Origin of the sequence: Prauserella cavernicola (assembly GCF_016595675.1) — a bacterium.
GTDB lineage: Bacteria > Actinomycetota > Actinomycetes > Mycobacteriales > Pseudonocardiaceae > Prauserella_A > Prauserella_A cavernicola.
In genome coordinates this window covers 1-56,194 of record NZ_JAENJH010000009.1, presented here as the reverse complement: position 1 = coordinate 56,194, position 56,194 = coordinate 1, and the positions used below count along the sequence as shown (strand labels likewise).

The following is a 56,194-nucleotide window of genomic DNA, read 5'->3' as shown; positions in this document are numbered from 1 at the left end:
GTCGACGCGGCGATGCCGAGCAGCACCCTGGCGACGATGAGCATCTCCGCGCTGACCGAGTACGCGGCCAGTGCCGAGGCCGCGCCGAACGCGACGGCGCCGATGAGCAGGAGCCTGCGCCTGCCGATCCGGTCCCCCAGCCCGCCCATGGCCACGAGGAAGCCCGCGATGAGAAAGCCGTAGCTGTCCATGATCCACAGCTCCTGGCTCGCCGTGGGGCCGAGGTCGGCACTCAGCTGGGGTAGCGCGAGGAAGAGCACGGTGTTGTCGATCGACAGCAGCAGTGTGGGCAGCGCCAGCACGGCGAGCCCCGCCCATTCGCGGCGGCCCGCGCGCCGGGCGGGCTCCGCTCGAGTCTCCGATGTCATTCGGCCACCTCATTTCATTACGTTACGGCTCGTAATGTATCGGGTAGGCTCGACGTCATGCAATCCCCTCGTGAACCGGCGCGGGCAGGACGGCCGAGGAACACGCAGATCGACGCCGCCGTGCTCGACGCGACGCTCGCCGTGCTGGACTCCGCGGGCTACACGCGGTTCACGCTCGAAGAGGTGGCGCGCAGGGCGGGCACCACCAAACCCGCGATCTACCGCCGCTGGCCCACCCGCCAGCACCTGGTGCTCGCCGCGCTCGCGTGGCGGCTCGGCAACCCGCCGGTCCCCGACACCGACTGCACGATGTGCGACCTCGCCGAGTGCCTCAGCGTGTACGTCGCCGCCTTCGACCGGATGCCGCCGGGAGTCCTCGGTCCCCTGCTCGCCGACTGCACGCCGGAACCGGGACTGCGCGAGGACTTCATGACCATGCTCTTCACACCACCGCGGGCGGCCGTCGAGCAGACGCTCGTGCGCGCGATGGCGCGCGGGGACCTGCGCGCGGATCTCGACCTGGGCCTGACCCTCGACCTGCTCGGCTCACTGGTGCACTACCGGGCGCTGTTCGGGCACGCGGCCACGAGCGACACCCAGATCGAGCACGCGGTGGAGACCCTGCTGCAGGGCATCGCGACGGACTACCCGCGCCTGCTCGAACACAGCCTGCGCCAACAGGGCGACCCGGAAGTGCACCAACTCCACCCCGCACAAGCCACCCACCCGCAGTGACCCGAATGCGGTGAAGGGCACCATCACTGCATTGAACGCAGTGATGGTGCCCTTCACCGCACGGTGAGCCGTGGGGTTACCAGCCTCGTTCGGCCAGTCGGTGCGGTTCGGGGACGTCGTCGACGTTGATGCCGACCATCGCCTCACCGAGCCCACGCGAGACCTTCGCCAGCACGTCGGGGTCGTCGTGGAACGTGGTGGCCTTGACGATGGCCTCGGCGCGCCTGGCCGGGTCGCCGGACTTGAAGATGCCGGAGCCGACGAACACGCCCTCGGCGCCCAGCTGCATCATCATCGCCGCGTCGGCCGGGGTGGCGATGCCGCCCGCGGTGAACAGCACGACCGGCAGCTTTCCGGTGGCCGCCACCTCCTTGACCAGCTCGTAGGGGGCCTGAAGTTCCTTCGCGGCCACGTAGAGCTCATCCTCGGGCAGCGACGAGAGCGTGCGCAGCTCCGCACGGATCTTGCGCATGTGCGTGGTCGCGTTCGACACGTCGCCCGTGCCGGCCTCGCCCTTGGATCGGATCATCGCCGCGCCCTCGTTGATGCGGCGCAGCGCCTCCCCGAGGTTGGTCGCGCCGCACACGAAGGGCACCGTGAACGCCCACTTGTCGATGTGGTTGACGTAGTCGGCAGGCGTCAGCACCTCGGACTCGTCCACGTAGTCGACGCCGAGCGCCTGCAGCACCCGCGCCTCGACGAAGTGACCGATGCGCGCCTTGGCCATCACCGGGATCGAGACGGTGGAGACGATGCCGTCGATCAGGTCGGGGTCGCTCATCCTCGCCACGCCACCCTGGGCGCGGATGTCGGCGGGCACGCGCTCGAGTGCCATGACGGCGACAGCGCCCGCGTCCTCGGCGATCTTCGCCTGTTCCGGGGTGACGACATCCATGATCACGCCGCCCTTGAGCATCTCGGCCATGCCGCGTTTCACGCGCGCGGTGCCGGTCTCGGGCAGGGAGGAGTTCGGGGACTGAACGTCAGACACTGGGGGGCCTTTCGGGACACAACAGGGGTGATGTCCTCAGCCTACGATCGGCGTGGACCGCTGAAAGGTGCCAGTGAACAGCTATCTCGGGAGGCCACTTTCCGTCGCTTCCGCCGTGGCCTTGCCGGTCGTCCGGATCGGGTGTGTGATCGAGGGCACACCCTCCACATCGTCGCCGGCTCAAGGAGATCCGCCATGGCCGAGAAGCAATCGAAGAACGGGGACGCCGGGGCCGCGGTCGCTGTGGACGATCCCGGCAAGGTACGGAACGTGGTGCTGGTAGGTCCCTCCGGTTCCGGCAAGACCACCCTCACCGAGGCCCTGCTCGTCGCGTCGGGGACGGTCGGCCGCGCGGGATCCGTCGTGGAGGGCACCACGGTCTGCGACCACGATCCCGCCGCCGTGCGGCAGCAGCGCTCGGTCGGGCTCGCGGTGGCCCCGGTGATCCACGGCGACATCAAGATCAACCTCATCGACACCCCCGGCTACGCGGACTTCGTCGGCGAACTGCGGGCCGGCCTGCGAGCGGCCGACGCCGCACTGTTCGTCGTGTGCGCGGGCGAGGGCGTCGATCCGGCCACCGTGGCGCTGTGGGAGGAGTGCGCCGAGGTCGCCATGCCCAGAGCCGTGATCGTGTCCCGGCTCGATCACGCCCGCGCCGACGTCGAGGGCGAGATCGCCGCGTGCCAGGACGCGTTCGGCGCGGGAGTGCTGCCGCTGTACCTGCCCGCCGTTGGCGAACGCCAGGGGCTCATCGGCCTGATCACGCAACGGTTCTTCGACTACTCCAACGGCTATCCGCCGGTGATCGGCGAACCCGACGCGAGCGAGCTCGACCGGCTCGCCGACGCCCGCAACGAGCTCATCGAGGGCATCATCGCCGAGAGCGAGGACGAGACCCTCATGGACCGCTACCTCGCCGGGGAGCCGATCGCCGAGGAGACGCTGATCGCCGACCTGGAGACCGCGGTGGCACGCGCGTCCTTCCACCCCGTGATCCCGGTGTGCGCCGAGACCGGGCTGGGGCTGGCCGAGGTCCTCGACGGCATCGCGCGCGCCTTCCCGTCGCCGCTCGAACACCAGCTGCCCGACGTGACCTCGCCCGAGGGCGTGCCGCACCCCCGGCTCTCCCCCGATCCCGGTGGCCCGCTCGCCGCCGAAGTCGTGCGCACGGCCGTGGACTCCTACGTCGGGCGCGTCTCGCTCGTGCGCGTGTTCTCCGGGACGCTGCGCCCGGAACGGCCCGTGCACGTGTCCGGCCACGGCCTCGCCGAGCGCGGTCACGCCGACCACGACTCCGACGAGCGCGTGGCGCACCTGTACTCGCCGCTCGGGGCCAACCTGCGCGAGGTGCCCTACTGCGTGGCAGGCGACCTGTGCGCGCTCACCAAGATCGGCTCGGCCGAGACCGGCGACACCGTGTCCTATCCGGACGATCCGCTGTTGATGCGGCCGTGGGCGATGCCCGAGCCGTTGCTGCCGGTGGCCGTGGTCGCCAAGACGCGCAGCGACGAGGACGCACTCGCGCGCAACCTCGCGCGCCTGGTCGCCGGAGACCCGACCCTGCGCATGGAACGCAATCCCGAGACCAGCCAGCTGGTGCTGTGGTGCATGGGCGAGGCGCACGCCGACGTCGTGCTGTCCCGGCTGCGCGCCGGCGGCGCCGAGGTGGACACCGAGCCCGTGCGGATCAGCCTGCGCTCGACGTTCGCGGGCAAGGCGGGCGGGCACGGCAGGCACGTCAAGCAGTCCGGTGGCCACGGCCAGTACGCGGTGTGCGATCTCGAGGTGGAGCCGCTGCCGCGCGGGTCGGGCTTCGAGTTCGTCGACAAGGTCGTCGGCGGCTCCGTACCGCACCAGTTCATCCCCAGCGTCGAGAAGGGAGTCAGGGCGCAGCTGCGGAAGGGACTCGTCGACGACCATCCCGTGGTGGACGTGCGCGTGACGTTGTTCGACGGCAAGGCGCACAGCGTCGACTCCTCCGACGCGGCGTTCCAGACCGCGGGCGCGCTCGCGCTCAAGGACGCTGCGGCGAAGACGAGCATCGTGCTGCTCGAACCGCTCGACGAGGTACTGGTGAACCTGCCCGACGACCACCTCGGCACGGTGCTCGGCGACCTGTCGTCCCGGCGGGGGCGGGTGCTCGGCACCGAGTCGGCGGGCGACGGCCAGAGCGTGATCCGCGCCGAGGTTCCCGCGACGGAGCTGCTGCGCTACGCCATCGATCTGCGTTCGATGACGTCGGGAACGGCGAGCTTCACCCGCCACCACGTCCGGTTCGACCCCGTCCCCGCGAGCCTCGTCACTCACTGAGCACACGGGCCCGGGTTCAGAACTCGAAGCCGCCAGGGCGCCCGTTGCGGTCGGCGATCAGCCCGGCCAGCGTCGCGATGGCGATCTCCGGCGGGGTCCGGGAGCCGATGTTGAGCCCGACGGGGCGGTGCACGCGAGCGATGTCGGCTGCGGCCACGCCGAGTTCGGTGAGCGCGGCGACGTGCGGGCCCGCGTGGCGCGGGTTGCCGAGCACGCCGATCCAGCGCGCGGGCTCGCGCAGCGCGTCGCGCAGCATCGGCCCCAGTTCGGCGCGATGGTGGTCGGTCACGACGACGTCGGCGGAGCCGTCCAGCTCCGGAACCGTGGTGACGGCGCCCGCCGCACTCGCCCGCTGCGGATCGGGGTCCACGAGCACGGGCGTGTAGCCGAGGTCGCGGCCGTAGGCCAGCAGGTACCCGGCCACCGGAGAGGCGAACACGGCGACGAGCGTGCGCTCGACGGTGTCGGCCTTCGCCGCGCCGTGGGCGACGTCGCACGCGGTGTCCGCGGACGAACCGGACTCCGGGTTGTCAGCCATGCGGGCAAGTCTGGCACGCCGGTCAGCGAACGGAGCGCAACCGCCCGTCCCAGCCCTCGGCCAGCAGCGGCGGCAGCAGTTCGGCGAGCTGCAGCGGGAACACGGTCTCGGTGGTCGCGCCCAGTTCGTCGGCGCTCCACCACCGGTGCTCGTCGATGGTGGTCACCTCGAGCTCGGTGAACCCCGACGTGTCCACGGCGTGCTCGCGGTCCAGCCGGGTCAGGAAGAACCATTCGGTGCCGTCGTAGTGATGTCCGTCGAAGGTGAACGCGACGCGCCTGCGCCACATCGGCCCGACCAGCCGGTCGGCCGGCGCGTCGAGGCCGGTCTCCTCCTTCAGCTCGCGCACCGCGGCCGCGCGCAGGTCCTCGCCGTCCTCGACGCCACCGCCGACGGTGAACCAGAACGACGAGTCCCGCTCGGCCGGGTCGCGGCCGTTGAACAGCAGGACCCTGCCCTCGGAGTCGACGAGCACGACCCTGGCCGACGTGCGCGGGGTCGGTGCCGCCGGTGCCGCGGCCAGTTCGGGTTCCGCGATCTCGAAGTACTCGGGCTGACGTGCCGTGCCCGCGAGCTTGAAGTAGCGCACCTTGCGCCGCCGTCGCAGGGTGAGCGCGTCGCGCACGGCGTCGTTGTGGACGCGGCGTGCGATCACCACGCGGTGTTCGGCGTCGGCGAGCTCGTCGGCCAGCGGCGCGGGCAGGCCGGTGCGGTCCACCTCGGCGAGCAGGCGGGTGAGTTCGTTCTCCGCGAGCTCGCGTTCCGGGCGCGGCGCCGACTCGGCGCTCTCCGCCGTCGCCCGCAGCACCCCGGCGCGCTCCTGTCCCGCCAGCGCGCTCGCCGCGACGGTCCTGGCCACCACGGCGCGCCGGGCCAGCGCGGCGTCAAGCGCGGCCCAGCCGGCGTCCATCCGCACGTGCAGGCGGTCGAGCCGGTTGGCGGTGGCCACGAGGAAGAGCCCGCCCGCCACCACGAGCGCGGCCAGCACGGCGAGGACGACGACGAGCGTGCTCACCTGACCACGTCCTGATCGGTGCCGACTTTGCGCGGGTCGGCGGCGATCGCGGTCTCGTACACGCGCAGCACCTGGGTCACCACGGTCCGCCAGTCGAACATCGCCACCCGCTCGGTGGCGGCGGCCGACAAGAGGGCGCGCCGCCGCGGGTCGCCGAGCAGCTCCCGCAGCGCGCCCGCGAGCGCGGCCGAGTCGCCGGTCGGCGTCAGCACCCCCGAACGGCCGTCGTCGAGCACCCGGCGGAACGAGTCGAGGTCACTGGCCACCACCGGGGTGCCCGCCGCCATCGCCTCCGTGAGGATCATGCCGAAGCTCTCTCCTCCTGTGTTCGGCGCGCAGTAGACGTCGACGCTGCGCAGGGCCCGCGCCTTGGTGGCGTCGTCGACCTGGCCCAGCACGTCGATCCGCCCGGCGAGCTCGGGCCCCGCCTGCCTGAGCAGGCTGTCGGCGTCTCCCCTGCCGACCACCAGCAGCCGCAGCTCCGGCAGCACCGGTGCGAGCGTGCGCAGCGCACCCAGCAGCACGGCCATGCCCTTGCGCGGCTCGGTGTAGCGGCCGACGAAGCCGATGGTGCCGCCCGCGCGCGGGTAGCCCTCCAGCGGTTCGGCGTCGGCGAAGACCCCCACGTCCACGCCGTTGGGGATCTCCACCGCGTCGCCGCCGGCGTGCTCGACCTGCACCCGCCTGGCCAGCGCCGAGACGGCGATGCGCGCGGTGATCTTCTCCAGCAGCGGGCGCAGCACGGGCTGGAACGCCGCGAGCGTGCGCGAACGCGGCGTCGAGGTGTGAAACGTCGCCACGATGGGCCCGTCGGCGACCTTGAGCGCCAGCAGCGCCAGGCTGGGCGCGGCGGGCTCGTGCAGGTGCAGCACGTCGAAGTCGTTCTCGCGGATCCAGCGCCGCACCCTGGCGTAGGAGACGGGCCCGAACTGCAGCCGCGCCACCGAGCCGTTGTACCGGACGCCGAGAGCGCGACCGGCGGGGTGCACGAACGACGGCAGGTCGGCGTCCTCGTCAGCCGGCGCGAGCACCGACACCGTGTGGCCACGGATCAGCAGCGCCTTGGCGAGGTCCACGATGTGTCCCTGGACGCCGCCGGGGACGTCGAACGAGTACGGACAGACGATGCCGACCTTCATGTCTCACCCCGCCGCGCTCGCGTAGCCGGCCAGATCGCTCACCCAGAACTTCTGCAGCATGTGCCAGTCCGTCGGGTGCGCGGCGATGTCGCCGGCGAAGACGTCAGCGAGCGCCTGGGTGGCCGGGTGGATCTCGTCGCGGGCGTTGACCCTGATCCGCGGGTGGATGCGCACCGACCAGCCGCTTTCGGTGAACCAGACGCCCACGGGCAGCAGCGCGGCGCCGGTGCTCGCGGCCAGCCGTGCGGGGCCGGCGGGGAACCGGGCCTCCTCCCCGAAGAACGTCACGGGCAGGCCCGACTTGCTGAGGTCGCGGTCGCCGACGAGGCACACCACCCTGTTGTCGCGCAGCCCGCGCAGCAGCGCCCGGAACGACACGCTGCCGTCGGCGGGGACCACATCGAACCCGAGCGACTCGCGGAACTCGACGAAGCGGCGGTAGAGCGACTCGGGCTCGAGCCGTTCCACCACGGTGATGAACGACCCGGAATGGCTCACCAGCCACACCCCGGCCACGTCCCAGTTGCCGCTGTGCGGCAGGGCGAGCACGGCGCCGTTGCCCTCGGCGAGTGCGGCGTCGAGGTACTCGGTGCCGGAGAGGTCGACGTGCTCGAGCACCTGGGCGGGCGAGAGCGTCGGCAGCACGAACGCCTCGTGCCAGTAGCGGGCGTAGGAGCGCAGGGCGCGCCGGGTGAGGTCGTCGAGCTCGGCCTCACCCGCCTGCGGCACCACCCGCGCGAGGTTGCCGCGCAGCTGCCGCACGCCGGGGCCGCCTCGCCGCGCGGCGAGGTCGGCGCCGAACGAGAACGCCGAGGAGGTGAGTTTGCGCGGCAGCTTGGGCACGAGCTTCCAGCCCGCGGCGTAGCCGAGGTCGGCGAGCCTGCCCACGAGCCGGCTCACGGCCCTGCCCTCCGCGCGCCGCGGGAGACGGCCATGATCCGCTGCACCAGTGTGACGACGGACAGCACCGCGAGCAGCCACTGAGACGCCTCGACGGCGAACGGGAGGCCAAGGCCCTGGATACCGGTGCCGACGAGCGCGATGATCAGCCGTTCGGCCCGCTCCACCAGACCGCCGTCGGCCTCGAGCCCGGAGGCCTCGGCGCGGGCCTTGACGTAGGAGATGACCTGGGCCAGCACGAGGCAGATCAGCGCGGCGGCCGCGGCGCGCAGGTTGCCCTCGACGACGAAGGCCCACCACGCGATCGAGGCGAACAGCGCGCCGTCGACGAGCCGGTCGCACGTCGCGTCGAGCACGGCGCCGAACGGGGTGCTGCCCTTGACCCTGGCCATGGCGCCGTCGAGCAGGTCGAGCATCGCGAAGCCCCACACCGTGAACGTGCCGGCCAGCAGCATTCCGGTCGGGAAGAAGACGAGGGCGCAGACGAAGGCGCCCACCGTGCCGATCAGCGTCATGGCGTTCGGGGTGAGGCCTGCCCTGACCAGCGCGGCGCCGATCGGATCGGTGACGCGGGAGACGGAAGCGCGAGCGAAGATGTTGAGCATCGGTCCTACGGGTGCAGGTTGCTGCGTGGTCGGGTTGCCGTGCCAAACCCTATCGAGCCGCACCGGACGGACCTGCACGGATGCCCGGGTGTCGCACGTGATTCTCCCGGCGTGGCCGGTCAGGCTCCCGCGGGGTCGCGTTCGAGGCGCTCGAGCTCCTCGGCCGCGGCGGCGCAACGCGGGCTGAGGTTGTCGACGATCACGGCGCTGATGTCGCCGAGCTGGCGTACCTGCTCGGGCGAGAGCTGGTCGAACACGCTGGCGCGCACGGCCTCGACGTGGCCCGGCGCCGCCGCCTCGAGCGCGGCGAGCCCGGCCTGGGTGAGGTGCGCGAACGAGCCGCGCTTGTCGGTCTCGCAGGCCCGCCTGCGGACCCAGCCGTTGTCCTCCATGCGCGCGATCGCGTGGGACAGCCTGCTGCGCGAGGACCGGGTGGCGACGGCGAGGTCGCTCATGCGCATCACCTGCCCCGGGGCCTCGGACAGCGTGACCAGCAACTCGTAGTAGGTGTGCGGCATGTTCGCGTCCTGCTGGAGCTGTGTCTCCAGGTGCGCCCTGAGCATGCCGACCGCCGTGTAGAAGTCGCGCCAGACGCGCTGCTCCTCGTCGGTGAGCCATCGCGGTTCGGACATGAGACCCATACTACCCCTAGTTGAGCCCTCAACCAATCTGCGCTACATTGTTACTTGAGGGCTCAACCAACGAGCTCCCCACAAAACAGCACCATCGTTTCGAGAAGGAGCACCATGAGCGCCCCCACGACCGAGATCCCCGGCTACACCGTCGGCACCTGGACCATCGACGCCGTCCACTCCGACGTCACCTTCACCGTTCGCCACCTCGGCGTCTCGAAGGTGCGCGGCCGGTTCGGCGAGTTCGGCGGCGAGATCGTGACGGCCCAGAACATCGCCGACTCGACGGTGACGGCCACCATCCAGGCCCACAGCGTGGACACCAACAACGAGCAGCGCGACGGTCACGTCACGAGCGCCGACTTCCTCGACGTCGAGCAGTTCCCGACGCTGACCTTCCACACCAAGGGAATCCGCGTCGACGGAGAGGACTTCGCCATCGACGGCGAACTGACCCTGCACGGTGTCACCAAGCCCGTCACTCTCGCCGCGGAGCTCGGCGGCTTCGGCCCCGGCATGACCGAGGGCAGCACGGTGGTCGGCGTCTCCGCCACCACCGAGATCAGCCGCGCGGAGTTCGCCGTCGGCGCCAGCATCCCGACCGCCGTCGTCAGCGACAAGATCAAGATCGAGCTGAACATCGAGGCCGGCCTGCAGGCCTGAGCCCCACCTACCAGGCGCCTGCCAGCAGCTCGCGGGTCTCGCCCAGCAGCTGCGGCAGGACCTTGGTGTGGCCCACCACCGGCATGAAGTTGGCGTCGCCGCCCCACCTCGGCACCACGTGCTGATGGAGGTGGGCGGCGATGCCTGCGCCCGCGATGACGCCCTGGTTCATGCCGATGTTGAAGCCGTGCGCGCCCGACACCGCCCGCACCACCGTCATGGCGTGCTGGGTGAACTCGGCGACCTCGACCGTCTCCGCCGGCGTCAGCTCGGTGTAGTCGGCCACGTGCCGGTACGGCACGACCATCAGGTGCCCCGGGTTGTAGGGGTACAGATTGAGCACCGCGTACACGTTCGTGCCGCGCGCGACGATCAGCGCCGTCTCGTCGTCGGAGCCCACGAGACGGCAGAACGGGCAGCCCTGTGGCTCGTCGCCCTCAGGCTTGTTCTCCCCCTTGATGTAGGCGAGCCGGTGCGGGGTCCACAGCCGCTGCAGCTGGTCCTCGACCCCCACACCGTCCTGACCGACGATCTCGGGCGGCCCGTCCTCACTCACCAACGAGAGCCTCCAGCGCCTCCGCGGTCGGCGACGCGTTCTCCCTGCGCCCGATCCAGTCGGCGATGGCCTCGACGGCGGTCGCCACGGGAACGCTGTTGACCTGGCTGCCGTCGCGGAACCGGAACGACACCGCGCCCGCCTCCACGTCCTTGCCGCCCGCCAGCAGCATGAACGGCACCTTCTGGGTGGTGTGGTTGCGGATCTTCTTCTGCATCCGCTCGTCGCCGCCGTCCACCTCGGCGCGGATTCCCTTGGCGCGCAACGCCTTCTCGACACCGTGGAGGTGCTCGGCGTGCTCGTCGGCGATCGGGATGCCCACCACCTGGACCGGGGCGAGCCACGCGGGGAACGCGCCGGCGTAGTGCTCGGTGAGCACGCCGAAGAAGCGCTCGATGGAGCCGAACAGCGCGCGGTGGATCACCACGGGCGTCTGACGCGAACCGTCCGCGGCGGCGTACTGGAGCTCGAACCGCTTGGGGTGGTTGAAGTCCAGCTGGATGGTCGACATCTGCCAGGTGCGCCCGATCGCGTCGCGCGCCTGCACCGAGATCTTCGGGCCGTAGTAGGCGGCGCCGCCCGGGTCGGGCACGAGCTCGAGGCCGGACTCCTCCGCCGCCTCGCGCAGCGTCTGGGTCGCCTCCTCCCACTCCCAGTCCTCACCGATGAACTTGTCGCCGTCGCCCCGGGTGGACAGCTCGAGGTAGAAGTCCGAGAGGCCGTAGTCGGCGAGCAGGTCCAGCACGAAGCGCAGCAGCGACCGCAGCTCGCCCGGCATCTGCTCCTTGGTGCAGTAGATGTGCGAGTCGTCCATCGTCAGCCCGCGCACGCGGGTGAGGCCGTGCACGACGCCGGACTTCTCGTACCGGTACACCGTCCCGAACTCGAACAGCCGCAGCGGCAGCTCACGGTAGGACCTGCCGCGCGAACGGAAGATCAGGTGGTGCATCGGGCAGTTCATCGCCTTGAGGTAGTAGTCCTCGCCCTCGAAGGGGATCGGCGGGAACATCGTGTCCGCGTAGTACGGCAGGTGCCCGGAGGTGTGGAACAGCCCGCTCTTGGTGATGTGCGGGGTGTTCACGAACTCGTAGCCGGACTCCTCGTGCCGGGTGCGCGAGTAGTTCTCCAGCTCGCGCCGGATGATGCCGCCCTTGGGGTGGAACACGGGCAGCCCGGAACCGATCTCCTCGGGGAAGGAGAACAGGTCCAGCTCCGCGCCGAGCCTGCGGTGGTCGCGCCGCTCGGCCTCGGCGAGCATCTCCAGGTAGGCGTCCTGCGCCTCGGCCGACTCCCACGCGGTGCCGTAGATCCGTTGCAGCTGCGGGTTCTTGTCGTCACCGCGCCAGTACGCGGCGGCCACGCGGGTGAGCTTGAACGCCGGGATGTGCTTGGTGGTCGGCACGTGCGGGCCGCGGCACAGGTCGCTCCACACGCGCTCCTTGGTGCGCGGGTCGAGGTTGTCGTAGATCGTCAGGTCGGCGCCGCCGACCTCCATCACCTCGTCGGTATCCACATCGGACTTGAGGTCGACCAGCTCGAGCTTGAACGGCTCGGTCGCCAGCTCGTCCCTGGCCGCCTCGACGGACTCGACGACGCGACGGGAGAACTGCTGGCTGCCCTTGACGATCTGCTTCATGCGCTTCTCGAGCGCCTGCAGGTCCTCGGGCGTGAACGGCGTGTCGACGGCGAAGTCGTAGTAGAAGCCGTCGCGCACCGGCGGGCCGATGCCGAGCTTGGCGTCGGGGAACTGCTGCTGCACGGCCTGGGCGAGCACGTGGGCCGCCGAGTGCCGGATGACGCTGCGACCGTCCTCGGTGTTGGCCGCGACGGGCTCCACCTCGACGTCGGCGTCCGGGGCCCAGGCGAGGTCGCGCAGGGTGCCGTCGGGGTCGCGCACGACCACAACGGCCTCGGCGCCCTTGCCCGGCAACCCGGCCTCGCGCACCGCGGTACCCGCCGTGGTGCCTGCAGGTACCACCACGCGTGCGGCGGGTACGAGCTGGGCGGACGGCGACTGGGACACGGTGGACTCCCTCATAAAGCATGAACACGTGTGCTGACGCGTCGATGCTAGCCGCCGCCCGTCGACCCCTCTCAGGTCAGGCGGCCGTGACGACCTCGTCGTAGTCGAGGCGGGGCAGCCGGTCGAACCACGGGTTCTCGCCGGGCTTGCCGACGTTCACCACCACGAGTGACTTCCACGGCTTGCCAGCGAAGAACTCGGCGTCGACGCCCGCGGCGTCGAACCCGGTCATCGGGCCCGCGGCGAGCCCGGCGGCACGCACCCCGAGGATGAAGTAGCCGACCTGCAGCAGCGCGTTGAACTTCGCGGTCCGCTCGCGCTGGGCGTCGTCGCTGAAGAGGTCCTTCGCGTCGGGCCTCGGTGGGAAGATCTTGGGCAGGTTCTCGTGGAACTCGGTGTCGGCGGCCAGCACGACGGTCGCGGGAGCGCCCTCGGTCTTGGCCCGGTTGCCCTCGGCGAGGTGCGGCAGCAGCCGCTGTTTGCCCTCGTCGGTGCGCACGACGAGCGCGCGCAGCGGCTGGATGTTCATCGAGGTCGGCGCCCACTTGACCAGGTCGTAGATCGCCTCGAGCTGCTCGTCGGTGACGGGCTCGGGGCTGAAGGAGTTGGCGGTGCGCGCCTCGCGGAACAGCAGGTCCTGCACCTCGGCGGGCAGCTGCAGCGCGTCCTCGGCTGTCACAGACGTCATCGGTAGATCCCTTTCCATCGCGATCGTGCTCGTCGGCGTCAACCTTGTTGAGCGCTTGACTATTTCGCGACGGACGGAACTGTGGACCGGATCACCAACCGGAGCGCGGACGCGTCAGTAAGCACCGCGGCCGTAGGTGACGGCCCGCAGCGTCTTCCAGAGGATCACCACGTCGAGTGCGAGCGACCAGTCCTCGACGTAGCGCAGGTCGAGCCGCACGCTCTCCTCCCACGAGAGCTCGCTGCGCCCGCTGACCTGCCAGAGACCCGTGAGCCCCGGCTTGACGAGCAGCCTGCGGTGCACCTCGGGCGCGTACCGCAACGTCTCCTCCGGCAGCGGCGGCCGCGGCCCCACCAGCGACATCTGCCCGCTGAGCACGTTGATCAGCTGCGGCAGCTCGTCGAGCGAGTAGCGCCGCAGGAGCATGCCCACCCTGGTCACGCGCGGATCGTTGCGGATCTTGAACAGCGGGCCCGCGCCCTCGTTGCTGGCGGCCAGCTTCTGCCGCACCCGGTCGGCGTCGGTGACCATCGTGCGGAACTTGAACATGGTGAACGCGTCGCCGTCGCGCCCCACCCGCTTCTGCCGGTAGATGACGGGACCGCGGTCGCCGAGCTTGATCGCCAGCGCGATGCCGAGCATCACCGGCGCCGCGATGGCCAGCAGCAGCGCCGCGCCGCAGCGGTCCACGATCTCCTTCACCACGCGGCGGCCACCGGTGAACGCGGGCGCGGTGACGCGCAGCAGTGGCATCCCGAACACCCCGGAGACGTTGAGCCTCGGGCCCGCGATCTCCATCAGCACCGGCGCCACGACCAGCTCGGCCGCCGTGTCCTCGAGGTCCCAGGCGAGCTGCTGCAGGCGCTTCGGCGTCCAGTACTGGTCCGCCGTCACGGCCACGACCCGGTAGCCACCCCTGCGGACGTGCTCGGAGAGCTCGTCGAGCGCGCCGATCACGGGCACGCCGTGCACCTCGCCGCGGTCACCCGTGCCGGACGGGGTGCACACGGCCTCCACCCGCCAGCCGACGTGGGACATCGCGCGCGTGCGCTCGATGAGGTCGTGGACGGTGTCGGGATGCCCGGCGGCCATCACGGGCAGTAGGTACTGGCCCTGGCGGCGGAGCCGGTGCACGAGCCGTCGCAGCGCGTACCGAGTGGGCAGGATCACGAGCGCGACGGCGGGCACGACGTAGAAGACCCACGGCTTGACCTCCAGCGCGCCCGCGAGCAGTCCGCCGAGCGCCACGAGCACCGCGGCGATCACGAGCCCCCTGCCGACCCTGCGGAACTCCTCGGCGCCTTCACCGAGCCCGTGCTTGTTCCAGGCCCGGCTGGCCGGCAGTGAGCACAGGATCGCGGCCGCGGTGCCGATCGTGTGGGGCTCGTCGAAGCGCTGGAAGTCGCCGATGAACAGGGCACCTGCCACGACCACCAGCGCCGTGGCCAGCGTGTCCGCGAGGATGACCCACACGCGGTAGCGGCGCTCCCAGGCCAGCGCCGTGGTGGGAGCGGCTCCGCGCGACCTGCCGTCGACCACTCGCAACGAGCGGGAGGCAGGTCGGGAGCCGATGTGGGGCATTCCGTGCTCTGGCCCCGTAGACGGCCACACCGACTCTTCCATCGAGCCTCCCGCGTTCATTCAGTTGTGGGCCTCTCGACGAACCCCAGCGCGCCGAGAAAAACTCCACAGAGTAACGAAGACTGGTACACGCTCAGTAATCAAACGGGGAATACATGCGGTGGTATCGGTCACGCTCGGCGCGTTGTTACAGAGCAAGAGGCCGGTGCAGCGTCCACGTGAGTGACATCGAGGACAGGAAGAGGTTCCACAAATGTGACGAAGAGTGATCATGGGTGGGACTCAACTAACTACCTAACGTAGTCAGTTGATCTATGACAACGAGACCCGAGTTGTCACATTTCGTCGACGGTGGAGCACGTCACATCGCGACGCGGGCCACCTCCCGGAATGCCGGGCGAGCGCACGTCGTTGACATCGACGGGTCCGGAAATCCCGAACATGCCCCGAAAACGGAAAAGGCCCGGCACGAATGCCGGGCCTGACCTGAGGGGACTTTCGGTGGGCGATACTGGGATCGAACCAGTGACCTCTTCGGTGTGAACGAAGCGCTCTCCCGCTGAGCTAATCGCCCCCTCGCGGTGTGAAAGGAACTCTACCCGACGCCGTTTCGCACCCGGCAAACGGGTGGTCTCCACCCCGCACCGTCCGCACAACGCCTGACACGGAGCGTAGAAGTGCCAGCTAGCGGGCATACGGCCAGGAGGGTGACGACGCCAACGGGACGGAGGTCACCCGCAACATTCGCGACACGGTTCTATCGCCCGCGCGGCAAACCGAGCACTATGTACGCGTGAGCGATCACGGGGCCACGCACGGAGGCCGATGAACCGAGAGCGATGTCGAGACGGGCCCGGCGGATACACGACAGTGTGATATCGGCCGAAACGGCGAGCGAGTCGGAACCCGGCTGCGTCTCACCATCGAACCTCGGCCAACCGGCCGGGAAGGGAGCAGAAGGGTAAGACCATGCGAAACGATCACGTGACGCTCCGGTCCACGGCGGTCTTCGACCTGCTGGCACCGCGAACGCCTCCTGTTCCGGTGAAGGTGGAGCTGCGCTACGACACGCGCGACCCTTACGCCGTCGTGGCCGCCTTCCGCACCGGCAGGGCCGGCTGGGTCGAATGGGTCTACGCACGCGACCTCCTCGCCGACGGCCTCCTGGCCGACGCGGGTGACGGCGATGTGCGCATCCGGCCGTCGGTGGAGGACCCGGAGTCCGTCCTCATCGAGCTGAACTCGCCCTCGGGACACGCCATGTTCGAGGCCTCGGCACAGGAGCTCGCCGACTTCCTCGACCGCACCTACGACGTCGTGCTGCCCGGCAACGAGCACCTCTGGGTCGACGTCGACACCGCACTGACCCACCTGATTCCGAACGATCTGAGCTGATGAGGGCCATGCGAAACGTTGTGGACACCCCCAGTGCACACAGCGTTTCGGCGGTCCGATACAGTTCTTCACACACCAAGGCGACGGGGTGCGAGCCCCGAAGCCACGGAATGCGGACGTAGCGCAGCTGGTAGCGCATCACCTTGCCAAGGTGAGGGTCGCGGGTTCGAGTCCCGTCGTCCGCTCGGAAGAGCCCACACTCGGGCCCCCACGGTGGAGTGGCCGAGAGGCGAGGCAACGGCCTGCAAAGCCGTGTACACGGGTTCGAATCCCGTCTCCACCTCGCGCGATTAGCTCAGCGGGAGAGCGCTACCTTGACACGGTAGAGGTCACTGGTTCGATCCCAGTATCGCGCACCAACCTGTTTCTGCAGGTCAAACCCCAAACGGTGATCATCGCCGGTTGGGGTTTTCTCGTGTTTGGGAGCATGATCGGGAGCAGTTGATCATGCCTTACTTGTACTCACACACATGTGTTCACCACGGGCGACCCCACTGCGCCCGACGACCGTGACCGCGATCTGACCGTCCACACAGGCACTCGACGGGGGTCAATCGCAAGGCATCGCACGGAACTGGTTGCCACACCACAGCGGCGTTGCCGCGAACGGGCCCGCTGGCCGCCCCACCACGACCCGCGTGGCCGCCCCGGCAGTTCGCCCACAGCAACACCCGGCGCCCTGCCATGGCGGATACGAAGTGGCGTTGGCAATTCAACCCCGCACAGCGCCAGCGAACGGGCTCTGGACATCGGCATATGTGGACCTATGCAGAGACCGTGACTATGCCGAAGGGTCATCCAATGCGTTGGCGAGATCGAGGACGAACGGGGTGCCACTGGCCGATGGCGTCCAGCCTTGGACGCGTGCGGTTCGTATGGCGCGTTCGACGTCGGTTGGAAGAACTGGCTTCGACCGCAGGCCAAACCAGTTCCCAGGGTGGGGTTGGCCGGTCCGGACGACGAGTACCGTTCCAGGGCCTGCTGTGGCCTCCACTGCGAACGTCAACGGCGTCCAGCCGTTGCCCTGGCTGTAGCTCGGCTTGTGACGTATGCGCCACCGATAGGTGTCGCCGTCCACGACGATGCGCCGGGACCCCTTTCTGGCTAACGCCACCACGTGCTCCTTCGACTGCTGCTGGTGTCGTGTTGGAGTGTCCAGCCTGACGCTGCCGATGGCAAAGCCTTTGCCGGGGCCCGGCTCACCGGCCGCGCCCGCAAGCAATGTTCGAACGACGGTGCGATTTCCGGTTCGGCCCGAGGCAGGTGCCCGATGCTGCCGGTCATGTGTGAACCTGACTGGCTGTTGGGCCAGGTTGATGCGGAGCGGCCTCGGCGGCGTCGAGACGGTCGTCTTCGGCTCGCAGGTCGGGTGGGTGGCCAGCACGATGAACACGCTTGCCTGGACGGCGGCGCCCACCGCCCAGAACCGCATCGAACGGCAACCAAACCCACCCAACGACACCGGCGTGGAGGTGCAACCCCCACGCCCCGCCCGTGGTCACCGGAATCTGGACTCGCACCTTGTCGACGGGGCTCGGGCTTCGCGTTTCTCAGGGCACCTTCGATTCTCGTTCGAAGGTGCCCTTCGTCCATGGCTACTGGTCGTTCTGGTCGTTGTTTCCCTGTTCCGCCAGGAAGCGTTCGAACTGGCTCGCCAGTTCGTCGGCCGTGGGCATCGGGGTGTCGTCGGCCAGGAGGTTGTCCTCCGAGCGCGCCGCCGTGAACGTGTCGTACTGCCGCTCCAGCGCCGTCACCACCTCGGCGACCTCGTCGGACTCCCGCACCTGCCGGTCGACCTCGGCGTCCGTGCGCCGTGCCGCCTCCCGCACCGCGTCCGACGGCAGGCTCAGGCCCGTCGCGCGCTCGATCGCGTCGAGCAGCGTCAGCGCCGACGCCGGATACCGCGCCTGCGCCAGATAGTGCGGCACGTGCGCGGCGAACCCGAGCGCGTCGTGGCCTGCCTCACCGAGCCGCAGCTCCAACAGTGCCGCCGCGCTACCGGGGATCTGCACCTCGTTGAACATCGACGAGAACGCGCTCACCAGATCGGGCCGCGTCGCGTGCGCCGTCAGCCCGAGTGGCCGCGTGTGCGGAACGCCCATCGGGATGCCCTGGAAGTTCACGCTCAGCCGCACCTGCCAGCGCTCGACCAGATGCCGCACCGCGGCCGCGAACCGCTCCCACTCGTGGTCCGGTTCGGGTCCGGTGAACAGGAGGAAGGGTGTCTCGTCGGCGTCGTGCAACAACCGCACGCCCAACTCCGGCGACTCGAAGTCCGACCACCGGTCACCGGAGTAGGTCATCGTGGGCCGCCGAGAGCGATAGTCCAGCAGCCGGTCGACGTCGAACCGCGCCACGACCGGGCCGTCCAGCTCCTCCACCAGATGGTCGGCGACGGCGCGGCCCGCGGAGCCCGCGTCGATGAAGCCGTCGAAGTGAAAAAGCAGTACCGCACTGTCCAGCACCGGGACATCGGAATCCACTTCGTACAACTCGGCCGGATCCGGCACCACGCGACCTCCTGACTACGACTGACTGTCTCAAGCGGATACCAACGCATGGCCGTCCGGAATCCATCCCACCACATCGATCTGCCCGCCGGGTTCGCGTGGTGGAAGATGTTCGCGTGCAGGAGCCGAAGACACCACGCAACCAGGGCGCACTGACCCCTGAGCACGTCGACAGCCTCACCACGGTGCTCGATCTCGTCCGTTCCGGCGCGGCCAGGACCCGGCCCGAGATCGGCAGGCATTCCGGGCTCGGCCGCACGGTCGTGACCCAGCGCGTCAACCAGCTCACCGAATGCGGACTCATGGAGGAGGGCGCCCTCGGTCCCTCCAGCGGCGGCCGCGCGCCCAGGGAACTGCGGTTCCGTGCCACGGCTGGCGTCGTGCTCGCCGCGGAGCTGGGCGCCACCAGCATCGCCGCGGGCGTCACCGACCTCGCCGGAACCGTGCTCGCGGAACGCGAGGAACCCACCGACATCGCACTCGGCCCCGAACCCGTGCTCGACCGGGTGGAGGCACTGTTCGACACCCTGCTCGACGACGTGCGCGCCGAGCACGGCGACGTGGCCGTGTGGGGCATCGGGATCGGACTGCCCGGTCCCGTCGAGTTCGCGACTGGACGGCCCAGCGCGCCGCCGATCATGCCCGGCTGGGACGGCCACCCCGTGCGCGACCGGCTCACCGCCCGCTTCGGCGCGCCGGTGTGGGTCGACAACGAGGTCAACACGATGGCGCTCGGCGAGCTGCGCGCCGGAACGGCCAAGGGCCAGAGCGACATCCTCTACGTCAAGATCGGCACCGGCATCGGCGCGGGCCTCGTGTCCGGCGGACGGCTGCACCGGGGCAGCCAGGGCTGCGCCGGCGACATCGGCCACGCCGCTGTGGCCGACGAGGCGACCGTCGTGTGCCGCTGCGGCAACACCGGCTGTCTCGAGGCCTACGCGGGCGGCGCGGCGCTGGCGCGCGACGGGCTCGACGCGGCGAAGGAAGGCCGCAGCGAGTTCCTGGCCGGTGTCCTCGACTCCGCCGGCACCATCACCGCGGCCGACATCTCACGCGCCGCCCAGAGCGGCGACCGCGTGTCGGTGGAACTGCTCACGCGGGCGGGCAGACTGATCGGCAGCCTGCTCGCGACGCTCGTGAGTTTTTACAATCCCGCACTCGTCATCATCGGCGGCGGAGTGGCCGACGCCGGTGATCTGTTGCTGGCCGCCGTGCGCGAGTCCGTGTACCGGCGTTCGCTGCCGTTGGCCACGCGCGAGCTGCGGATCGCTCGTTCTTCGCTCAGTGACACCGCGGGCGTCGTCGGCGCGGCGTTCATGGTCATCGACGAGCTCTTCGCGCCGGAGCGACTGGCTCACTGGGTCGTGGCGGGATCTCCGGCTGGCGCACCGGAACTCGTGGACGTCCCATTGCGGACTCCGCTGCTCTAGCCTGAACGAATGGCCGATCGCGTCTACGGTGGCCGGACGGCGGCCGATCGCAGAGCAGAGCGCAGAGAGCGACTGATGGACGCCGGGCTGGAACTGTTCGGCACCGAGGGCTACGTCGCCACGTCGATCGAGCGGCTGTGCTCGGCGGCCGGAGTGTCCACCCGCAACTTCTACGAGGAGTTCACCGGACGCGAGGATCTGCTGACAACTCTGCACAATCGCGTGCTGGAGCGCGCGATGCGGGCGGTCACCGACGCGTTCGCCTCGGCGGAGAACGAGGCGCTGGCCGCGCGGATCGAGCTCGCCGTGCGGGCCTACCTCACCACGACGGCGCAAGATCCGCGCTGGGCGCGGCTGTCCTATGTGGAGATCGTGGGGGTCAGCGACGCCGTGGAGCGCCACCGGCTCGCGTGGCGCGAGCGGTGGGTGACGTTCCTCGTCGTCGAGGCGCGCCGCGCGGTCGCGCGCGGGGAGGCCGTGCCGCGGGACTTCCACCTGAGCGCGGTCGCGCTCATCGGTGCCGTCAACGAGCTCGTGTACCACTGGGCGCTGGGCGCGTACCAGATCCCGATCGACGACGTGATCGCCGAGATCGTCCGCATCGCCACGGCGATCCTCACCGGCCCCTAGCGCAGCGCGGGCAGCGCGGTGCCCGTCAGCCACGACGCGAAGAAGCCGTCGAGCGAGCGGCCCGCGTGCCGGGCGGCCAGCGCCGTGAACGCCTCGGTGGTGACCGTGCCGTGCCGGTACGTGTCCGTCCAGTCCCTGACGAGCGCGAAGAACGCGCGGTCGCCGAGCTCGGTGCGCAACGCGTGCAGAGTGAGCGCACCCCGTTTGTAGACGCGCTGGTCGAACATCCTGCGCACACCGGGGTCGGCGACGCTGAGATCAGCGGGAGCAGCCGCGACGACGCGGTGCCAGTCCCTGGCGTGCCTGCTCGCCGGTGCTCCGCCGGAGGCCTCCGACCACAGCCACTCCGCGTAGGTCGCGAAGCCCTCGTTGAGCCAGATGTGGCGCCAGTCGGCCACCGTGAGGCTGTTGCCGAACCACTGGTGCGCCAGCTCGTGCACCACCAGCCGCTCGTGCGTTCCGACGCCGTCGACGTGGTTGGCACCGAACACGGCCATTCCCTGCGCCTCGACGGGATCGTCGAGCTCGTCGCCGGTGACCACCACGACGTACTCGGCGAACGGGTAGGGCCCGAAGAGGTCCTCGAGCACCCTGACCATGCGCGGCTGCACCGCGAAGTCGGCCTCCGCGCGCGCCCTGAGCTCCACGGGCACCGCGACGCGCTGCCTCTCCCCCGGCGCGAACTCGACGTAGCGGCCGATCTGCACGCTCATCAGGTACGTGGCCGTCGGCACGCGCTGCTCGTACACCCACGTGGTGGTGCTGGCGCCGCGCTTGCGCGACACCGGCGAGCCCGTCACGAGCACCGTGTACGGCGACGACGTGGCCACGCTGACGCGGTAGGTGGCCTTGGCGGCGGGGTGGTCGTCACACGGGAACCACGACGGCGCACCGAAGGGCTGGGCCGCGACGAGCGCGCCGTCGGTCAGCTCGTCCCAGCCGAGGTCGCCCCACTGCGGTGAGCGCAGCGGCTTCGGGTTGCCCGAGTAGCGCACCTCGACGGTGAACTCGAAGCCCTCGGCGATCGAGCGCGCCGGGGTGACGGTGAGCTTGTGCCCTCGCCGGACGTAGCGCGCGGCGCGGCCGTCCACGAGCACCCTGCTGACCTTGAAGTCGGCGAGGTCGAGGCTGAACCGGGACAGTGCCTGGGTGGCCACGGCGCTGATGCGGGCCTTGGCGGCGAGGCGGTTCGACACGAGCCGGTAGTCCAGCTCGAGGTCGTAGTGGCCCACCCGGTAGCCGCCGTTGCCGTGCGCGGGCAGGTAGGAGTCGCCCGACGTCGTGGCGCCGGGCGACGGGACTGCCCTCACTGCCAGGTCGCGATGGCGTTGCCCAGCCACCGCGTGTCGGCGGGAACCTCGTCGCCCCTGGTCACCAGCGAGCCGGGGCCGATGGTCGTGCGGGCGCCGATGCTGGCCCCCGGCAGCACGATGCCGTGCGGGCCGAGTGTCGCGCCGTCGTCGATCACCACGGTGTCCATGCTCATGATCCGATCATGGAACAGGTGGGTCTGCACCACACAGCCCCGGTTCACCGTGGCTCCGTCCCCGATCCGCACCAGATCCGACTCGGGCAGCCAGTAGGTCTCCAGCCACACGCCCCTGCCGATGCGCGCGCCCATGGTCCGCAGCCAGGCGGGCAGCAGCGGGGTGCCGGTGACGGAGTCGACGAACCACGGCACGGCCAGCGTCTCCACGAAGGTGTCGGCCAGCTCGGCCCGCCACACGAACGAGCTCCACAGTGGACGTTCGGTGGCCCGGAAACTGCCCGCCAGCGACCACTTCGCGGCCGTGGCGAGCGCCGCGGCGAGCACGCCCGCGGTGAACAGCACCGCGCCGGAGACCAGCGCGGCCACGACGACGCCCAGTGCCGAGATCAGCGCGATGAACGCGGCGGCGACCAGCACGGCGAGCGCGACACCGCACATCACCGGCACGATGCGGCACAGCTCCACGGCCGCCCTGGCGAGCCGCAGCCGTCGCGGCGGGTCGAACGTCCTGCTGGTGTCGGCGTCCTCCACCGAGCGGCGCAGCGGCATCGGCGGCATCCCCAGCCAGGACGAGCCCTTCTTCGCCTTCGCCGGCGTCGACGACAGCACCCCGACCAGCCCGCGCTTGGGCACCGACCGGCCCGCGGCCGTCATCCCGGAGTTGCCGAGGAACGCCTGCTTGCCGATGCGCGCCGGAGCGACGTGCAACCAGCCGTGGCCCAGTTCGTAGGTGGCCACCATGGTGTCGTCGGCGAGGAAGGCGCCGCTGTCGATCTTGGTCATCTTGGGCAGCGCGAGCACGGTGGAGGCCTCGACGCCGCGGCCCACCCTCGCGCCGAGCAGCCGCAGCCACACGGGCGTGAACAGGCTGGCGTAGAGCGGGAAGAGCACCACCCTGGCCGAGTCCATCAGCCGCTCGGTGGCCCACACCTGCCACGCTCCCCTGCTGTGCACGGGGTGGTAGCCCTCACGCAGGCCGATGCCCAGCGCGCGCACCCCGCCCAGCACGAGCAGTGCGTAGGTCCCGACGTAGATCACGGTGGCCAGCGGGACGCTCACCAGCGCAGCTCCGAGTGCCGCACCCGGTCCGGCCGCGTCGGCGACGGCGGCACCGAGCAGCACGAGCGCGGGGATCGCGGCGATCGCCGGGAGCAGGCCGAGCAGCACCGACGTGACGCCGTAGGCCGTGGCCCACCGGCGCGAGCGCGCCGGGGAGTCCGACGGCCACTGTCCGCCCGCCTTGCCGTCGCGGCGCGCGGGCGAGCCCGCCCAGCGCTGGCCCGAGGGCACCACGCCGAGCACGGTCGAGCCCGCCGCGATCTCGGCGTTCTTGCCGACTCGGGCGCCAGGCAGCAGCGTGCTGCGCGCGCCGACGCGGGCTCCCGCCCCGACCCGGATCTTGCCGATGTGCACGACGTCGCCGTCGACCCAGTACCCGGAGAGGTCGGTCTCGGGTTCCACGGCCGCGCCCCTGCCGAGCTTGAGCAGCCCGGTGACCGGCGGCGGCGCGTGCAGGTCCACGTCCTTGCCCACCTTGGCCCCGAGCGCCCGCGCGTAGTGCGTCATCCACGACGCGCCCGCCACGGTGCTGGCCCCGCTGAGCTCGGCGAGCCGCTGGGCGGTCCACAGGCGCAGGTGCACCCTGCCGCCGCGGGGATGGGAGCCCGGAGTGAGGTCGCGCAGCAACAGCCGTGCGCCGCCCGCCGCGATGGCGATGCGGCCAGCGGGACTGAACAGCACGAGCCAGGCCGCGCCCAGCAGCCACCAGGGCACGGTCGGCGCCCAGGCGACGCCACCCCACTGCGCGAGCAGGGTGGACGCGGCCGCGGCCATGGTGCTCCAGCGCAGACCGGGCAGCGTCAGCAGCGGCACCAGCAGCAGCGCCTGCACCAGGCCTGTCTTGCGACGGGTCGGCGTGACCTCCCTGCGGCTGGTCTCGGTGTCGTCGAGCGCGTCGAGTGTCGCGGCGAGCTCGCCGAGGCGCGGCTGCCGGTAGACGTCGGTCACCGACACGGTGGGGTGGCGCGTGCGGATGCGCGACACGAACTGGGCCGCGGTGAGGCTGCCTCCGCCGTGCCGGAAGAAATCGGCGCCGGGATCGGTCACCGGGACGCCGAGGATCTCGCCCCACATCTCGGCGAGCCACGCCTCCGTCGGCGACAGCACGTCCACGGCCTCGTCCGCCGTGGACAGTGGCCACGGCAGCGCCGCGCGGTCGACCTTGCCGGACGTGCGGGTCGGCAGGTCGGGGACCACGGCGAGCAACGGCACGAGCGCGGCGGGCAGCTGCTCGCGCAGCCTGGCCACGGCCGCGTCGCGGTCGAACTCCGCGTCCGTCTGTGGCGCGACGTAGCCGACGAGGATCTGGTTGCCCGCCTTGGTGGTGCGGATCGCCGCCGCGCCGCCCGCGATGCAGGGCAGGGCCTGCAGCGCCGCGTCCACCTCGCCGAGCTCGATGCGCCTGCCGCCGAGCTTGATCTGCTCGTCGGCCCTGCCGAGGAACAGCAGTCCCTCCGGCTCGGCGCGCACGAGGTCGCCGCTGCGGTAGGCGCGCTCCCAGCCGAGCGAGGGCAGCGGTGCGAACTTCTCCGCGTCCTTGGCGGGGTCCAGGTAACGGGCCAGGCCCACGCCGCCGATGACGAGCTCACCGGTGCCGCCCATCGGCACCGGCTCGCCGTCGTCGTCCACGACGGCGAGCTGCCAGCCGGCCAGCGGCAGCCCGATGCGGACAGGGCCCTCACCGGTCAGCTGGGCTCCGCACGCGACGACGGTGGCCTCGGTGGGGCCGTAGGTGTTCCACACCTCGCGACCCTCGACGGCCACGCGCTCGGCCAGCTCGGGAGGGCACGCCTCGCCGCCGAAGATCAGCAGCCGGACGTCTTCGAGCGCGTCGGCGGGCCACAGCGCGGCCAGCGTCGGCACGGTGGACACGACGGTGATGCGCTGGGCCACGAGCCACGGGCCCAGGTCCACGCCGGTGCGCACGAGCGCGCGCGGGGCCGGGACCAGGCAGGCGCCGTAGCGCCACGCGAGCCACATCTCCTCGCACGAGGCGTCGAAGGCCACGGACAGCCCCGCGAGCACCCGGTCGCCGGGGCCGATCGGCTCCTCGGTGAGGAACAGCCGGGCCTCGGCGTCGACGAACGCCGTGGCCGAGGCGTGCGAGACGGCCACACCCTTGGGCTTGCCGGTGGAGCCGGAGGTGAAGATGATCCAGGCGTCGTCCGACGGCCTCGGAGCGCCCTGGTCGCCGTGCGGGGCGTCGAGCGGGGTGAGCGCTCCGCCGTCGCCGAGGGCCGCGCACACTCCTGCCTCGGCGAACACCAGCTCGGCGCGCTCGTCGGGGTCGTCGGCATCGACGGGGACGTAGGCCGCGCCCACCGAGAGCACCCCGAGGATCGCGACGTAGAGCTCGGCGGTACCCGAGGAGATCCGGACACCGACCCGATCGCCCCTGCCGATCCCGGCGGCGGTGAGCTTGCCGCGCACGACCTCGATCTCGGCGGCGAGCGTGCGATAGCTGAGCGTGACCGTGCCGTCGTCGATCGCGGGGGCCCCGGGGTGCCGCGCCGCCGTCTCGCCGAGCACGTCCAGCAGGGTCCGCTCGCCCCGCACCGGCTCCGTCAGGAAGAGCGCGCGGCCCGGATCGGCGGGCAGCGACTGGTCAGGGACGGTGTCGATCGCGAGTGTCACAACGCCTCACACGGCTCGTGCGGGCCGGCTCCGGATGAGGCGCCCGTTCAACGGCCGTCCACAATACCCGGAGTGACCGGCCGCGCCGCCCGCCGGTCACGCCGGGGACCGCTCGTCAGCGTGCCTTCCTCGGCTTCTTCTCGCGCACGCGGACGTTGATCCGCACGGGAGTTCCCTGGAAGCCGAAGCGTTCCCGGAACTTGCGCTCGACGAAGCGCCGGTAGCCCGCCTCGAGAAAACCTGTGGTGAACAACACGAGAGTCGGGGGCCGGATACCGGCCTGCGTCGCGAAGAGCACCTTGGGCTGCTTGCCGCCGCGCACCGGCGGCGGAGTGGCCGCGACGAGGTCGGAGAGCCAGCCGTTGAGCTGCCCCGTCGGCACGCGCTGGTCCCACGACGACAGCGCGGTGCGCAGCGCGGGCGCCATCTTGCGCACCGCACGGCCGGTGAGCGCGGAGACGTTGACCTTCTCTGCCCACGGCACGCGCACCAGGCCGCGGTCGAGCTCCCGCTCCAGCTGGTACCGCCGGTCCTCGTCCACGAGGTCCCACTTGTTGAACGCCAGCACGAGGGCGCGGCCCGCCTCGGCGACGAGCGTCACCACCCGCAGGTCCTGCTCCGAGATCGGCTCACTGGCGTCGAGCAGCACGATCACCACCTCGGCGGCGTCGATCGCGGTGCGGGTGCGCAGCGAGGCGTAGTACTCCGTGCCGCTCGCGGTCTGCACACGCTTGCGCAGGCCCGCGGTGTCGACGAAACGCCACGCCTGGCCGTCGAGCTCCACCAGCGAGTCGACCGGGTCGACCGTGGTGCCCGCGACCGAGTCCACCACCGCCCGCTCCTCGCCGGTGAGCTTGTTGAGCAGGCTCGACTTGCCGACGTTGGGCTTGCCGACCAGCGCGACGCGGCGCGGTCCGCCACCGAGCCGGTCGGCGTCCCTCGGGGCCTCCGGCAGCGAGCCGACGATCTCGTCGAGCAGGTCGCCGGAGCTGCGGCCGTGCAGCGCGCTCACCGGGTGCGGCTCGCCGAGGCCGAGCGACCACAGCGACGCCGTCTCGGCCAGCAACCGCTCGTCGTCGACCTTGTTGGCGGCCAGCAGCACGGGCCGCTTGGAGCGGCGCAGCACCTTCGCGACGGCCTCGTCCGTGGCCGTCGCGCCCACCGAGGCGTCGACGACCAGCAGCACGGCGTCCGAAGTGGACATCGCCAGCTCGGCCTGCGCCGCCACGGAGCCCTGCAGCCCCGTGGCGCCGGGCTCCCAGCCGCCGGTGTCGACGACGGTGAACCGGCGGCCGTTCCACAGCGCGTCGTAGGCGATGCGGTCGCGGGTCACGCCCGGCACGTCCTGCACGACGGCCTCCCGGCGCCCCAGGATGCGGTTCACCAGGGTGGACTTGCCGACGTTCGGCCTGCCGACGACGGCCAGCACGGGCTGGGCGACCTCGGTGCCGTCGTCGGACTCTCCCTCGGCGCCGTGCGCGTCGAGGGAGTGGAACTCCGACTCGTCGGACCAGGTGCCGTCTGCTTCGGTCATTGTCTCTGCTTCTCTTCTCGTTGCCTGTCAAGCCTGTCGACGAGGGCGGCGAGCGTTCCCCTGATGCGCTCGGTGCCCTCGGCCAGTGCGGCGCGGCCCTTGCCGACGTCCACAGTGAACGGTTCGCCGACGAGCACGTCGACCACCGGCCGGAACCGCCGGCGGGTGCCGGGGTTCAGCGTGCCGCGCACGGCCACCGGGACCACCACCGCACCCGTCACGCGCACGAGCCACGCCGCGCCCTGCTGAGCCTGCGCCACGTCCCCCGCGCCCCGGGTGCCCTCGGGGAACACCCCGACCAGTCCCCCGGCCCGCAGGACGTCCGTCACCGTCCGTAGTGCGTCCCGGTCGGGCGCGCCGCGCTTCACCGGGACCTGCCCGATGCGTCGCAGCCCCCAGCCCGCCGGGCCGGAGAACAGCTCCTCCTTGACGAGGAACACCGAACGTCGCGGCAGCATTCCGAAGATGAGCTGCGGCTCGATCATCGAGCTGTGGTTGGCGACCAGCACGACGGCCCGGTCACGCGGCACCCGGGACGCCCCGTGCACACGGACGCGGAAGGCGGGCCGGTAGAGATACCGGGCGATCACCCTGCCCACGTCGTGCATCCAGGGCAGCGCGCCCTGGGGCAGTCCGGTCACCGGCCTGCCTCCACGAACTCCCCGCCCAGCAGGCCCCGCCGCTTCGCAAGCTCGCTCAGCGCCGCCACGACCTGGTCGATCGTGAGCTCGGAGGTGTCGAGCACCTCGGCGTCGTCGGCGGCGCGCAGGGGCGAGGTCGCCCGGGTGGTGTCCAGCTCGTCGCGACGGCGCACAGAGGCGAGCACGGCCTCGGTGTCGGCCTGCCTGCCCGCCGCGGAGTCCTGCGCGGTGCGCCGCGCGGCCCGCACCTCGGCCGAGGCCGTGAGGAAGACCTTCAGTGGCGCGTCCGGCGCGACGACGGTGCCGATGTCGCGGCCGTCGACCACGATCCCGCCCGCCGAGCCGAGCACGGAGGCGATGATCTCGCGCTGGCCCGCGACCAGCAGCCGCCGCACCTCGGGCACCGCCGACACCGGCGACACGGCCACGTTCACCGGCTCGGTGCGGATCTGCTCGGCGACGTCGTCACCGTCCAGCAGCACCCGCGACTGTCCCGGATCGGTGCCGATCCCGACCTGGACCCTTCTCGCCAGCGCGGCCACGGCGTCGGCGTCGGCGAGGTCGACTCCCTCGCGCAGCGCCGAGAGGGCCACCACGCGGTACATCGCACCCGTGTCGAGGAAGCCGGCGCCGAGCTCGGCGGCCAGCATGCGCGCGACCGTGGTCTTGCCGGTCCCCGATGGACCGTCCAGTGCGACCACGCCACGTAGGGCTCCCGCCACCGACCGTTCTCCTCGCTGTCTCGCCGTCCTGTTGCGGGGACCCATTCTGCCTGCCGGTCAGCCGCGCTCCGCACGCAGGCGCTCGTCCAGCTCGTCGGTGACCAGCGTGGACTTGTCGACGGCCCCGGTCGAGTAGGCGGTGCGGCCGAACAGCTGCGACAGCACGGGCGCCGTGATCACCTGGAACAGGCCCGCGAGCACGAGGCCCACCGCGTACTGCGGCTCGAGGCGCACCGCGGTGCCCGCCAGGATCAGCAGCAGTCCCAGCGTCTGCGGCTTCGTGGCCGCCTGCAGCCTGCTCGGCACGTCGGGAAGACGCACCACCCCGTAGGCGCCGATCACGCAGAACAGCGCGCCCGACAGCAACAGCACCGCACAGATCCAGTCGCGCACGGTCATCGGTACCCCTCCCTGCGCTCGATGAGCCGGACCACCGAGATCGAGGCGACGAACCCGAGCAGTGCCACCGAGACCACGAGCGCGATGTAGATCCCGCGCAGCGACATCGCCATGCCCACCGAGGTACCCGCCACGATGAGCACCACGAGCACGTCCACCGCGAGGATGCGGTCGAGTGTGCGCGGACCGCGGATCAGCCGCACCAGGCTCAGCAGCCCGGCGAGTGCGAGCAGTCCGAACGTGATGATGAAGACGACGTTCACGGTGCCTCCGTCTCTCGCGGCGTGCCGTCGTCGACGGCCCTGGCCCTGCGCCGCTTCGCCTCCTCGGCGCGCTCGCGCACGGTGCGGGCCTCGTCGGGCGCACCGAACGCGTGGATCACCCTGACCTGCAGGTCGAGCGCGTCGTCGTGGATCTTGTCGCACGCGAGGCGCGAGCGGACGCCGAGCGCGTAGACGTACCAGATGCGGTTGGCCCGGTCGATCTGCAGCACGAACCGGCCCGGTCCCAGCGACAGCACGTTGGAGGCCGAGGCGATCACGTGGTCCACATCGGACAGCACGGGCACCGCCACGATCGCGGCCTTGACGCTCGAGCCGTGCCGGAACTCGTCCCAGGCCAGCCGCACGGCCGACAGCACCAGGTCCCACACCACGTACAGGGTCAGGCTCGCCAGGCGCAGCGGATGGCCGAAGATGTTCCAGCGATGCACCGGCAACGGGAAGAACACCAGCACACCGAGCGCCACCAGCACACCGAAGACCACGGTGGTGACGTCCAGCGTTCCCCACAGGCTCACCCAGACCAGCACCAGCCAGACGAGCAGCGAGGGCGAGAGCCTCCTCATCGGCCGCCTCCGTCCGCGCCGAGGACCGCGGTCTGATAGGCGCCGCCGTCGAGCAGGTCGGCCGCCGCGCGTTCACTCATCGCCGCCAGCGGCCCGGCGAACACCGCGATGAGCACGCTCACCGCCACCAGTCCGCCGGTGGCCACCAGCATGCCCTTGGACGTCGACCCGGTGCCGACCGTCACCTCGTCGGTGGGGTCGGGGTCCGCGTGCGGCTCCGCGACCTTGCCCCAGAACGCGCCCACCCAGATCTTGGTGACCGCGAAGAGCGTCAGCAGGCTCGTCACCACGGCGGCCGCCGTCACGGCGTAGGCGACGGGAGTCCCCACCGCCGCGCCCGCCTGCAACAGCGCGATCTTGGCGACGAACCCGGAGAACGGGGGGATCCCGGCGAGACTCAGCGCGGGCAGTGCGAACAGCACCGCCACGAGCGGATAGGCCTTGGCCACCCCGGACATCGCCTGCAGCGACACCGTTCCCGTGTGGCGCGTGATGATACCGCTGGTCAGGAACAACGCCGCCTGCACGGTGATGTGGTGGACGACGTAGAGGATCACCCCGGCCAGGCCGAGCACGGTGAACAGCGCGAGCCCGAACAGCATGTAGCCGATGTGGCTCACGAGCAGGAACGACAACATCCGGTTGAGGTCGTTCTGCGCGATGGCGCCGAGCACGCCGATGATCATCGTGAGCATCGCGATCACCAGCAGCACTGTCCAGCTGGCGTCGTGGATGAACACGAGCGTCTGCGTGCGGATCAGCGCGTAGACGCCGACCTTGGTGAGCAGGCCCGCGAACACCGCGGTGATCGGTGCGGGCGCGGTCGGATAGCTGTCCGGCAGCCAGAAGTGCATGGGCACCAGCGCCGCCTTGATGCCGAACACCACGACCATGAACAACGCGAGGCTCGACTGCACGCCCGCGTCGAGCTCGGCGATCTTCGCGGGCAGCGCCGCGAGGTTCACGGTGCCGGTGGCCGCGTAGACCAGCGCGATCATGGTGATGAACAGCAGCGACGAGGTGAGGCTGACGATCACGTAGGTCATGCTCGCCCGCACGCGGGCCGCGGTGGTGCGCCGTGTGATCAGCACGTACGACGAGGCCAGCATGATCTCGAAGGCGACGAACAGGTTGAACAGGTCACCGGTGAGATAGGCCAGCGAGACGCCCGCGCAGAGCATCAGATACATCGGGTGGAACGCCGTGGACGCGGTCTGCCTGCCGTAGTCGGTGATGCGCTGGCCGATCGAGAAGATCAGCACGGCGAGCGTCACGAGCGCGGACACGAGCAGCAGCAGAGCCGAGAGCCGGTCGGCGACCAGTGTGATCCCGAACGGCGCGGCGTAGCCGCCGAACTGCAGCACGACAGGGCCGTTGCGGTCGGTCTCCAGCAACAGCACCACGGCGATCGCGGCGATCGCCGTGAGGACGCCGACCCCGAGCAGGCGCTGCACGCGCGGCGAGCGCCCCGCGATCAGGGACAGCGCGGCCGCGAACAGCGGCAGCAGGACGGGCAGCGCGACGAGGACCGTCACCTCGGCACCTCCTCGCTGGCTTCGGGAGCCTCGAACCCGGCGACGGCTTCGGATGGTTCCGTGTCTGAATCGTCGGAGTCCTCGTCCCGCTCGGCCGCCTCGCGGATGCGGCGGTCCTCGACGTCGTCCTGGACCTCGTCGTGGCCGAGCAGCGCCCACGAGCGATACGCCAGCGCGAGCAGGAAGGTGGTGAGCGCGAAGGTGATGACGATCGCGGTGAGCGCGAGCGCCTGCGGCAGCGGATCGACCATCGCCTGGATCACGGCGGAGCCCACGAACGCGGGCTCCCCGGGCGGTCCGCCCGCCACCTGCAGGAACAGGTTGGCGCCGTGGCCCAGGATCACGATCCCGAGGATCACGCGCATCAGCGAGCGCTGCATCAGCAGGTAGAAACCAACCGTGTAGAGCCCCGCCAGGACGATGACCATGGTGATGTTGACGGTCACGTGCGTTCCACCTCGTCCCGCTCCATCGTCTCCTCGTCGAGGCCTGGACCGCCCAGCTCCGTCCCGGCGCCGACCGTGCGGAGCAGGTCCATGACGACGCCGACGATGAGCAGGTACACGCCGAGGTCGAGGAACAGGTTGGTGGCGATCTTCAGGTCGCCGAGCAGCGGCAGGTGCAGCGACCAGACCGCCGACGACAGCACCGCCTCCCCGAAGAAGGCGGGCGAGAGCGCCGTGACGATGGCGATGCTCAGGCCCGCGCCGATCACCACGGGCGGCCGGATCCGCACCATCGCCGCGAGTTCGGCACTGCCGCCCGCGACGTAGCGCAGCACGAAGGCCAGACCGGCGACGAGCCCGCCGCTGAACCCTCCGCCCGCGTTGTTGTGCCCGGCGAAGAGCAGGTAGACCGAGAGGATCAGCACCGTCGGGAAGACGACGCGGGCGACCACCTCGAGCAGCAGCGACCGCGGCCAGGTGTTGCAGTTGTGCTCGGCCATCAGCCAGCGGTCGCGCGGACGGTCCCAGAACGTCCACGGCACCGGATCGGTGTCGTGGTCCGTTTCCTCCGTGGGTCTGTCGGTGGTCATCGCTTCACCTCCGTCCGCTCGCCATCGGTCTCGTCGGTCCCGTCCGTCTCGTCCAGCGCGGCCAGGGAGGGAGGGCGTTGCCTGGCGCGGGCGAGGATCAGGCTCGCCGCGCCCGTCGCCGCGACGGCGAGCACGGCGATCTCGCCGATGGTGTCGAACGCGCGGAAGTCGACGATGATGGCGTTGACCACGTTGGACGCGCCGGTCGCGCTCTCCGCGTTCTCGATGTAGAACCGGCTCGCCTCGGGCAGGCCGTCCCTGCTGCCGGAGTAGAGCACCGCCAGCACGGCCACGAACGTTCCCGCGACCGCGGCGATGCCCGCCTTCACCCAGCGGGCGCGCCGGAAGTAGGGCCTGGCATCGACGAAGCGCGGCGGGAAGCGGCGGATCACGAACACGAACACGACGAGGGTGAGCGACTCGACCAGGAACTGGGCGAGTGCCAGGTCGGCGCCACCGTCCACGATGAACAGAGCGCCGATGCCGTAGCCGACCACACCGGTGAGCAGCACGGCGGTGAGCCGTCGCCGCGCGAGTACCACCGTGCCCGCCGCGGCGAGCACCAGCACCGCCAGCGGCAGCTGCATCCACGAGTCCCACGCCCGCAGCTCCGTGGGCGACAGCGGGCCGCCCGCCAGCAGTCCGGCGCCGGGCAGCACCACCATCGTCACGAGGATGATGCCGAGGTAGGTCGGCAGCGAACCGGCCTGCAGCCGCCCCGTGATGCTCAGCGCGCCCCGGTCCAGTCCCATCACGGCCGCGCGATACCCGTTCTGGGCGCTCATCCGCTCCGGAATCCAGCCCGCGAGCTTCGGTGCGAGCGAGGCGCGGTACATCGCGTACCCCGCCGCGATGATCACCGCACTGATCAGCAGCGGCAACGTGAGGCCGTGCCACAACGCGAGGTGGTAGTCGGGTGCGGGCAGCGGATAGGTGTCGGCGTAACCGGCGAGTACCGGCTCGACGATCCAGGGCGCGAACGCCAGCACCAGGCTGGCGACGGCGGGGATGCCGACCATCGTCGTCATCGCGACGCCCGACGGCGGCGCCTTCGTGGGCGCCACCGTGGGCCGGGTGCCGAACGCGCCGACGAGGAACCGCAGGCTGTAGGCGACGGTGAAGACCGAGCCGAGCATCACCCCGGCGAGCAGTGCCAGGTCCTTGGGGTCGCCGGTGAGCAGACCCTCGATCGCCGCTTCCTTGCCGACGAACCCGAGCAGGGGTGGAACTCCCGCCATCGACAGCACGGCCAGCGTCGCGAACGCCGTCAGCACCGGCCAGCGCGATCCGAGCCCGGAGAGCTCGCGGATGTCGCGTGTCCCCGTGCGTTTGTCGATGATGCCGACCGTGAGGAACAACGCCGACTTGAACAGGCCGTGCGCCAGCACCAGCGTCACGTCGGCGAGCGCCGTGATCCACGTGCCGGCGCCGACCAGCACCATGAGGAACCCGAGCTGGCTGATCGTGCCGTAGGCGAGCAGGGTCTTCAGGTCGTGCTGGCGCAGCGCGCGGAATCCGCCGAGCACCATCGTCCAGAGCCCGAGCACCACGATCGGTACCCACCACGCCGGCAGGTCCGAGAACGCGGGGGCGAAGCGGGCGACGAGGTACACACCGGCCTTCACCATCGCCGCGGCGTGCAGGTAGGCGCTCACCGGAGTGGGCGCGACCATCGCGCCGGGCAGCCACGGGTGGAACGGAACCTGGGCGGACTTGGTGAACGCGCCGAGCAGGATCAGCACCACCGCGATCGGGACCACACCGCCGCCGGGCGGATCGGCGAGGATCTCCGAGATCCGCGTCGTGCCGGAGGCCGAGGCGAGCAGGATCAGGCCCAGCAGCATCGACAGCCCGCCGAGGCTCGTCACGAGCAGCGCCTGGGTCGCCGACTTGCGCAGCTTCTTCGTCAGTCCGTCCCCGCCGACGAGCAGGAACGAGCAGACGGTGGTGAGCTCCCAGAAGATGTAGAGCGAAATCACATCGTCGGCGAGGACGAGTCCGAGCATGGAGCCCGCGAAGAGCACCAGCAGCGCCGAGTCCCTGCCCACCGCGCGGTCGCCCGGTTTGGCGTAGCACGCGTAGTAACAGAGCACGAGGGCCCCGATACCCGACACCAGCAGGATCATGAGCAGCGCGAGCTCGTCGAAGCGCGCGGTGAACTCCAGCCCGATTCCCGGCGCCCACGCGAGTGTCTCGGTGGGATGGCGGGCCGCGAGCGCGTCGTCGGCATGGCTCACCGCCAGCACGAGTGTCAGCGCCGGGGCCACGGCGCCGACGACGAAAGCACCCCTTCCCCACCGGCGCGCGATCAACGGCAGAACCGCCGCCAGCACGAAATGGGCCGCTATGGCCGTCAGCACCCTGTCTCACCCCTCCCCGCGCAGCCGCGGACATCCTGCTCGATCCTACGGACCTGCCTTAACGGGCCGCGCGTTGACCGAAATGGACAGTCCGCGCAAACCGGTCGGAGGCCTGACTGGAGTGCTTTCCGGAGCCTCCGATGGGTTACCGTGGGGTATGTGAACGTCGAAGTAACCCCACTGCCGGGAATCGGCGTCCGTAAGGACTTCGCCATCGGCAACGGCCGCCGGGTCGGCGTCGTGACCCAGCGAGACGGCAAGATCGAGCTGATCGTGTCGAAGTCCGACGATCCCGACGCGTGCCTGGCTTCGTTGCCACTCACCGCCGAGGAGGCGGGCGCACTCGCGAACCTGCTGGGTGCGCCCCAGCTGGTCGCGCAGCTGACCGAAGAGCACCGGGAACTTCCCGGCATCAACACCAAGCAGCTGCCGATCCGGAGCGGTTCGCCGTTCGACGGCCGCACGCTCGGGGACGCCGCCATCCGCACCCGCACCGGCGTGTCGGTGGTCGCAGTGATGCGCGCGGGACAGGTCCATCCCTCGCCGACACCGGACTTCACCTTCACGGCAGGTGATCTCCTGGTCGCTGTCGGCACCGCGGAAGGACTCGAGTCCGTCATCAAGATCCTCAAGCACGGCTGAGTACGTGGATCACACAGCACTCGAACTCATCGAACTGGGCGCGGTCTTCTTCGCGCTGGGCGCGCTCGGCAGGCTGGCAGGACGGATCGGGCTCTCCCCGATCCCCCTCTACCTGGTCGGCGGCCTGTTCTTCGGCCAGGGCGGCGTGGTCCCGCTCGGCGACATCGGTGAGTTCACCCAGCTGGCAGGCGAGATCGGTGTCGTCCTGCTGCTGTTGCTGTTGGGTCTGGAGTACTCCGCCGCCGAGCTGTTCACCGGGCTGAAACGCTCGTGGATGGCAGGCCTGCTCGACATCGTGCTCAACGCGGCACCGGGCGCCGCGGTGGCGCTGCTGCTGGGCTGGGGCCCGGTCGGCGCGCTGGTGATGGCCGGTGTCACCTACATCTCATCGTCGGGGATCATCGCGAAGGTCCTCGGCGACCTGGGCAGGCTCGGTAACCGCGAGACGCCGGTGGTGCTGTCGGTGCTCGTGTTCGAGGACCTGGCGATGGCCCTCTACCTGCCGATCCTGACCGCGGTACTGGGCGGCATCAGCTTCCTCGGCGGCCTGCAGGCGGTCGGGATCTCGCTGGCCGTGATCACGGTCGTGCTCGTGGTGGCGCTGCGCTACGGCCGCTTCGTCTCCGCGCTGGTCGACAGCGAGGACCGCGAGGTCTTCCTGCTCAAGGTGCTCGGCGCCGCGTTGCTGGTGGCCGGGTTCGCCTCGGCGCTGCAGGTGTCGGCCGCGGTGGGCGCGTTCCTGCTCGGCATCGCGATCTCCGGGTCGACGGCCGAGAACGCGACGCGCCTGCTGGAGCCGCTGCGCGACGTGTTCGCCGCCGTGTTCTTCGTGGTCTTCGGCCTCAACACCAATCCGGCCTCGATCCCGCCCGTGCTGGTCTGGGCGGTCGCGCTGGCCGTGGTGACGACGCTGACCAAGGTCATCACCGGCTGGTGGGCCGCGCGGCGCGCGGGCATCGGCAGACTGGGCCAGGCCCGCGCCGGCGCCGCGCTGGTGGCCAGGGGCGAGTTCTCGATCGTCATCGCCGGGCTCGCGGTGACCGCGGGCGCCGTCGACGGCGAACTCGCCGCGCTGGCCACCGCCTACGTGCTGCTGATGGCCGTGCTCGGCCCCATCGCGGCGCGCGTGGTGGAGCCGGTGGCGCGAGCGCTGCAACGCCGCACGGCGAGCATCACGCAGGCGGCCACCGACACCCCGTAGGTCCGATCAGAGGCCGACGGCGCGGTAGAGACCACCGACCTCGGCGCGGTTGAGCGGGCGCAGCGCGCCCTGTTTGGACGTGCCGAGCTGCACGTCGCCCACCGCGGTGCGCACGAGCTTGCGCACGGGGTGGCCGACCTCGGCCAGCAGACGCCGCACGATGTGCTTGCGTCCCTCGTGCAGCACGACCTCGACCAGCGTGCGGCCGGGGCGCTCGTCCTTGACGCGGAACTCGTCGGCCTTCGCGGGGCCGTCCTCGAGCTCTACCCCGGCCCGCAGCCGCTTGCCGAGCCCGCGCGGCACGGAGCCGTCGACTTCGGCGAGGTAGGTCTTGGTCACGTGGTACGAGGGGTGCATGAGCCGGTGTGCGAGGTCACCGTCGTTGGTGAGCAGCAGCAGGCCCTCGGTCTCGGCGTCGAGCCTGCCGACGTGGAAGAGCCGCTCGCGCCGCTCACGCACGTAGTCGCCGACGCAGGGCCTGCCCTGGTCGTCGGTCATCGTGCTGTGCACGCCCTTGGGCTTGTTGAACGCGAAGTACACGAGGTCGTCCCGCACGATCACGCGCAGGCCGTCGACGTGAATCACGGCGTTGTCGGGATCCACGCGGCGGCCCTGCTCGCGCACGACCTCGCCGTCGACGCTCACCCGGCCCCGTGCGATCAGGTCCTCGGATGCGCGGCGCGAGGCCACGCCCGCCTGTGCGAGCACCTTCTGCAGGCGCACGCCTTGGGGTTGGTCAGATGTCATCGATCGAGTCCACCTCGGGCAACAGCGGAGCGATCGGGGGCAGGTCGTTCAGCGACGACAGGCCCAGCCGCTCCAGGAACAGTTCGGTCGTCACGTACAGCGTGCCACCCGTCTCGGGATCGGTGCCGGACTCCTCGATGAGTCCACGGGTGACCAGCGTGCGGATCACGCCGTCGACGTTGACCCCGCGGACGGCGGCCACGCGCGAGCGGGTCACCGGCTGACGGTAGGCGATCACGGCCAGCGTCTCCAGCGCCGCCCGCGTCAGCTTGGAGCGCTGCCCGTCGAGCAGCATCTTCTCGACGAACGGCGCGTAGGTGTCGCGGGTGTAGAACCGCCAGCCCTCGCCGACGCGCCGCAGGTCGATGCCGCTGGAGCGGTCGGCGTAGTCACCGGCCATGGAGCGCAGGGTCTCGGTGACCCGGTCGACGGGCTGGTCGACGGCACCGGCGAGCACCTCTTCGTCCACCGGGGTGTCCACCACGAGCAGCAGCGCCTCGAGCGCCGAGACGAGCGTGTCGTAGGCCGCGACGTCGGGCAGCGTCCGGTCGGCGGCGAGGGTGGCCAGGTCGGTGTCCACGGCCGGTTCCGCGTCCACCGGGAGCACGTCGTCACTGTCACTCATCGCGTCGACGGCCGTCAGGTCGTCGAGGTCCACCGGCGCGGGCTCCCGAGTGGTTTCGGCGCCTCCGGCCCGGTCGTCCCGTTCGGCGGGAGCAAGGGCGTCGATACTCGGTTCCTCCGCGGCCGGGCCGGTCGGCGACGTGCCGTCCCCGAGCGCACCCGGTTCCCCGGCACCCTCGGCCGGGTCGCCCGGCTCCAGTGCCGGAGCGCTTCCGTCGCCGAGAGCATCCGGTTCCTCGACACCGACCTCATCGCCGCCCGGCTCCTGGACGGCCTCGTCGCGAGGCTCGCTCGGCGCCTCGTCGTCCGGTGCCTCGACGGCCGACGCGGCCTGCGGCTCGTCGGCAGGCTCGATCCCGGCCGTCGGTCCGGTGCCTTCGGTGTGTGGCTCGCTCACCCGTACTCCTCGTCCTCCACGTCGACGGCGCGGTCACGCTCCGCCTCGGCGGCCGCCTCGTCGACACTCCCGCCGGTCCAGCGCACGTGCAGCTCGGCGAGCGCCTCGGACTGGTCGAACTGGACCGTCGACTCCCGGTACAGCTCCAGCAACGCCAGGAACCGGGCGACCACCTCGAGGGTGTGCTCGCAGTCGGACACCAGCTCGCTGAAGGTCGCCAGCCCCGTCTCGGCCAGCCGCAGCCGCAGCACGGCCGCGTGCTCGCGCACCGACACCTTCCCGGCGTGGATGTGGTCCAGCGACACGGTCGGCGGCGGCTTCGGCTTGAACACCGTCAGCGCGAGGTCGGCGAACTTCTCCGGCGTCACCCCGAGCATCACCTCGGGCAGCAGCCCCAGGTAGCGCTCCTCCAGCGACACCGACCGCGGGTAGCGCCGCAGCGCCCCGGCCTCGAGCTCGGCGAACAACGCCGCCACCTGCTTGTACGCCCGGTACTGCAGCACGCGCGCGAACAGCAGGTCCCTGGCCTCCAGCAGCGCCAGGTCGTCCTCGTCCTCGACGTCGGCGGCGGGCAGCAACCGCGCAGCCTTGAGGTCGAGCAGGGTGGCCGCGATGACCAGGAACTCCGTGACCTCGTCCAGGTCCCATTCCGCGCCCAGGGTGCGGGTGTAGGCGATGAAGTCGTCGGTGACCCGGTGCAACGCCACCTCGGTGACGTCGAGCTGGTGCTGCGAGATCAGCTGCAGCAGCAGGTCGAACGGTCCCTCGAAGTTGGCGAGGCGAACCTTGAACCGGGACGCCGAACCGCCGTCCTCGGGTGTGTCCGGGTCGGGCACCTCGGGGGCGGGCTGGGGCGCGGGCCCCTCGCTCATCAGTTGCTGGCTTCCTCACCGAGCTGGCCGTCCCGCAGCCTGCGCACCAGTACGGAGTCCTCACCGTGCTGGTCGAAGTCGGCGAGCAGCACGGCGACCGCCTCGCGGACGAGCCTGCCCCTGTCGACGGCGAGGTCGTGCGAGCCACGCAGCGTCAGGCGCGCGTGCTCCATCGCCAGCAACTCGTCGCCGGAGACGTAGACCGTGATCTTGGAGTCGTGTTTCTGCCTGCCGGTGCCCCGTCGCGCGGCGGCCGAGCGGGCCAGCTGCCGCTCGCTCGACGCCGGCGCCGAACCGGAGCCAGCGGACCTGCGCCCGGCGGCGTTGCCGGTCCCGTTGCCGGCGCCGTTGCCACTGCCGTTCCCGGGTGTCTCGGTGTCGCGGGCCGCCGCGGGCTCCTCGACGACCGGGCTGTCCGCGAACACCGGACTGCTCGTCCGGCGGAAGAGCTCGGACGCGCCAGGCAGGGAAGCTCGCCTGCTCACCGAGCGATCACCTCACGGGCCAGCTGGCGGTACGCCGCCGCACCGGCCGACCGCGGAGCCCAGCGAGTGATCGGCTCGCCGGCCACGGTGGTCTCCGGGAATCGCACGGTGCGGTTGATCACCGTGTCGAACACGGTGTCCCCGAATGCCTCCACCACGCGCGCCATGACCTCCTTCGAATGCAGGGTTCTCGGATCGAACATGGTGGCGAGAATCCCGGTGATGTCCAGTTTGGGGTTGAGCCGCTCGCGCACCTTCTCGATGGTGTCGATCAGCAACGCCACGCCACGCAGGCTGAAGAACTCGCACTCCAGCGGGATGATCACGCCGTCGGCCGCGGTGAGCGCGTTGACGGTGAGCAGCCCGAGCGACGGCTGGCAGTCGACTAGAACATAGTCGTACTGGTCCATCACGGGTCGCAGCACCCTCAGCAACGTGTGCTCACGCCCCACCTCGGCCACCAGCTGCACCTCGGCGGCCGAGAGGTCGATGTTGCTCGGCAGCAGGTCCACGTTCTCGACGCGGGTCTTGCGGACGACGCCCTCGATCTCCACGGAGCGTTCCATGATCACGTTGTAGACCGTCTGGTCCAGCTCGTGCGGCTGGATGCCGAGGCCCACGGACAGGGCACCCTGAGGGTCGAAGTCCACGAGCAGCACGCGCCGGCCGTACTCGGCCAGCGCGGCGCCGAGGTTGATCGTGGAAGTGGTTTTGCCGACGCCGCCCTTCTGGTTGCACATGGCGACGATCTGGGCGGGCCCGTGGCGGTCCAGCAGCGGGGGCTCTGGGATCTCCCTGCGCGGACGGCCGGTCGGGCCGAGCTTGTTCTTGGCGTCCTTGCCGTTCGGCTCCTCCGGCGCGGTCACGTCGTACTCCCCACTATCGCCGCCGGTCTCGGTCGCGATGCTCACCTGGCTGAGATGGTCTGGAACGCGCCGTGCCGGTTGCTGGGATGTCGACATGTGGCGAAAGCTCCTATTCGGCCATGGACGGCGCCAGCCTATTCGGGCACGTAGATCACGGCCAAAGCGGCTCGCCGGGCGCGAACGGAGTACTTTCCGCCGGTCAGCCGAACGCCCGGGGATGGGCAGTCGCGTAAACCTCACGCAGAGTATTCACCGTTATCAGAGTGTAAACCTGCGTGGTCGTGACCGACGCGTGCCCCAGCAGTTCCTGCACCACCCGCACGTCGGCGCCACCTTCGATGAGGTGCGTCGCGAAGGAGTGGCGCAGTGTGTGCGGCGAGACGGTCGACGCGAGCCCGGCCCGCTCTGCGTTGGTCTTGAGCACCTGCCACGCACTCTGCCGCGACAGCCTGCCGCCGCGCGCGTTGAGGAACACCGCGGCTGTGCCCCTGCCCCTGCTCGCGAGCGCGGGCCGGGCCCGCACGAGATAGGCGTCGAGCGCCTCGAGCGCGGGCCTGCCGACGGGGACCAGCCGCTGGTGCCCGCCCTTGCCGTCGAGCAGCACCGTGCGCTGGTCGTGGTCGATGTCGTCGAGGTCGAGCCCCACGGCCTCGGAGATGCGGGCTCCGCTCGAGTAGAGCAGTTCCAGCAGCGCACGGTCGCGCAGCGGCCGCTCCCCCTCGGTGGCGGGCAGGTCGAGCAGCCGCAGCACGTCGTGCACCGGCAGCGCCTTGGGCAGCCGCCGTGCCGGGGCGGGCGGCTTGACGTCGCGGGCCGGGTTCTGCTCGGTGATGCCGTCGGCGTGGGCGAAGCGGTGCAGGCCCCGCACGGCCACGAGGGCCCGCGCCGCCGACGACGCGGCGAGCGGCCGGTGCTCGTCGTCGCCCTCGCGCAGCGCCATCCCGAACTCGGTGATGTGCTCGGGCCCGACCGCGGCCAGATCGGTGACTCCGGCGCGGTCCAGGTGCGCCGCGTAGCGCCGCAAGTCGCGCGTGTAGCTCTCGACGGTGTTGCGCGCGGTTCCGCGCTCCACGACGAGGTGGTCGAGGTAGGCGCGCACCACCCCGGCCACCGGCGCACGACCCCCGGTCACCATGCGGTCACTGTAGACTCGCGGCCCGAAACCTCCGGTAACGTGGGAATATGCGGGGCGATTCCGACCCGGAAATCCTGCGCATCGGCACCGCTGAGCGCGAGGAAGCGTGCCGCCTGCTCAGCGACCACCTCTCCGCGGGCAGGCTCCAACCCCTGGAGTACGAGGACCGCGTCACCACGGCGCTGGCCGCACACACCAGGGCCGACATCCGGCCGTTGTTCGCCGACCTTCCCGCGCCACGGCCCGTGTTCCTGGTGCCGCCGCTGCAGCCGTGGCCCGACCTCCCGCCTGCGCCGCCGGTGATCGAGCCCGCGCCGTCGGAACGTTCCTACGTCGTCGCGGGCCTGCTCCAGATCGTGCTCCCGTTCGGCTCCGGCCGTTTCTACACCGGGCACACCGAACTGGCGGTGGCCCAGCTGCTCGTCACGCTGTTCACGCTCGGTGTCGGCGCCGTCTGGCCACTGATCGACGGCATCATGTTGCTGATCAACGGCGGCACCGACGCGCAGGGACGCCCGCTGCGCGAGTGAGCTCAGCGCGCCCGGGCGGCGAACGACGTCGGCCGGTCGCGCCACGGCGCGTCCGCGGGCCGCGACTGCTCGGCCCCGCTGAGCACCGCCTGCGCGGCGAGCACCCCGGACACGGTGGCGCCGTTGACGATCTCGCCCGCCAGCGCCATGCGCACGGCCTCGGTCAGCGGGACCTTGGCGATCACCAGGTCCGCCTCCTCGTCGCCGTGGACCTCGCGCGGCACCGGGGTCAGCTCACGCGCGAGGAACACCCGCACCACCTCGTCGGTGAAGCCCGGCGAGGCGGCCACGTCCACGAGCGTGTCCCAGCGCCGCGCCGCGAGGCCCGCCTCCTCGACCAGCTCGCGGCTCGCCGTCTCGAGCAGGTCCTCGCCGTCCGTGTCCAGCAGGCCCGCGGGCAGCTCCCACAGCCGGTCGCGCAGCGGATGCCGGTACTGGTGCACGAGCGTCACGGCGCCGTCGTCGTCCACCGCGCACACGGCCACCGCGCCGAGGTGCTCCACCACCTCACGACGTGCGGTGCCGCCACCGGGCATCACGATCTCGTCCACCCGCAGGCCGACGACACGTCCGATGTGGACGTCCTCAGAGGACGCCACCGTGAACTCGTGGGAGCCGGGCTCGCTCATCGCGCACCCACGGACGAGGCCTCTGGCAGCTCCACCGGCAGCCGCTCGGCGGTGCGGTAGGCCACCACCGCGCGCACGAACGCGTCGAACAGCGGATGCGGCCTCGTCGGCCTGCTCTTGAGCTCGGGGTGCGCCTGGGTACCGACGAAGAAGGGGTGCTCCTTCTTGGGCAGCTCCACGAACTCCACGAGCCGGTCGTCGGGCGAGAGGCCGGAGAACACGAGTCCCGCGTCGGCGAGCCGCTTGCGGTAGGCGTTGTTGACCTCGTAGCGGTGCCGGTGCCGCTCGGAGACCTCGCGGCTGCCGTAGGCCTCCGCCACCTGGGAGCCCGCCACCAGCTTGGCCGGGTAGGCGCCGAGGCGCATGGTGCCGCCCATGTCGCGGTCGCCGGCCACGACGTCCTTCTGGTCGGCCATCGTGGAGATCACGGGGTTGGCGGTGGTCTCGTCGAACTCGGCGGAGTTGGCGTCGGTGATACCGGCGAGATTGCGCGCGGCCTCGATCACCATGCACTGCAGGCCCAGACACAGGCCCAGCACGGGGATCTTGCGCGTGCGGGCGTAGTTGATGACGCCGATCTTGCCCTCGATGCCGCGCACGCCGAAGCCACCGGGCACGAGCACGCCGTCCACACCGGACAGCGCCGCGGCCGCACCGGCCGGGGTGGTGGCCTCGTCGGAGGCGACCCAGACGATCTCCACCTTCGCCCGGTGGGCGAAGCCGCCCGCGCGCAGCGCCTCGGTCACCGACAGGTAGGCGTCCGGCAGGTCGACGTACTTGCCGACCAGCGCGATCCGGACCGTCTCCGTGGGGTTGTGCACGCGGCCGAGCAGATCGCCCCACACGGTCCAGTCGACGTCGCGGAAGGGCAGGCCGAGCCTGCGCACCACGTAGGCGTCGAGCGCCTCGCCGTGCAGCACCTTCGGGATGTCGTAGATCGACGGAGCGTCCGGGCAGGCGATGACGGCCTCGGTGTCCACGTCGCACATCAGGCCGATCTTGCGCTTGAGGTCCTCGGAGAGGTCCCGGTCGGCGCGGCAGACCAGCGCGTCGGGCTGGATGCCGATGTTGCGCAGCGCGGCGACGGAGTGCTGCGTGGGCTTGGTCTTCAGCTCGCCGGACGGCGCGAGGTAGGGCACGAGCGACACGTGCAGGAAGAAGCAGTTGTCCCTGCCGACGTCGTGGCGCACCTGGCGGCAGGCCTCGAGGAAGGGCAGCGACTCGATGTCGCCGACCGTGCCGCCGACCTCGGTGATCACCACGTCGGGGCGCAGTCCGGTGCCGTCCGACTCGGCGACGGCCATGATGCGCGACTTGATCTCGTCGGTGATGTGCGGGATCACCTGCACGGTGTCACCGAGGTACTCGCCGCGACGCTCCTTGGCGATCACGGTGGAGTACACCTGTCCCGTGGTCACGTTCGCGGACCCGGACAGGTCGCGGTCGAGGAATCGCTCGTAGTGACCGATGTCGAGATCCGTCTCGGCGCCGTCCTCGGTGACGAAGACCTCGCCGTGCTGGAACGGGTTCATCGTTCCTGGATCGACGTTGAGGTAGGGGTCGAGCTTCTGCATCGTGACCCGGAGCCCACGAGAGGTGAGGAGCTGACCCAGGCTGGAGGCGGTGAGCCCCTTACCCAGAGAGGAGGCGACGCCTCCGGTGACAAAGACGTACTTGGTTGTCCGCGGCTGAAGTCCCACGGGCTTCCACCTTATCCCACCCCCCGGCGAACGCGCGCGAGCCTCACCCACACCGCGTGGCGGCCCCTGTGCCACAGTGGTGACGTGCCCGAGCAAAACTCCTGGACAGCGCCGGTTGCCGGGGACAAGATCGATGCCACGATCCGCGTCCCGGGCTCGAAGTCGATCACCAATCGCGCCTACGTCCTCGCCGCGCTATCGGCCGAGCCGACGCTCGTGCGCGATCCCCTCGACTCACGCGACGCCCGCCTCATGCTCGCCGCGCTGGCCGAACTGGGGGCCACCTCGGAGCACACCGCCGACGGCGTGCTGGTGCACCCGCTGACGCCGGGTGAGGGCGAGGTGTCGATCGCGCTGGGCAACGCGGGCACGGTGGCCCGGTTCACGCCCGCTCTGGCCGCGCTCGGCGCGCGCACCGTCCACTTCGACGGCGACGCCGCCATCCGCCGCCGCCCGGTCGCCCCTCTGCTGACGGCGCTGCGCGCACTCGGCACCGACCTCGATGACGACGGCAGGGGCGCCCCTCCGTTCACGATCCGGGGCAGCGGCGGACTGCCCGGCGGCGAGGTGGAGCTGGACTCCTCGGCGTCGAGCCAGTTCCTCTCCGCCCTGCTGCTGGCGGCGCCCGCGTTCAGTTCGGGCGTCACTGTGCGGCTGGTCGGCACGGCCCCGAGCGAGCCGCACATCGCGATGACGCTGGACATGCTGCGCCGGTTCGGCGCCGCGCCGGAACGCGATCGCGACCGGTTCCACGTCCCGCCCGCGTCGCTGTCGTTGGCCGACTACACCGTCGAGCCGGACCTGTCCACGGCCGCGCCGTTCGTGGTCGCGCCGCTGCTGGCGGGTGGCACGGTGCGCATCGCGGGCTGGCCGCGAGAGACGACCCAGCCCGGCGACTGGTTGCGCAGCCTGGTGCGGGAGCTCGGCGCCGAGGTGACGCTCGACGACTCCGGGCTCACGGTGACGGGCACCGGCAGGCTGCCGGGCGCCCGGTTCGACCTGCACGAAGTCGGTGAGCTGACGCCGGTGATCGCGGCGCTGTTGTGCTTCGCCGACGCGCCGTCGGAGATCTCCGGCGTCGCGCACCTGCGCGGGCACGAGACCGACCGGCTGGCCGCGCTGGCCACGGAGCTCACCGCGCTCGGCGGAGACGTCAGCGAGACCGAGGACGGCCTGCGCATCACGCCCGCCCCCCTGCACGCGGGCGTGTTCCACACCTACGACGACCACCGGCTCGTGATGGCGGGCGCGGTGCTCGGACTGCGGGTCGCGGGCGTCGAGGTGGAGAACCCCGCGACGGTCGGCAAGACCTTCCCCGGCTTCGTCGAGGCCTGGCACGCGCTGCTCGATCCCGCGTAATCTGCGCTCATCCGGGTCCCTGCCGAGGAGGCACGGTATGAGCGCACCACCGACCGGAAGACTCATCCGCACCGAGCGCGGCTACGACCTCCTGCTCACCAGGGCGCTGAAGGATCCACTCGCCGAGGTCTGGGCGAGCGTCACCGAGCCGGAGCGGACCGCACGATGGTTCGGACCGTGGGAGGGCGAGGGCGGCGCGGGCACCACCGTCCGGGTGCACCTGACCGCCGAGGACGGCGAACCGCCCGCGGAGGTCCGCATCGACGCCTGCGACGCGCCACACCACCTCGCCGTGACGATGAGCGACGAGTCCGGAGGGTGGCGCCTGGAGCTGCACCTCACCGAGCACGAGGGCACGACGGCGCTGCAGTTCACCCACCACCTTGACTCTCTCGACGGGCTCGGCGAGATCGGTCCGGGCTGGGAGTTCTACCTCGACCGGCTCGTAGCCGCCGTGGACGACACGCCACTGCCGGGCTTCGACGAGTACTACCCGGCGCAGAAGGCCTACTACGAGGCCGAACCGGGGCTCTGACGGCCGCCGAGCTCGCGTGCGGTCTCGGCGTCGGGCACGGTCACGATCAGCTCGTCGTGGCACACCCCGGGCGCGGTCCGGTCGAGCAGGATCCGCAGGCCGTGCTCGCCGCGCCGCGCACACACGAACTGGCGCGTTCCGGCCCCCAGGCCCCACGTGCCGATCTTGAGCAGTCCGCTGACGACGAGCCCGCACCTGCCGCCTCTCGCTGCGGCCAGCGGCCTGTCGAGCGGCGAGACCTCCAGCACGGCGGCAAGGGGAACGCTCAGGCCGCCGTGCGCGGCGAACAGCCGCTCCCAGGGAGCGAGCCGCACGACCAGGTCCTCGCCCTCGATCCGCACCGACGCCATGCCGACCCACCTCCCCGCAAGAATCCGACGGGGAGAACGTTACCAGATTTGGAAATGGTCGCCGGAGGTCACTGACCTTCCTGGTTGACGCCCGGCGCCGGGCCCTGCGCGTTGCCCGCGACGCCGTAGCGCCCGGAGTTGCCCTCGAGCTGCTCGCGCAGCGCGAGAATCGTCACCACGCGGCCCGCGGCGCTGTCGACGTTGTCCACAGTGGACAGCACGGACGTCATCGACGTGTCGGAGCGCGCGACGCCCACCGCGCCGGCGCCCTCGGCCGAGGCCGGATCGCCCGCGAGCACCACGCCCGCGCCCGAGCGGTCGAGCTGCGCGGCCATCCTCGCCAGCGTCGCGGCGCGGTCACCCGCACCGTCGCCGTCGGCCTTGCCGCCCGTCAGCACCACCGCGAGCTGCCCGGGGCGCACGTCCTGGCTCGGCTTGATGAAACCGCCGTCGGTGAGCCCGCCCATCGCGGCGGCCAGCTCGGCGCCGGAGGACTGCGGCTCGGCGGAGTCCTTGTCCAGCATCAGCACCGAACCGAGCAGCGCACCGGCGAGCGTGCCGGGGTCGCCCGCGGTCGGGAACTGGGCACCGGCGGGCTGCAGCCTGGTCACGACCTCACGCAGCTGGTCGGCCTTGGACGGGTCGGCGAAGGCGTCGGTCAGCTGCACCTCGCCGGTCACCGAGGCACCCGACTTGCCGATCAGCTCCTTGAGCGCGTCGCGGTCCGTCGGCCGGGCGTCGGCGGTGGTCACGAGCACCACCGAGCGCTTGTCGAGTGCGCCGGAGACGACCTTGCCGCCGACCGAGCCCGCGAAGGCGTCGGCGTCGGCCAGCCTGGCGTCGAGCGCGTTGCGCTCCGACTCCAGGTCACTGACCTGTTTGGTCAGATCGCCCCGCTCGTCGGCGAGCCCGGACAGCAACGACCCGTTCAGCGCGGTCGAACCGAGCACGACGCCGATCGCGAGGGCGAGGAAGGCCGCGGCGATCGAGACGATGTGGTACCGCAGAGAAATCACGTGAAGAGCCCCTTGACCCAGCTTGTGAACGAGTTCCAGGTGTCGCGAACCCAGTCGAGGTAGACGCTGCCGACGTCGGACACCAGCAGCGCCGCGATCACGACCACGATCGCGGCGAGCACCAGCAGCACCACGGCACCGAGCGACACCCTGGCGCGGTGCAGGGTCGCCACGGCCTTGCCGTCGACGAGCTTGGTGCCGAGCTTGAGCCGCGTGAGGAAGGTGGACGGGTTCGACCCGGACCGGCCGTGGTCGAGGAACTCCCGCAGCGTGGCCTGGAATCCGACCGTCACGACCAGCCCTGCGTCGTGGGTGTCGGCCAGCAGCAGTGCGAGGTCCTCGGCATTACCGGAGGCGGGGAACGTCACCGCACCGATGCCCAGGTCCTGGATTCGCTGGACTCCGGGAGCGTGCCCGTCGGGCTGCGCGGGCACCACGACCTCACCGCCGGTCTTGAGCGTGTCGGCCTCGATCCCGTTCGGGTCGCCGACGACCACGTCGGGGGTGTAGCCGTGGGCGCGCAGCGTGTCGGCGCCGGCATCCACGCCGATCAGCACCGGCCGGTGCTCGGCGATATATTTCTTCAGCCCGCGCAGGTCCTCGGCGTGCCCGTTGCCGGGCGCGACGACCAGCACGTGCCGGTCGCGCAGGGAGATCCGCAGGTCGGGAACACCGACGCCGTCAAGGATCAGCGTGCGCTCGCGGCGCAGGAACTCGATGGTGTTCGCCGAGAACGCCTCGAGCTGGGTGGACATGCCCGCCTTGGCCTCGATCATCTGGTCGGCGATGCTGTCCCTGGTCTGCACGGTGCCCGAGGCCACCCGGTTCTCACCGGAGTAGACGACGCCCTCGTGCACCCGCACCCGGCTGCCGTCCTTGATTCGCCGGATCACCTCACCGCCGACGTTGTCGATCAGCGGGATTCCTTCGCCCACAAGGATTTCCGGACCCAGATTGGGGAACCTGCCCGAAATGGACGGTGCCGCGTTGACGACGGCGGCTACCCCTGCCTCGACGAGCGCGTCGGCGGTGGCGCGGTCGAGGTCCACCTCGTCCAGAACGGCGATCTCACCGGGCCCGAGCTTGCGCAGCAGCTCACGCGTGCGTCGGTCGACCCTGGCGACTCCACTCACGCCGGGCAACGCCTCTTTGGTTCGTGCGAGCAGACCGGTGAGTTTCATGAGCCGATAGTGACAAACGGGCGCGCCAAAACTCTGCCGACACTCCGGGACGCTGTCGGCAATTACCGGGCACTGTGTCGTGATCCACAGCGGACGGTCAGGACTTCTTTGCGCCCCCGGACTTCTTCTTCGCACCGCGCGACGAGCGCGCCTTTGTCACCGTTTCGGGTGTCTTTTTAAAGGTTTCGGCCGCGCTCAGTAGTTCTTCGGCGTGTGCGCGACCCGTTTCGGTGCCGTCGAGCCCGGCGAGCATCCGCGCCAGCTCCGCTACGCGGTCGGACTGGGCGAGCACTTGGACGCCGCTGCGGGTGACGCCACCGGAGGTTCCCTTGTCCACCACCAGATGCTGGTCGGCGAACGCGGCGACCTGGGGCAGGTGGGTGACCACGAGGACCTGGTGGCTGCGCGCCAGTTTCGCCAGCCGCCTGCCGATCTCCACGGCCGCGCGGCCGCCGACCCCGGCGTCCACCTCGTCGAAGACCAGGGTGCCGACCGTGTCGGCGTGGGCGAGCACCACCTCGATGGCGAGCATGACGCGCGAGAGCTCACCACCGGACGCGGCCTTGTGCACGGGCAGGGGCGGAGCACCGTTGTGGGCCTTGAGCAGCAGCTCGACCTCGTCGACACCCTCCGAGCCCGCGTGCACCTCCTCGCCACCCACGCGCAGCGCGTGCGGATCGCCCGCCTCGGCGGGCCTGCTGCGCACGGTGATCTCGATCTCGGCCTGCCCCATCGCGAGGCCTGCCAGCTCGGCGGTGATCTCGCCAGCCAGTTCCTTGGCCGCCGCGATCCGCGCCGCGGTGACGGTGGCGGCGTGCCCGGACAGCTCGTTCGCCAGCTCGTCCCTGCGGGCCGCGAGCTGCGCGAGCGCCTCGTCGGAGGTGTCCATCGTCTCCAGCCGCTGGCGTGCGTCGTCCGCCCACGCGAGCACGCCGTCGACGTCGGCCGCGTACTTGCGCGTGAGCTTCTTCAGCTCGGCCTGCCTGGCCAGTATCCGCTCGAGCCGCTCGGGGTCGGCGTCGAGCGAGTCGAGGTAGGTGGTGAGTTCGGCGCCGATGTCGCCCAGCAGCACGGCGGCCTCGGCGATCCGCGGCTCCAGTTCGGTGAGCACGGTGTCCTCGGAGCCCGCCAGCCTGCGCCTGGCCTCGGCGAGCAGTCCGAGCGCACCGGGGACGTCGGGGTCGCCCTCGGCGGAGCCGGACACGGCTGTGCTCGCCGCGCTCGCCGCGGCACGCAGCTCGTCGACCGCGGCGAGGCGCTTCACCTGCTGGGTGAGGTCGGTGTCCTCTCCGGGGGCGGGTTCGACGGCCTCGATCTCGGTGAGCCCGTGGCGCAGCATGTCGGCCTGTTGCGCGAGCTCGCGCGAACGACTGGAACGCTCACTCAGCTCCGTGGCGACGGCGATCCACTCGTCGCGCACCCGCTGGTAGTCCGCGAGCGGAGCGGCGACGGACTCCCCGGCGAACCGGTCGATCACGGCGCGCTGCTCGGCGGCCCGCAGCAGCCGCAGCTGGTCGTTCTGACCGTGCACGGCCAGCATCTGCTCGGACAGGTCGGCGAGCACCCCTACCGGCACGGAACGCCCTCCGAGGTGCGCACGGGAGCGCCCGTCGGGGCTCACCGACCGCAGCGCGATGACGCTGCTGTCCTCGTCGACATCGGCACCGGCGTCGGCGACGATCCTCGTCGCCTGCTCGGCGGTGACGTTCTCGAACCTGCCCTCGACGGTGGCCTTGCCCGCACCGGTCCTGACCTTGGACGCCTCCGCGCGACCACCCGAGAGCAGGTGGAGCCCGGTGACGACCATGGTCTTGCCCGCACCCGTCTCACCGGTCACCACGGTGAATCCCGGGTGCAGTTCGAGCAGGGCGTCCTCGATGACTCCGAGGCCCTGGATACGCATCTCGGCCAGCACGACACCACCGTAGCGGCCGCCACCGACAACCGGGCGACTCGGACTCGATCAGAACGACTCGGCGTCGCGCTTGCCCCGGCGATCGTGGCGCTCGCGCCAGCTCTTCACCGGCAGCGCGAACTTGTGCACGAGCCGGTCGGTGAACGGGCCGTCCCACAGGTGGGCCAGCCGCACCGGGACCGAGCCAGCGACGACCCTCACCCGCATTCCCGGCTCGAGCTCGACGTGCCGCAGCCCGTCGCACGTGAGCACAGCGGGCGAGCCGTCGGGATCGACCTGCACGGTGATCACCGACGAGCGCGACACCACGAGCGGCCGGGAGAACATCGCGTGCGCGTTGCTGGGCACCACCAGCAGCGCCTCGACGTCGGGCCACACCACGGGGCCGCCCGCCGAGAACGCGTACGCGGTGGAGCCGGTGGGCGTGGAACACAGCACGCCGTCGCAGCCGAACGACGACACCGGCCTGCCGTCGACCTCGATGAGCGCGTCGAGGATGCGCTCGCGGGAGGACTTCTCCACGCTCGCCTCGTTGAGCGCCCAGGTTTCGGCGATCGGCTTTCCGTCGAGGGTCACGGCGACGTCGATGGTCATCCGTTCCTCGATGCGGTAGCGGCCCGCCACCACGCGGTCGACGGTGTCGGCGAGGGCGTCGGAGTCGGCCTCGGTGAGGAACCCGACGCGGCCGAGGTTGACGCCGAGCACCGGCACGCCGGCCGGCCTGGCGAGTTCGGCGGCCCGCAGCAGCGTCCCGTCGCCGCCCAGCACGAGCACCAGCTCGACGCCCTTGGCGGGGTTCTCCTCCGGCGCGACGACCGTGCACGGCATGTCGGCGTCCTCGGGTTCGACGAGGCGGCGGACCTCCTCGTCGATGACGCGCAGCCAGATCCCGGCCGCGGCGAGCCGCACCGCGACCTCTCTGGCCGCTCCTCGCGTCGTGTCGCGGTCTGGGTGGACGACGAGGAGCACCTCGCGCTGCTCGCGTTCTGCGTTCACGACGGCCCTTCCCGGACGGCGGTGCGGACGAGCTCGGCGGGCTCGGCGGTGGTCTCCCCCGCTTCGGCGCGGCGCAGCCACGCGAAGAACTCGACGTTGCCCGACGGGCCCGGCAGCGGGCTGGCCACGACGCCGCGGGCGCTCAGCCCGAGACCCTGTGCCTCGGCGAGCACGTCGAGCACGGCTTCGGCGCGCAGCTCGGGGTCGCGCACCACGCCACCGCTGCCTAGGCGCTCCTTGCCGACCTCGAACTGCGGTTTGACCATCGGCAGCAGGTCGGCGCCCTCACCCGCGCACGCGGCGAGCGCGGGCAGCACAAGGCGCAGCGAGATGAACGAGAGGTCGGCGACGACGACGTCGACCTGGCCGCCGATCACCTCGGGCGTGAGGCTGCGGACGTTGGTCTTGTCGAGTACGACCACGCGGTCGTCGGTCTGCAGCCGCCAGTCGAGCAGTCCGCGCCCCACGTCGGCGGCGACGACGGTCCGGGCGCCCTTGCGGAGCAGGACGTCGGTGAATCCCCCGGTGGAGGCGCCTGCGTCGAGACAGCGCCGTCCACTCACCGAGAGCCCCTGCGGCTCGAACGCTTCCAGCGCACCGAGCAGCTTGTGGGCTCCGCGCGAAGCCCAGCCGGGGTCGTCGGCGGTCTTGACGACGATGGCGGCGTCGGCTTCCACGCTGGTGGCGGCCTTGCGGGCGACCATGCCGCGAACGGTCACCTTGCCGTCACCGATGAGCGAGCTGGCGTGTTCCCGTGACCTGGCGAGCCCTCGGCGGACGAGCTCGGCATCCAGGCGGGCCCTGCGAGGCACCGCTAGACCTTGTCGATGCTGGACAACGCCACGGCCAGCTCCGTGTGCACCGCGTCGAAACGCTCGACGTGCTCGGCCGGGGGCAGTGCGTCGAGCTCGTCGAGCCCGGCGATGGCCTCCTCGATACCGGCCCTGGGGTCCGTGTCCTGCCGTGCGGGCCCCGGCACGCCGGGAGGCGGGCCCGGAACCGGCCGCGGTACGGGGTTCGTCTGTTCCTGCACCCCTCAACGCTATCCGATCTGGCCGAGCAACGGCGGAGGCGTCAGGTCAGGCCGAGCTCCGCGAGCGCGCCCGCCGAGGCGTCGTCACCCTCGCGCACCGCCGTGATCTCGTGCCGCCACGCCGCGGCGCACAGCGTCCGCAGCAACTCGAGCGAGTCGTGCCCGCCGTCGGAGGTGACCACGAGTGCGGCATCGCCCGGTTCCACGCGCCAGCCGGGGCGGGGACCGATCTCCAGCTCATCGGCCTTGCCGTCGAGTCCGGTGAGGTCGGCGGACAGGTAGCGGGGACGCTCGGCGGGGATCGCCGCGAGCAGGCTCGCCGGCGTCGCGACCCCGGTGAGCACCACGAGCGAGTCGACCTCGGCCGCGACGGCTCCGGCGATGTCGGTGTCCAGTCGGTCGCCGACCACCAGCGGGCTGGTCGCGCCTGCCGATTCGGCCGCCGCCAGGAACAGGGGCGGTTGCGGCTTGCCCGCGACGATCGGCTCGCGGTCCGTGGCCGCCTTCAGCGCGGCGACCATGGATCCGTTGCCCGGCAGCAGGCCCCGTTCGGTGGGCAGGGTCGCGTCGGTGTTACTCGCGACCCACAGCGCGCCGCCGCGGATGGCGATGCAGGCCTCCGCGAGGTCGGCCCAGCCGGTCTTGGGCGAATGCCCCTGCACGACGGCCGCGACGTCGTCGCCCGCCTTGCGCACCGAACGCAGGCCGCCGCCGTCGACCTCGGCGGCCAGCGCACCCGCGCCCACCACGAGTACGACCGCGCCCTCGGGCAGATGCTCGCGGAGCACTCTGGCCGCGGCCTGGGCACTCGTCAGCACCTCGTCGACGTCGGCGGCGACGCCGAGCGAGCGCAGGTGCTCGGCGACGGCGTCAGGCGCTTTGGAGGCGTTGTTGGTGACGAACCGGATCCGAGTCCCGCGCTCGCGCGCCGAGGCGATGGCCTCGGCGGCGTGCGGGATCGGCTGCGGGCCGTGGTAAACGGTGCCGTCGAGATCGAGCAGAACGGCGTCGTGCCGGTCGAGCAGCGCCGCGTCAGTCACCGGCCAGCTCCGCGGCACGCTCGGCGGCGTCCGTCTCGTCCTCGCTGTCGGCCTCCGCGGTGTGCAGGAACCAGCGGATGGCTTCCTCTTCGCGCCCGGCCGCGGCCAGGTTGTCTGCGTAGGCGTAGAAGAGCCGGGCGCTCCACGGCTTCCGGTTCTTGGGGTCCAGGTCGTCGCCCTGCAGCGCCACGACGGCCGCGTCGAGCTGACCGAGGTCACGCCGCGCACCGGCGGCGACGATCCGCAGCTCGATGGCGACCTCCTTCGGCAGGCTCGCGACGTCGGTCTCCTTGGCGATGTCGAGTGCCCGCTCGGGACGGCCGAGTGCACGCTCGGCGTCGGCGATCACGGCGACGTGGGCGTCGGTCCTGGTCATCCTGCGCACGGCGCGCAGTTCCGTGAGCGCCTCGGACCACTTGCCGGCGTGGTAGGCGGCGAGCCCGGCGGCCTCGCGCACGATCGGGATGCGCGACGCCTTCGTCTTCGCGTACTTGGCGTGCGCGAACGCGGTCTCGGGGTCCTCGTCGATCAGTGTGCCCGCGGCGACCAGGTGCCTGCCGATGCGCTCGGCGAGCGCCTTCGGCAACGACCGCAGCTCCCGACGCGCGTCGGGGTCGAGGTCGGAGTACTCGATGCCTTCGGGCAGCTCCGGCGCTTCGAGCAGTTCGCGCGCGACGGCCTCGTCGCCGCGCTCGTCGCCGGGCCGCGCGTCCCGCTTCGGCCGGTCGTCGCGGAAGGAGCGCTCACCGCGCGACTTGTCGTCTCCACCGCGGTAGGAGTCCCGGCCGCGGTTGTCTCCGCTCCGGTCGGAACGATCACCACGGGCCTTGTCTCCGCCGTGGAAGGAACGCTCGCCACGCGACTTGTCCCCACCCTGGCTCGAACGCTCGCCGCGGTACAAGTCGCCACCCCGAGAGGGCCGCTCGTCGCGGGAGCGGTTGTCATCGTTGCGGTAGGGCTTGTCCCCACGAGGCTTGTCGCCACCGCGGAAGGAGCGCTCACCACCGCGGTAGGGACGGTCGCCGCCACGCTTGTCGTCACCGCGGAAGGAGCGATCGTCACGACGCCGATCGTCGCCGCCCCGGTAAGGCCTGTCGCCACGGTTGCGATCGTCGCGGAAGGACCGGTCGCCGCCGCCCTGGAAGGAACGCTTGCCCTGGGGTTTGTCGTCGCTGCGGTAGGAACGCTCGCCACGCGGCCGGCCACGGTCATCGCCGCCGCGGTACGACCGGTCGTCGCCACTCCGGTAGGGACGGTCGCCACGGGACTTGTCGCCGCCCCGGTAAGGCCGATCGCCGCGCGGACGGTCGTCACGGAAGGAACGGTCACCACGGTCGCGGTCATCGCCACCGCGATAGGAACGGTCGCCGCCGCGCCTGTCGTCCCCGCCGCGGTACGGCCGGTCACCACGACTACGGTCGTCGCGATCGCGATAGGGGCGGTCGCCGCGCGGCTTGTCGCCGCCGCGGTAGGTCCGGTCACCACGGCTACGGTCGTCGTTGCGGTCGCGGTAAGGGCGCTCGCCACCACGGCTGCGGTCGTCGCGGTCCCGGGAGGGGCGCTGATCCTTGCCGCGAGGACGGTCGTCTCTGCGGTCGTTGTCGCGCGAACCACCGCGCCGGTCGTCGAAGCGGCCGCCGCCGCGATTCGGACGTCCCTCGCGGTCGTTGCGGTACGAACCGCGGTTGCCCTCATTCCGGCGTTGCGGTCGACCGGACTCGCCGTCGTCCCGTGAGTCGCGCCGACCGAACTCGGACACTTGTCCTCCTACTGAAAACTGCACTCGAACGTAGACATGCTAAAGGCCCGTTAGGGTGGCCATCAGACCAACCCTAACGGGCCTCCAGAAGTTAAGTTCGGCGGTGTCCTACTCTCCCACACCCCCTCGGGTGCAGTACCATCGGCGCTGGTGGGCTTAGCTTCCGGGTTCGGAATGGGACCGGGCGTGACCCCACCGCTATAACCACCGAAAC

General features: G+C 71.1%; 55 protein-coding genes, 4 tRNA genes and 1 rRNA gene (1 of these 60 cut by a window edge). 15 read left to right on the top strand and 45 right to left on the bottom strand.

What is annotated here, in order from left to right:
• A protein-coding gene (locus JHE00_RS27430; RefSeq protein WP_200323529.1) for an MFS transporter crosses the window boundary here: on the bottom strand, positions 1–368 show its beginning. It extends 1,159 nt beyond the left edge of the window; 368 of the gene's 1,527 nt are visible here — the first part of the coding sequence; the start codon lies at positions 366–368; its stop codon lies off the left edge, out of view.
• 57 nt (positions 369–425) lie between these two features.
• On the opposite strand from JHE00_RS27430, the gene JHE00_RS27425 reads away from it, so the two are divergent.
• Complete coding sequence (locus JHE00_RS27425; RefSeq protein ID WP_200323528.1) at positions 426–1,103, top strand: TetR/AcrR family transcriptional regulator; 678 nt, start codon at positions 426–428, stop codon at positions 1,101–1,103.
• A 76-nt stretch (positions 1,104–1,179) separates the two neighbouring features.
• On the opposite strand, the gene pdxS is transcribed toward JHE00_RS27425, so the two are convergent.
• On the bottom strand, positions 1,180–2,094 hold the full coding sequence (gene pdxS / locus JHE00_RS27420) for a pyridoxal 5'-phosphate synthase lyase subunit PdxS (RefSeq protein ID WP_200323527.1): 915 nt from the start codon (positions 2,092–2,094) through the stop codon (positions 1,180–1,182).
• Positions 2,095–2,289: 195 nt separating this feature from the next.
• Between pdxS and JHE00_RS27415 the strand changes: the two genes are divergently transcribed.
• On the top strand, positions 2,290–4,407 hold the full coding sequence (locus tag JHE00_RS27415) for an elongation factor G-like protein EF-G2 (RefSeq protein ID WP_200323526.1): 2,118 nt from the start codon (positions 2,290–2,292) through the stop codon (positions 4,405–4,407).
• Positions 4,408–4,423: 16 nt separating this feature from the next.
• On the opposite strand, the gene JHE00_RS27410 is transcribed toward JHE00_RS27415, so the two are convergent.
• The 6 genes from JHE00_RS27410 to JHE00_RS27385 all read right to left on the bottom strand — a co-directional run bounded on the left by JHE00_RS27410 (position 4,424) and on the right by JHE00_RS27385 (position 9,236).
• The gene (locus JHE00_RS27410; protein ID WP_200323524.1) at positions 4,424–4,945 is read right to left on the bottom strand and encodes an XdhC family protein; all 522 of its coding nucleotides are present in this window, start codon (positions 4,943–4,945) and stop codon (positions 4,424–4,426) included.
• A gap of 22 nt (positions 4,946–4,967) precedes the next feature.
• Positions 4,968–5,960, bottom strand: a complete 993-nt coding sequence (locus tag JHE00_RS27405; protein ID WP_200323522.1) for an NUDIX hydrolase — start codon at positions 5,958–5,960, stop codon at positions 4,968–4,970.
• Positions 5,957–7,099, bottom strand: coding sequence for a glycosyltransferase family 4 protein (locus tag JHE00_RS27400; RefSeq protein ID WP_200323520.1), 1,143 nt, complete (start codon positions 7,097–7,099; stop codon positions 5,957–5,959). The genes JHE00_RS27405 and JHE00_RS27400 overlap by 4 nt, the downstream gene beginning before the upstream one ends.
• Positions 7,100–7,102: 3 nt before the next feature.
• The gene (locus tag JHE00_RS27395; protein ID WP_200323518.1) at positions 7,103–7,999 is read right to left on the bottom strand and encodes a phosphatidylinositol mannoside acyltransferase; all 897 of its coding nucleotides are present in this window, start codon (positions 7,997–7,999) and stop codon (positions 7,103–7,105) included.
• Positions 7,996–8,604, bottom strand: a complete 609-nt coding sequence (gene pgsA / locus JHE00_RS27390) for a phosphatidylinositol phosphate synthase (RefSeq protein WP_200323516.1) — start codon at positions 8,602–8,604, stop codon at positions 7,996–7,998. The genes JHE00_RS27395 and pgsA overlap by 4 nt, the downstream gene beginning before the upstream one ends.
• 119 nt (positions 8,605–8,723) lie before the next feature.
• Positions 8,724–9,236 carry a MarR family winged helix-turn-helix transcriptional regulator gene (locus JHE00_RS27385; RefSeq protein WP_200323514.1) on the bottom strand — a complete coding sequence of 171 codons (513 nt, stop codon included), beginning with the start codon at positions 9,234–9,236 and terminating at the stop codon, positions 8,724–8,726.
• Between the two features lie 114 nt (positions 9,237–9,350).
• Between JHE00_RS27385 and JHE00_RS27380 the strand changes: the two genes are divergently transcribed.
• Positions 9,351–9,899 (top strand): YceI family protein, encoded by a 549-nt coding sequence (locus JHE00_RS27380; RefSeq protein WP_200323504.1) that lies wholly within the window; start codon positions 9,351–9,353, stop codon positions 9,897–9,899.
• A gap of 7 nt (positions 9,900–9,906) precedes the next feature.
• Here JHE00_RS27380 and JHE00_RS27375 read toward each other — a convergent pair whose 3' ends face one another.
• From JHE00_RS27375 to JHE00_RS27355, 5 genes are all read right to left on the bottom strand, one after another.
• Complete coding sequence (locus JHE00_RS27375) at positions 9,907–10,455, bottom strand: HIT family protein (RefSeq protein ID WP_307832140.1); 549 nt, start codon at positions 10,453–10,455, stop codon at positions 9,907–9,909.
• Positions 10,448–12,493, bottom strand: a complete 2,046-nt coding sequence (thrS, locus tag JHE00_RS27370) for a threonine--tRNA ligase (RefSeq protein WP_230425061.1) — start codon at positions 12,491–12,493, stop codon at positions 10,448–10,450. Before thrS ends, JHE00_RS27375 begins: the two co-directional genes overlap by 8 nt.
• Before the next feature lie 61 nt (positions 12,494–12,554).
• Complete coding sequence (locus JHE00_RS27365) at positions 12,555–13,166, bottom strand: malonic semialdehyde reductase (protein WP_200323498.1); 612 nt, start codon at positions 13,164–13,166, stop codon at positions 12,555–12,557.
• A 114-nt stretch (positions 13,167–13,280) separates the two neighbouring features.
• Complete coding sequence (locus tag JHE00_RS27360; RefSeq protein WP_200323496.1) at positions 13,281–14,789, bottom strand: sugar transferase; 1,509 nt, start codon at positions 14,787–14,789, stop codon at positions 13,281–13,283.
• A 460-nt stretch (positions 14,790–15,249) separates the two neighbouring features.
• Positions 15,250–15,321, bottom strand: a tRNA-Val gene (locus JHE00_RS27355).
• Positions 15,322–15,716: 395 nt separating this feature from the next.
• On the opposite strand from JHE00_RS27355, the gene JHE00_RS27350 reads away from it, so the two are divergent.
• The 4 genes from JHE00_RS27350 (at position 15,717) to JHE00_RS27335 (ending at position 16,501) form a co-directional block, all read left to right on the top strand.
• Positions 15,717–16,142 (top strand): SsgA family sporulation/cell division regulator, encoded by a 426-nt coding sequence (locus JHE00_RS27350; RefSeq protein WP_200323494.1) that lies wholly within the window; start codon positions 15,717–15,719, stop codon positions 16,140–16,142.
• A gap of 112 nt (positions 16,143–16,254) precedes the next feature.
• Positions 16,255–16,327, top strand: a tRNA-Gly gene (locus JHE00_RS27345).
• Between the two features lie 27 nt (positions 16,328–16,354).
• Positions 16,355–16,425, top strand: a tRNA-Cys gene (locus JHE00_RS27340).
• Position 16,426: 1 nt separating this feature from the next.
• Positions 16,427–16,501, top strand: a tRNA-Val gene (locus JHE00_RS27335).
• A 422-nt stretch (positions 16,502–16,923) separates the two neighbouring features.
• On the opposite strand, the gene JHE00_RS35300 is transcribed toward JHE00_RS27335, so the two are convergent.
• Both JHE00_RS35300 and JHE00_RS27325 read right to left on the bottom strand, forming a co-directional pair.
• Positions 16,924–17,574 (bottom strand): hypothetical protein, encoded by a 651-nt coding sequence (locus JHE00_RS35300; protein ID WP_230425060.1) that lies wholly within the window; start codon positions 17,572–17,574, stop codon positions 16,924–16,926.
• A 163-nt stretch (positions 17,575–17,737) separates the two neighbouring features.
• The gene (locus tag JHE00_RS27325; protein WP_372440506.1) at positions 17,738–18,652 is read right to left on the bottom strand and encodes a proteasome assembly chaperone family protein; all 915 of its coding nucleotides are present in this window, start codon (positions 18,650–18,652) and stop codon (positions 17,738–17,740) included.
• Positions 18,653–18,768: 116 nt separating this feature from the next.
• Between JHE00_RS27325 and JHE00_RS27320 the strand changes: the two genes are divergently transcribed.
• The gene (locus tag JHE00_RS27320; RefSeq protein WP_307832139.1) at positions 18,769–20,082 is read left to right on the top strand and encodes an ROK family protein; all 1,314 of its coding nucleotides are present in this window, start codon (positions 18,769–18,771) and stop codon (positions 20,080–20,082) included.
• Positions 20,083–20,091: 9 nt separating this feature from the next.
• A complete protein-coding gene (locus tag JHE00_RS27315) occupies positions 20,092–20,712 on the top strand; it encodes a TetR/AcrR family transcriptional regulator (RefSeq protein ID WP_200323490.1) in 621 nt (206 codons plus the stop codon).
• On the opposite strand, the gene JHE00_RS27310 is transcribed toward JHE00_RS27315, so the two are convergent.
• The 12 genes from JHE00_RS27310 to mbhE form a co-directional block, all read right to left on the bottom strand.
• Entirely contained in the window at positions 20,709–22,028 is a 1,320-nt protein-coding gene (locus JHE00_RS27310) for a M1 family metallopeptidase (protein ID WP_200324062.1), read from the bottom strand. The genes JHE00_RS27315 and JHE00_RS27310 overlap by 4 nt on opposite strands.
• Positions 22,019–25,894 (bottom strand): Pls/PosA family non-ribosomal peptide synthetase, encoded by a 3,876-nt coding sequence (locus JHE00_RS27305; RefSeq protein ID WP_200323488.1) that lies wholly within the window; start codon positions 25,892–25,894, stop codon positions 22,019–22,021. Before JHE00_RS27305 ends, JHE00_RS27310 begins: the two co-directional genes overlap by 10 nt.
• 115 nt (positions 25,895–26,009) lie before the next feature.
• Positions 26,010–27,428, bottom strand: a complete 1,419-nt coding sequence (der, locus tag JHE00_RS27300) for a ribosome biogenesis GTPase Der (RefSeq protein WP_200323486.1) — start codon at positions 27,426–27,428, stop codon at positions 26,010–26,012.
• Positions 27,425–28,036 (bottom strand): lysophospholipid acyltransferase family protein, encoded by a 612-nt coding sequence (locus tag JHE00_RS27295; RefSeq protein WP_200324060.1) that lies wholly within the window; start codon positions 28,034–28,036, stop codon positions 27,425–27,427. Before JHE00_RS27295 ends, der begins: the two co-directional genes overlap by 4 nt.
• A gap of 29 nt (positions 28,037–28,065) precedes the next feature.
• A complete protein-coding gene (gene cmk, locus JHE00_RS27290; RefSeq protein ID WP_200323484.1) occupies positions 28,066–28,791 on the bottom strand; it encodes a (d)CMP kinase in 726 nt (241 codons plus the stop codon).
• 57 nt (positions 28,792–28,848) lie between these two features.
• Positions 28,849–29,190, bottom strand: coding sequence for a monovalent cation/H(+) antiporter subunit G (gene mnhG, locus JHE00_RS27285; RefSeq protein ID WP_200323482.1), 342 nt, complete (start codon positions 29,188–29,190; stop codon positions 28,849–28,851).
• On the bottom strand, positions 29,187–29,453 hold the full coding sequence (locus tag JHE00_RS27280) for an MrpF/PhaF family protein (RefSeq protein ID WP_200323480.1): 267 nt from the start codon (positions 29,451–29,453) through the stop codon (positions 29,187–29,189). The genes mnhG and JHE00_RS27280 overlap by 4 nt, the downstream gene beginning before the upstream one ends.
• Positions 29,450–30,037, bottom strand: a complete 588-nt coding sequence (locus tag JHE00_RS27275; protein WP_200323478.1) for a Na+/H+ antiporter subunit E — start codon at positions 30,035–30,037, stop codon at positions 29,450–29,452. Before JHE00_RS27275 ends, JHE00_RS27280 begins: the two co-directional genes overlap by 4 nt.
• Positions 30,034–31,572 carry a Na+/H+ antiporter subunit D gene (locus JHE00_RS27270; protein WP_200323469.1) on the bottom strand — a complete coding sequence of 513 codons (1,539 nt, stop codon included), beginning with the start codon at positions 31,570–31,572 and terminating at the stop codon, positions 30,034–30,036. Before JHE00_RS27270 ends, JHE00_RS27275 begins: the two co-directional genes overlap by 4 nt.
• Positions 31,569–32,018, bottom strand: a complete 450-nt coding sequence (locus tag JHE00_RS27265; protein ID WP_200323467.1) for a Na(+)/H(+) antiporter subunit C — start codon at positions 32,016–32,018, stop codon at positions 31,569–31,571. The genes JHE00_RS27270 and JHE00_RS27265 overlap by 4 nt, the downstream gene beginning before the upstream one ends.
• Positions 32,015–32,608: an MnhB domain-containing protein gene (locus JHE00_RS27260; protein ID WP_200323459.1), complete on the bottom strand. Its 594-nt coding sequence runs from the start codon at positions 32,606–32,608 to the stop codon at positions 32,015–32,017. The genes JHE00_RS27265 and JHE00_RS27260 overlap by 4 nt, the downstream gene beginning before the upstream one ends.
• On the bottom strand, positions 32,605–34,968 hold the full coding sequence (gene mbhE, locus JHE00_RS27255) for a hydrogen gas-evolving membrane-bound hydrogenase subunit E (RefSeq protein ID WP_200323457.1): 2,364 nt from the start codon (positions 34,966–34,968) through the stop codon (positions 32,605–32,607). The genes JHE00_RS27260 and mbhE overlap by 4 nt, the downstream gene beginning before the upstream one ends.
• A gap of 159 nt (positions 34,969–35,127) precedes the next feature.
• On the opposite strand from mbhE, the gene JHE00_RS27250 reads away from it, so the two are divergent.
• Both JHE00_RS27250 and JHE00_RS27245 read left to right on the top strand, forming a co-directional pair.
• Positions 35,128–35,610 (top strand): cation:proton antiporter regulatory subunit, encoded by a 483-nt coding sequence (locus JHE00_RS27250; RefSeq protein ID WP_200323455.1) that lies wholly within the window; start codon positions 35,128–35,130, stop codon positions 35,608–35,610.
• A gap of 4 nt (positions 35,611–35,614) precedes the next feature.
• Positions 35,615–36,811: a cation:proton antiporter gene (locus JHE00_RS27245; RefSeq protein WP_200323453.1), complete on the top strand. Its 1,197-nt coding sequence runs from the start codon at positions 35,615–35,617 to the stop codon at positions 36,809–36,811.
• 6 nt (positions 36,812–36,817) lie between these two features.
• Here the strand turns inward: JHE00_RS27245 and JHE00_RS27240 are convergent, their stop codons facing one another.
• The 6 genes from JHE00_RS27240 to xerD all read right to left on the bottom strand — a co-directional run bounded on the left by JHE00_RS27240 (position 36,818) and on the right by xerD (position 41,937).
• Positions 36,818–37,558: a pseudouridine synthase gene (locus tag JHE00_RS27240; RefSeq protein ID WP_200323451.1), complete on the bottom strand. Its 741-nt coding sequence runs from the start codon at positions 37,556–37,558 to the stop codon at positions 36,818–36,820.
• Complete coding sequence (gene scpB / locus JHE00_RS27235; protein ID WP_372440505.1) at positions 37,548–38,216, bottom strand: SMC-Scp complex subunit ScpB; 669 nt, start codon at positions 38,214–38,216, stop codon at positions 37,548–37,550. The genes JHE00_RS27240 and scpB overlap by 11 nt, the downstream gene beginning before the upstream one ends.
• 359 nt (positions 38,217–38,575) lie before the next feature.
• Entirely contained in the window at positions 38,576–39,451 is an 876-nt protein-coding gene (locus JHE00_RS27230; RefSeq protein ID WP_200323449.1) for a segregation and condensation protein A, read from the bottom strand.
• Positions 39,451–39,936, bottom strand: coding sequence for a cobyrinic acid a,c-diamide synthase (locus tag JHE00_RS27225; protein WP_200323440.1), 486 nt, complete (start codon positions 39,934–39,936; stop codon positions 39,451–39,453). The genes JHE00_RS27230 and JHE00_RS27225 overlap by 1 nt, the downstream gene beginning before the upstream one ends.
• Positions 39,933–40,898 carry a ParA family protein gene (locus JHE00_RS27220; RefSeq protein WP_230425059.1) on the bottom strand — a complete coding sequence of 322 codons (966 nt, stop codon included), beginning with the start codon at positions 40,896–40,898 and terminating at the stop codon, positions 39,933–39,935. The genes JHE00_RS27225 and JHE00_RS27220 overlap by 4 nt, the downstream gene beginning before the upstream one ends.
• Before the next feature lie 103 nt (positions 40,899–41,001).
• Positions 41,002–41,937 carry a site-specific tyrosine recombinase XerD gene (xerD, locus tag JHE00_RS27215; RefSeq protein ID WP_200323438.1) on the bottom strand — a complete coding sequence of 312 codons (936 nt, stop codon included), beginning with the start codon at positions 41,935–41,937 and terminating at the stop codon, positions 41,002–41,004.
• 47 nt (positions 41,938–41,984) lie between these two features.
• Between xerD and JHE00_RS27210 the strand changes: the two genes are divergently transcribed.
• Positions 41,985–42,467 carry a DUF1707 domain-containing protein gene (locus tag JHE00_RS27210; RefSeq protein WP_200323436.1) on the top strand — a complete coding sequence of 161 codons (483 nt, stop codon included), beginning with the start codon at positions 41,985–41,987 and terminating at the stop codon, positions 42,465–42,467.
• Positions 42,468–42,469: 2 nt separating this feature from the next.
• Here the strand turns inward: JHE00_RS27210 and JHE00_RS27205 are convergent, their stop codons facing one another.
• Positions 42,470–43,096: an NUDIX domain-containing protein gene (locus tag JHE00_RS27205; RefSeq protein ID WP_200323434.1), complete on the bottom strand. Its 627-nt coding sequence runs from the start codon at positions 43,094–43,096 to the stop codon at positions 42,470–42,472.
• Positions 43,093–44,796, bottom strand: coding sequence for a CTP synthase (gene pyrG, locus JHE00_RS27200; protein WP_200323432.1), 1,704 nt, complete (start codon positions 44,794–44,796; stop codon positions 43,093–43,095). Before pyrG ends, JHE00_RS27205 begins: the two co-directional genes overlap by 4 nt.
• 84 nt (positions 44,797–44,880) lie before the next feature.
• Between pyrG and aroA the strand changes: the two genes are divergently transcribed.
• Complete coding sequence (gene aroA, locus JHE00_RS27195; protein ID WP_200323420.1) at positions 44,881–46,155, top strand: 3-phosphoshikimate 1-carboxyvinyltransferase; 1,275 nt, start codon at positions 44,881–44,883, stop codon at positions 46,153–46,155.
• Positions 46,156–46,192: 37 nt separating this feature from the next.
• Positions 46,193–46,690, top strand: coding sequence for an SRPBCC family protein (locus JHE00_RS27190; protein WP_200323418.1), 498 nt, complete (start codon positions 46,193–46,195; stop codon positions 46,688–46,690).
• Here the strand turns inward: JHE00_RS27190 and JHE00_RS27185 are convergent.
• From JHE00_RS27185 to JHE00_RS35295, 9 genes are all read right to left on the bottom strand, one after another.
• Positions 46,666–47,040 (bottom strand): hypothetical protein, encoded by a 375-nt coding sequence (locus tag JHE00_RS27185; RefSeq protein ID WP_200323416.1) that lies wholly within the window; start codon positions 47,038–47,040, stop codon positions 46,666–46,668. The genes JHE00_RS27190 and JHE00_RS27185 overlap by 25 nt on opposite strands.
• Before the next feature lie 68 nt (positions 47,041–47,108).
• Positions 47,109–48,056 carry a copper transporter gene (locus JHE00_RS27180; RefSeq protein WP_200323414.1) on the bottom strand — a complete coding sequence of 316 codons (948 nt, stop codon included), beginning with the start codon at positions 48,054–48,056 and terminating at the stop codon, positions 47,109–47,111.
• On the bottom strand, positions 48,053–49,237 hold the full coding sequence (gene steA, locus JHE00_RS27175) for a putative cytokinetic ring protein SteA (protein ID WP_200323412.1): 1,185 nt from the start codon (positions 49,235–49,237) through the stop codon (positions 48,053–48,055). The genes JHE00_RS27180 and steA overlap by 4 nt, the downstream gene beginning before the upstream one ends.
• A 97-nt stretch (positions 49,238–49,334) precedes the next feature.
• Entirely contained in the window at positions 49,335–51,152 is a 1,818-nt protein-coding gene (gene recN, locus JHE00_RS27170; protein WP_200323410.1) for a DNA repair protein RecN, read from the bottom strand.
• A 48-nt stretch (positions 51,153–51,200) separates the two neighbouring features.
• Complete coding sequence (locus JHE00_RS27165) at positions 51,201–52,148, bottom strand: NAD kinase (protein WP_200323400.1); 948 nt, start codon at positions 52,146–52,148, stop codon at positions 51,201–51,203.
• The gene (locus JHE00_RS27160) at positions 52,145–52,960 is read right to left on the bottom strand and encodes a TlyA family RNA methyltransferase (RefSeq protein ID WP_200323392.1); all 816 of its coding nucleotides are present in this window, start codon (positions 52,958–52,960) and stop codon (positions 52,145–52,147) included. The genes JHE00_RS27165 and JHE00_RS27160 overlap by 4 nt, the downstream gene beginning before the upstream one ends.
• 2 nt (positions 52,961–52,962) lie before the next feature.
• Positions 52,963–53,181, bottom strand: coding sequence for a hypothetical protein (locus JHE00_RS27155; RefSeq protein ID WP_200323390.1), 219 nt, complete (start codon positions 53,179–53,181; stop codon positions 52,963–52,965).
• Between the two features lie 41 nt (positions 53,182–53,222).
• The gene (locus JHE00_RS27150) at positions 53,223–54,221 is read right to left on the bottom strand and encodes an HAD-IIA family hydrolase (protein ID WP_307832137.1); all 999 of its coding nucleotides are present in this window, start codon (positions 54,219–54,221) and stop codon (positions 53,223–53,225) included.
• Complete coding sequence (locus tag JHE00_RS35295; RefSeq protein ID WP_230425058.1) at positions 54,214–55,122, bottom strand: tetratricopeptide repeat protein; 909 nt, start codon at positions 55,120–55,122, stop codon at positions 54,214–54,216. The genes JHE00_RS27150 and JHE00_RS35295 overlap by 8 nt, the downstream gene beginning before the upstream one ends.
• On the opposite strand from JHE00_RS35295, the gene JHE00_RS35290 reads away from it, so the two are divergent.
• The gene (locus JHE00_RS35290) at positions 55,060–55,956 is read left to right on the top strand and encodes a hypothetical protein (protein WP_230425057.1); all 897 of its coding nucleotides are present in this window, start codon (positions 55,060–55,062) and stop codon (positions 55,954–55,956) included. The two genes, JHE00_RS35295 and JHE00_RS35290, sit on opposite strands and share 63 nt — an antisense overlap.
• A gap of 119 nt (positions 55,957–56,075) precedes the next feature.
• Here the strand turns inward: JHE00_RS35290 and rrf are convergent.
• Positions 56,076–56,192: ribosomal RNA gene (gene rrf, locus JHE00_RS27140) — 5S ribosomal RNA — on the bottom strand.
• Positions 56,193–56,194: the final 2 nt, after the last annotated feature.

Coding starts and splice junctions, on each gene's coding strand:
- JHE00_RS27240 (WP_200323451.1), bottom strand. CDS start 37,558: ATGACATCTGACCAACCCCAAGGCGTGCGCCTGCAGAAGGTGCTCGCA.
- JHE00_RS27410 (WP_200323524.1), bottom strand. CDS start 4,945: ATGGCTGACAACCCGGAGTCCGGTTCGTCCGCGGACACCGCGTGCGAC.
- JHE00_RS27350 (WP_200323494.1), top strand. CDS start 15,717: ATGCGAAACGATCACGTGACGCTCCGGTCCACGGCGGTCTTCGACCTG.
- pgsA (WP_200323516.1), bottom strand. CDS start 8,604: ATGCTCAACATCTTCGCTCGCGCTTCCGTCTCCCGCGTCACCGATCCG.
- JHE00_RS27275 (WP_200323478.1), bottom strand. CDS start 30,037: ATGAGGAGGCTCTCGCCCTCGCTGCTCGTCTGGCTGGTGCTGGTCTGG.
- JHE00_RS27210 (WP_200323436.1), top strand. CDS start 41,985: ATGCGGGGCGATTCCGACCCGGAAATCCTGCGCATCGGCACCGCTGAG.
- JHE00_RS27385 (WP_200323514.1), bottom strand. CDS start 9,236: ATGTCCGAACCGCGATGGCTCACCGACGAGGAGCAGCGCGTCTGGCGC.
- JHE00_RS27380 (WP_200323504.1), top strand. CDS start 9,351: ATGAGCGCCCCCACGACCGAGATCCCCGGCTACACCGTCGGCACCTGG.
- thrS (WP_230425061.1), bottom strand. CDS start 12,493: ATGAGGGAGTCCACCGTGTCCCAGTCGCCGTCCGCCCAGCTCGTACCC.
- JHE00_RS27425 (WP_200323528.1), top strand. CDS start 426: ATGCAATCCCCTCGTGAACCGGCGCGGGCAGGACGGCCGAGGAACACG.
- JHE00_RS27190 (WP_200323418.1), top strand. CDS start 46,193: ATGAGCGCACCACCGACCGGAAGACTCATCCGCACCGAGCGCGGCTAC.
- steA (WP_200323412.1), bottom strand. CDS start 49,237: ATGAAACTCACCGGTCTGCTCGCACGAACCAAAGAGGCGTTGCCCGGC.
- JHE00_RS27360 (WP_200323496.1), bottom strand. CDS start 14,789: ATGGAAGAGTCGGTGTGGCCGTCTACGGGGCCAGAGCACGGAATGCCC.
- JHE00_RS27415 (WP_200323526.1), top strand. CDS start 2,290: ATGGCCGAGAAGCAATCGAAGAACGGGGACGCCGGGGCCGCGGTCGCT.
- der (WP_200323486.1), bottom strand. CDS start 27,428: ATGACCGAAGCAGACGGCACCTGGTCCGACGAGTCGGAGTTCCACTCC.
- mnhG (WP_200323482.1), bottom strand. CDS start 29,190: ATGACCGTGCGCGACTGGATCTGTGCGGTGCTGTTGCTGTCGGGCGCG.
- JHE00_RS27365 (WP_200323498.1), bottom strand. CDS start 13,166: ATGACGTCTGTGACAGCCGAGGACGCGCTGCAGCTGCCCGCCGAGGTG.
- JHE00_RS27315 (WP_200323490.1), top strand. CDS start 20,092: ATGGCCGATCGCGTCTACGGTGGCCGGACGGCGGCCGATCGCAGAGCA.
- JHE00_RS27295 (WP_200324060.1), bottom strand. CDS start 28,036: ATGCACGACGTGGGCAGGGTGATCGCCCGGTATCTCTACCGGCCCGCC.
- JHE00_RS27220 (WP_230425059.1), bottom strand. CDS start 40,898: ATGTCGACATCCCAGCAACCGGCACGGCGCGTTCCAGACCATCTCAGC.
- JHE00_RS27230 (WP_200323449.1), bottom strand. CDS start 39,451: ATGAGCGAGGGGCCCGCGCCCCAGCCCGCCCCCGAGGTGCCCGACCCG.
- xerD (WP_200323438.1), bottom strand. CDS start 41,937: ATGGTGACCGGGGGTCGTGCGCCGGTGGCCGGGGTGGTGCGCGCCTAC.
- JHE00_RS27400 (WP_200323520.1), bottom strand. CDS start 7,099: ATGAAGGTCGGCATCGTCTGTCCGTACTCGTTCGACGTCCCCGGCGGC.
- JHE00_RS27205 (WP_200323434.1), bottom strand. CDS start 43,096: ATGAGCGAGCCCGGCTCCCACGAGTTCACGGTGGCGTCCTCTGAGGAC.
- JHE00_RS27260 (WP_200323459.1), bottom strand. CDS start 32,608: ATGACCACCGACAGACCCACGGAGGAAACGGACCACGACACCGATCCG.
- JHE00_RS27185 (WP_200323416.1), bottom strand. CDS start 47,040: ATGGCGTCGGTGCGGATCGAGGGCGAGGACCTGGTCGTGCGGCTCGCT.
- JHE00_RS35300 (WP_230425060.1), bottom strand. CDS start 17,574: ATGCGGTTCTGGGCGGTGGGCGCCGCCGTCCAGGCAAGCGTGTTCATC.